Source organism: Amycolatopsis sp. (assembly GCF_025464955.1).
Lineage (GTDB): Bacteria > Actinomycetota > Actinomycetes > Mycobacteriales > Pseudonocardiaceae > Amycolatopsis.
Genome location: NZ_JAODNM010000141.1, coordinates 1 through 57,671 on the forward strand (window position 1 = coordinate 1; position 57,671 = coordinate 57,671).

45 protein-coding genes (1 of these 45 running past the window's edge) are annotated in these 57,671 nt (G+C 68.4%); 21 read left to right on the forward strand and 24 right to left on the reverse strand.

Features of this window, described 5'->3' with window-relative positions; all coding sequences use genetic code 11:
* Window positions 1–150: 150 nt before the first annotated feature.
* Entirely contained in the window at window positions 151–762 is a 612-nt protein-coding gene (locus tag JWQ81_RS36730; RefSeq protein WP_297548979.1) for a hypothetical protein, read from the reverse strand.
* A 95-nt stretch (window positions 763–857) separates the two neighbouring features.
* Window positions 858–1,088, reverse strand: a complete 231-nt coding sequence (locus tag JWQ81_RS36735; RefSeq protein ID WP_297548981.1) for a hypothetical protein — start codon at window positions 1,086–1,088, stop codon at window positions 858–860.
* An 84-nt stretch (window positions 1,089–1,172) separates the two neighbouring features.
* Between JWQ81_RS36735 and JWQ81_RS36740 the strand changes: the two genes are divergently transcribed.
* Complete coding sequence (locus JWQ81_RS36740) at window positions 1,173–1,871, forward strand: 1-acyl-sn-glycerol-3-phosphate acyltransferase (RefSeq protein WP_297548983.1); 699 nt, start codon at window positions 1,173–1,175, stop codon at window positions 1,869–1,871.
* A 99-nt stretch (window positions 1,872–1,970) separates the two neighbouring features.
* On the opposite strand, the gene JWQ81_RS36745 is transcribed toward JWQ81_RS36740, so the two are convergent.
* The 6 genes from JWQ81_RS36745 to JWQ81_RS36770 all read right to left on the reverse strand — a co-directional run bounded on the left by JWQ81_RS36745 (window position 1,971) and on the right by JWQ81_RS36770 (window position 7,596).
* The gene (locus tag JWQ81_RS36745; RefSeq protein WP_297549080.1) at window positions 1,971–3,383 is read right to left on the reverse strand and encodes an aminotransferase class V-fold PLP-dependent enzyme; all 1,413 of its coding nucleotides are present in this window, start codon (window positions 3,381–3,383) and stop codon (window positions 1,971–1,973) included.
* Window positions 3,384–3,403: 20 nt separating this feature from the next.
* On the reverse strand, window positions 3,404–4,723 hold the full coding sequence (locus JWQ81_RS36750; protein ID WP_297548985.1) for an MFS transporter: 1,320 nt from the start codon (window positions 4,721–4,723) through the stop codon (window positions 3,404–3,406).
* Window positions 4,724–4,864: 141 nt separating this feature from the next.
* Window positions 4,865–5,053 carry a DUF397 domain-containing protein gene (locus JWQ81_RS36755; RefSeq protein ID WP_297548987.1) on the reverse strand — a complete coding sequence of 63 codons (189 nt, stop codon included), beginning with the start codon at window positions 5,051–5,053 and terminating at the stop codon, window positions 4,865–4,867.
* Window positions 5,050–5,628: a DUF5753 domain-containing protein gene (locus JWQ81_RS36760; RefSeq protein ID WP_297549082.1), complete on the reverse strand. Its 579-nt coding sequence runs from the start codon at window positions 5,626–5,628 to the stop codon at window positions 5,050–5,052. Before JWQ81_RS36760 ends, JWQ81_RS36755 begins: the two co-directional genes overlap by 4 nt.
* A 9-nt stretch (window positions 5,629–5,637) precedes the next feature.
* The gene (locus JWQ81_RS36765; protein WP_297548989.1) at window positions 5,638–6,663 is read right to left on the reverse strand and encodes an LLM class F420-dependent oxidoreductase; all 1,026 of its coding nucleotides are present in this window, start codon (window positions 6,661–6,663) and stop codon (window positions 5,638–5,640) included.
* Window positions 6,664–6,672: 9 nt separating this feature from the next.
* Window positions 6,673–7,596 (reverse strand): oxygenase MpaB family protein, encoded by a 924-nt coding sequence (locus JWQ81_RS36770; RefSeq protein ID WP_297548991.1) that lies wholly within the window; start codon window positions 7,594–7,596, stop codon window positions 6,673–6,675.
* Window positions 7,597–7,700: 104 nt separating this feature from the next.
* Here JWQ81_RS36770 and JWQ81_RS36775 point away from each other — a divergent pair, with 104 nt between their 5' ends.
* The 4 genes from JWQ81_RS36775 to JWQ81_RS36790 all read left to right on the forward strand — a co-directional run bounded on the left by JWQ81_RS36775 (window position 7,701) and on the right by JWQ81_RS36790 (window position 11,764).
* Window positions 7,701–8,303 carry a TetR family transcriptional regulator gene (locus JWQ81_RS36775; RefSeq protein WP_297548993.1) on the forward strand — a complete coding sequence of 201 codons (603 nt, stop codon included), beginning with the start codon at window positions 7,701–7,703 and terminating at the stop codon, window positions 8,301–8,303.
* Between the two features lie 134 nt (window positions 8,304–8,437).
* Entirely contained in the window at window positions 8,438–10,255 is a 1,818-nt protein-coding gene (locus JWQ81_RS36780) for a glycosyl transferase (RefSeq protein ID WP_297548995.1), read from the forward strand.
* A gap of 11 nt (window positions 10,256–10,266) precedes the next feature.
* The gene (locus tag JWQ81_RS36785; RefSeq protein ID WP_297548997.1) at window positions 10,267–11,142 is read left to right on the forward strand and encodes a DUF4397 domain-containing protein; all 876 of its coding nucleotides are present in this window, start codon (window positions 10,267–10,269) and stop codon (window positions 11,140–11,142) included.
* The gene (locus JWQ81_RS36790) at window positions 11,132–11,764 is read left to right on the forward strand and encodes a class F sortase (protein ID WP_297548999.1); all 633 of its coding nucleotides are present in this window, start codon (window positions 11,132–11,134) and stop codon (window positions 11,762–11,764) included. Before JWQ81_RS36785 ends, JWQ81_RS36790 begins: the two co-directional genes overlap by 11 nt.
* 118 nt (window positions 11,765–11,882) lie before the next feature.
* On the opposite strand, the gene JWQ81_RS36795 is transcribed toward JWQ81_RS36790, so the two are convergent.
* From JWQ81_RS36795 to JWQ81_RS36815, 5 genes are all read right to left on the reverse strand, one after another.
* The gene (locus tag JWQ81_RS36795; protein ID WP_297549000.1) at window positions 11,883–13,037 is read right to left on the reverse strand and encodes an LLM class flavin-dependent oxidoreductase; all 1,155 of its coding nucleotides are present in this window, start codon (window positions 13,035–13,037) and stop codon (window positions 11,883–11,885) included.
* Entirely contained in the window at window positions 13,037–14,071 is a 1,035-nt protein-coding gene (locus JWQ81_RS36800) for an ABC transporter substrate-binding protein (protein WP_297549002.1), read from the reverse strand. The genes JWQ81_RS36795 and JWQ81_RS36800 overlap by 1 nt, the downstream gene beginning before the upstream one ends.
* Entirely contained in the window at window positions 14,058–14,786 is a 729-nt protein-coding gene (locus tag JWQ81_RS36805) for an ABC transporter ATP-binding protein (RefSeq protein ID WP_297549004.1), read from the reverse strand. The genes JWQ81_RS36800 and JWQ81_RS36805 overlap by 14 nt, the downstream gene beginning before the upstream one ends.
* On the reverse strand, window positions 14,771–15,553 hold the full coding sequence (locus tag JWQ81_RS36810) for an ABC transporter permease (RefSeq protein WP_297549084.1): 783 nt from the start codon (window positions 15,551–15,553) through the stop codon (window positions 14,771–14,773). Before JWQ81_RS36810 ends, JWQ81_RS36805 begins: the two co-directional genes overlap by 16 nt.
* Before the next feature lie 87 nt (window positions 15,554–15,640).
* Complete coding sequence (locus tag JWQ81_RS36815) at window positions 15,641–15,805, reverse strand: hypothetical protein (RefSeq protein ID WP_297549006.1); 165 nt, start codon at window positions 15,803–15,805, stop codon at window positions 15,641–15,643.
* 116 nt (window positions 15,806–15,921) lie between these two features.
* On the opposite strand from JWQ81_RS36815, the gene JWQ81_RS36820 reads away from it, so the two are divergent.
* The 10 genes from JWQ81_RS36820 to JWQ81_RS36865 all read left to right on the forward strand — a co-directional run bounded on the left by JWQ81_RS36820 (window position 15,922) and on the right by JWQ81_RS36865 (window position 26,183).
* Window positions 15,922–16,794, forward strand: a complete 873-nt coding sequence (locus JWQ81_RS36820; protein WP_297549008.1) for a TetR/AcrR family transcriptional regulator — start codon at window positions 15,922–15,924, stop codon at window positions 16,792–16,794.
* Window positions 16,784–17,677 (forward strand): 3-keto-5-aminohexanoate cleavage protein, encoded by an 894-nt coding sequence (locus JWQ81_RS36825; RefSeq protein WP_297549010.1) that lies wholly within the window; start codon window positions 16,784–16,786, stop codon window positions 17,675–17,677. Before JWQ81_RS36820 ends, JWQ81_RS36825 begins: the two co-directional genes overlap by 11 nt.
* Window positions 17,670–18,623, forward strand: coding sequence for a 3-hydroxyacyl-CoA dehydrogenase NAD-binding domain-containing protein (locus JWQ81_RS36830; protein ID WP_297549012.1), 954 nt, complete (start codon window positions 17,670–17,672; stop codon window positions 18,621–18,623). Before JWQ81_RS36825 ends, JWQ81_RS36830 begins: the two co-directional genes overlap by 8 nt.
* Window positions 18,616–19,065, forward strand: coding sequence for a thioesterase family protein (locus JWQ81_RS36835; protein ID WP_297549013.1), 450 nt, complete (start codon window positions 18,616–18,618; stop codon window positions 19,063–19,065). Before JWQ81_RS36830 ends, JWQ81_RS36835 begins: the two co-directional genes overlap by 8 nt.
* 37 nt (window positions 19,066–19,102) lie before the next feature.
* Entirely contained in the window at window positions 19,103–20,704 is a 1,602-nt protein-coding gene (locus tag JWQ81_RS36840; protein ID WP_297549015.1) for an ABC transporter substrate-binding protein, read from the forward strand.
* Between the two features lies 1 nt (window position 20,705).
* On the forward strand, window positions 20,706–21,662 hold the full coding sequence (locus JWQ81_RS36845; protein ID WP_297549017.1) for an ABC transporter permease: 957 nt from the start codon (window positions 20,706–20,708) through the stop codon (window positions 21,660–21,662).
* The gene (locus tag JWQ81_RS36850) at window positions 21,659–22,564 is read left to right on the forward strand and encodes an ABC transporter permease (RefSeq protein WP_297549019.1); all 906 of its coding nucleotides are present in this window, start codon (window positions 21,659–21,661) and stop codon (window positions 22,562–22,564) included. Before JWQ81_RS36845 ends, JWQ81_RS36850 begins: the two co-directional genes overlap by 4 nt.
* On the forward strand, window positions 22,561–24,132 hold the full coding sequence (locus JWQ81_RS36855; RefSeq protein WP_297549021.1) for an ABC transporter ATP-binding protein: 1,572 nt from the start codon (window positions 22,561–22,563) through the stop codon (window positions 24,130–24,132). Before JWQ81_RS36850 ends, JWQ81_RS36855 begins: the two co-directional genes overlap by 4 nt.
* Window positions 24,129–25,223, forward strand: coding sequence for a serine hydrolase domain-containing protein (locus tag JWQ81_RS36860; protein ID WP_297549023.1), 1,095 nt, complete (start codon window positions 24,129–24,131; stop codon window positions 25,221–25,223). Before JWQ81_RS36855 ends, JWQ81_RS36860 begins: the two co-directional genes overlap by 4 nt.
* Window positions 25,224–25,358: 135 nt before the next feature.
* On the forward strand, window positions 25,359–26,183 hold the full coding sequence (locus tag JWQ81_RS36865; protein WP_297549025.1) for a lipase: 825 nt from the start codon (window positions 25,359–25,361) through the stop codon (window positions 26,181–26,183).
* A 41-nt stretch (window positions 26,184–26,224) separates the two neighbouring features.
* Here JWQ81_RS36865 and JWQ81_RS36870 read toward each other — a convergent pair whose 3' ends face one another.
* The 5 genes from JWQ81_RS36870 to JWQ81_RS36890 all read right to left on the reverse strand — a co-directional run bounded on the left by JWQ81_RS36870 (window position 26,225) and on the right by JWQ81_RS36890 (window position 31,951).
* The gene (locus tag JWQ81_RS36870) at window positions 26,225–27,481 is read right to left on the reverse strand and encodes a diguanylate cyclase (RefSeq protein ID WP_297549027.1); all 1,257 of its coding nucleotides are present in this window, start codon (window positions 27,479–27,481) and stop codon (window positions 26,225–26,227) included.
* A gap of 203 nt (window positions 27,482–27,684) precedes the next feature.
* Window positions 27,685–28,908 (reverse strand): MFS transporter, encoded by a 1,224-nt coding sequence (locus tag JWQ81_RS36875; RefSeq protein ID WP_297549029.1) that lies wholly within the window; start codon window positions 28,906–28,908, stop codon window positions 27,685–27,687.
* A gap of 189 nt (window positions 28,909–29,097) precedes the next feature.
* Window positions 29,098–29,925, reverse strand: coding sequence for an ABC transporter permease (locus JWQ81_RS36880; RefSeq protein ID WP_297549031.1), 828 nt, complete (start codon window positions 29,923–29,925; stop codon window positions 29,098–29,100).
* Window positions 29,922–30,836, reverse strand: coding sequence for an ABC transporter ATP-binding protein (locus JWQ81_RS36885; protein ID WP_297549033.1), 915 nt, complete (start codon window positions 30,834–30,836; stop codon window positions 29,922–29,924). The genes JWQ81_RS36880 and JWQ81_RS36885 overlap by 4 nt, the downstream gene beginning before the upstream one ends.
* A complete protein-coding gene (locus JWQ81_RS36890; RefSeq protein ID WP_297549035.1) occupies window positions 30,833–31,951 on the reverse strand; it encodes a hypothetical protein in 1,119 nt (372 codons plus the stop codon). Before JWQ81_RS36890 ends, JWQ81_RS36885 begins: the two co-directional genes overlap by 4 nt.
* A 111-nt stretch (window positions 31,952–32,062) precedes the next feature.
* Between JWQ81_RS36890 and JWQ81_RS36895 the strand changes: the two genes are divergently transcribed.
* Window positions 32,063–32,905, forward strand: coding sequence for a patatin-like phospholipase family protein (locus JWQ81_RS36895; RefSeq protein WP_297549037.1), 843 nt, complete (start codon window positions 32,063–32,065; stop codon window positions 32,903–32,905).
* A gap of 219 nt (window positions 32,906–33,124) precedes the next feature.
* On the opposite strand, the gene JWQ81_RS36900 is transcribed toward JWQ81_RS36895, so the two are convergent.
* A complete protein-coding gene (locus JWQ81_RS36900; protein ID WP_297549038.1) occupies window positions 33,125–33,835 on the reverse strand; it encodes an MBL fold metallo-hydrolase in 711 nt (236 codons plus the stop codon).
* A 145-nt stretch (window positions 33,836–33,980) separates the two neighbouring features.
* Here JWQ81_RS36900 and JWQ81_RS36905 point away from each other — a divergent pair, with 145 nt between their 5' ends.
* Window positions 33,981–35,729, forward strand: a complete 1,749-nt coding sequence (locus JWQ81_RS36905) for a pyruvate dehydrogenase (RefSeq protein ID WP_297549040.1) — start codon at window positions 33,981–33,983, stop codon at window positions 35,727–35,729.
* 501 nt (window positions 35,730–36,230) lie between these two features.
* Window positions 36,231–37,094, forward strand: a complete 864-nt coding sequence (locus JWQ81_RS36910) for a DMT family transporter (protein ID WP_297549042.1) — start codon at window positions 36,231–36,233, stop codon at window positions 37,092–37,094.
* Here JWQ81_RS36910 and JWQ81_RS36915 read toward each other — a convergent pair.
* Window positions 37,072–38,418 carry a SidA/IucD/PvdA family monooxygenase gene (locus JWQ81_RS36915; protein ID WP_297549044.1) on the reverse strand — a complete coding sequence of 449 codons (1,347 nt, stop codon included), beginning with the start codon at window positions 38,416–38,418 and terminating at the stop codon, window positions 37,072–37,074. The two genes, JWQ81_RS36910 and JWQ81_RS36915, sit on opposite strands and share 23 nt — an antisense overlap.
* Window positions 38,419–38,623: 205 nt before the next feature.
* On the opposite strand from JWQ81_RS36915, the gene JWQ81_RS36920 reads away from it, so the two are divergent.
* The 3 genes from JWQ81_RS36920 to JWQ81_RS36930 all read left to right on the forward strand — a co-directional run bounded on the left by JWQ81_RS36920 (window position 38,624) and on the right by JWQ81_RS36930 (window position 41,398).
* Window positions 38,624–39,571, forward strand: a complete 948-nt coding sequence (locus JWQ81_RS36920) for a methionyl-tRNA formyltransferase (protein ID WP_297549046.1) — start codon at window positions 38,624–38,626, stop codon at window positions 39,569–39,571.
* A 37-nt stretch (window positions 39,572–39,608) separates the two neighbouring features.
* On the forward strand, window positions 39,609–40,649 hold the full coding sequence (locus tag JWQ81_RS36925) for an iron-siderophore ABC transporter substrate-binding protein (RefSeq protein WP_297549048.1): 1,041 nt from the start codon (window positions 39,609–39,611) through the stop codon (window positions 40,647–40,649).
* Between the two features lie 230 nt (window positions 40,650–40,879).
* Complete coding sequence (locus JWQ81_RS36930; protein ID WP_297549050.1) at window positions 40,880–41,398, forward strand: GNAT family N-acetyltransferase; 519 nt, start codon at window positions 40,880–40,882, stop codon at window positions 41,396–41,398.
* Window positions 41,399–41,538: 140 nt separating this feature from the next.
* Here the strand turns inward: JWQ81_RS36930 and JWQ81_RS36935 are convergent, their stop codons facing one another.
* The 4 genes in view from JWQ81_RS36935 to JWQ81_RS36950 are tightly spaced (each overlapping or abutting the next) and all read right to left on the reverse strand, a layout consistent with a single transcriptional unit that may run on beyond the window.
* Window positions 41,539–44,964, reverse strand: a complete 3,426-nt coding sequence (locus JWQ81_RS36935; protein WP_297549052.1) for an amino acid adenylation domain-containing protein — start codon at window positions 44,962–44,964, stop codon at window positions 41,539–41,541.
* Window positions 44,958–52,685 (reverse strand): non-ribosomal peptide synthetase, encoded by a 7,728-nt coding sequence (locus tag JWQ81_RS36940; RefSeq protein ID WP_297549053.1) that lies wholly within the window; start codon window positions 52,683–52,685, stop codon window positions 44,958–44,960. Before JWQ81_RS36940 ends, JWQ81_RS36935 begins: the two co-directional genes overlap by 7 nt.
* A complete protein-coding gene (locus tag JWQ81_RS36945; RefSeq protein ID WP_297549055.1) occupies window positions 52,682–57,088 on the reverse strand; it encodes an amino acid adenylation domain-containing protein in 4,407 nt (1,468 codons plus the stop codon). The genes JWQ81_RS36940 and JWQ81_RS36945 overlap by 4 nt, the downstream gene beginning before the upstream one ends.
* Window positions 57,085–57,671, reverse strand: partial view of a non-ribosomal peptide synthetase gene (locus JWQ81_RS36950; protein ID WP_297549057.1) — the 3' portion only. The gene runs 6,994 nt beyond the window's last position; 587 of the gene's 7,581 nt are visible here — the last part of the coding sequence; its start codon lies beyond the right edge, outside the window; the stop codon is at window positions 57,085–57,087. The genes JWQ81_RS36945 and JWQ81_RS36950 overlap by 4 nt, the downstream gene beginning before the upstream one ends.

The window sequence follows — 57,671 nt, forward strand, 5'->3', positions numbered from 1 at the left end:
GACCAGCTCCTGCGTCGCGGCGTCCACAAAAGTGTTCAAGCGCTGGAAAAAGACGTCCACGCCTGGATCAACACCTGGAATGAGAAACCGAAGCCGTTCGTGTGGAAGAAGACCGCGGAGGAGATTCCCGATTCCCTCGCACGATATCTCTCACGAATTTCCGGCGCAGGACACTAGCGCCCGACAGTTGGTCGAATTTTCCGTGTACTGGACAGCATCAGCAGGCAAAGACGACTTGACCCGGCTGATGGACTCGTAAGTATCCGCCGTCGGGCTGAATCCACCCAGCGCACCGTTGGGCAACCACGTAGTCGTTTGCGCCTCGACATCGGCCGAGATCACCTTGGTCGTCGCATTGACGTTGACGAGTGGCCTGCCGATCCCTACGCGCTGGCCCGGTAACATCACCGGGATCTCCATGGTGAGCAGCGAGCCCTGCATAGGTCCCGGTGGCAGACCAGTGAAGGCGACGGACACCTTGAGCATTACCCTGGTCCGGTAGGCGATGTGGTCGCTGGTGTTGCGCACGACAGCTCCCATGCTCACCAAACCCGAGGACGAGACACCCGTCTCCTCGACGTCTATCCCGCCACCACCCGGCGCGGTCTTCGCGGATACCGGTTGCACCCGAACCGAATTCGGGATCTCACAGGGTTTCGCCACCGGCTCGTGGCCGCGAGTGGATAACACCGCCGTCGTGATCCCGGCGGCGGCGACCACCGCCACGACGAGTCCCGACAGCAGCAGCTTACGTTTCTTCACTCGTAGCACCGCTTCTTAAGTTCAGTAGTTCTTATGAGTATCCAGCCGCTTACAGAGCGCTACCGTACTACGACGGCAGTGGCCGTGAGAGAACATCAGTCAGCCTTTCCGTCGAAATGCTCGGCGATGATCGCTTCGGCCTGCTCCCACCAGGTAAGTTCCGCGTCCGCGACAGCGATCGTGTGAGCACGTACGAGCCAGGCCGCCAACGCCGTTTCGGTGCCGCTCTCCGAGCCTTCGGACCAGTTGGCACCGTGGATCGTCTGCTCGGCGCGGTCACGGCGTAACTGCGCATCCCCCCAGCGGCTCGAAATCGGCCGCCGCATGGTCGGAACATCTACGGCACGCGCAGCCACGATCGTGTGGCTGGCTACGCTGTCAAGACGGTCAGGCGAGAGGTCGAGGAGCACATGGCGCGCGAACGAACTGGATTCTGGATCGCGATCGGGGTGGGGATCCTGTACCCGGCGACGTTCCTGATTGGCCGCAGACGCGCCAGCGGGCTTGAGCACTTCCCCGAGTCCGGCGGCGCGCTGCTGGTCATGAACCACATCTCGCACCTCGACGGCCCGATGGACGCGGTGTTCGTCCACCGGAACCGGGGCCTGCCGAGGTTCCTCATCAAGGCCGGGGTGCTGGACGTCTTCTTCGTCGGCCGCATCCTGCGCGGGCTGCATCAGGTCCCCGTGCACCGCGGCAGCGTGAAGGCCGCAGACAGCATGAACGAGGCCGTGAAGGCGCTCGAAGAGGGCGGGACCGTGGTGATCTACCCCGAGGGCACGATCACCAAAGACCCCGACGGCTGGCCGATGGCGGGCCGCACCGGCGTCGCCCGCATCGCGCTCGCCACCGGCGTCCCGATCATCCCGGCCGCGCGCTGGGGCACGCGGGAGATCCTCGACCATTACCACGGCAAGTTCCGGCCGCTGCCCCGCAAGACGGTGACGACGCTGGTCGGCGAGCCACTCGACCTGTCCGCCTACCAGGGCGAACCGATGACGCCGCAGGTCCTGCGCGAGGTCACCGACCTGGCGATGACCCGCGTCCGCGACCTCCTGTCCGAACTCCGCGGCGAGCCCGCCCCCAAGGAGTTCTACCGCCAGCCCTAGTCGGGTCACCCCCAACGGCACGCACTTTGCGCTTTTGTGCGGTCTCTCAGTTTCCAAGAGACCGCAAGTCGCCGTCGAGTTGCGGTCGTTGGGCGGGGGTCAGGGTGAGTAGAGAGAGCTGAGAAAGCCGAGGAGGAGGCGCTCTCGCAACGCCGTCGGGGCTTCGGCGAGGAGGGCGTTGATGCCCGCCATGGGAGCGGGTTCGCCGGTGACAGAGATCGACGCACCTGCGGCCAACGCCTTGATCTCGGCCAGCGTGAGCGCGTCCGGTTCGACCGAGGCCAGGTAGGTGGCCAGTTCCGCCGGGACCGCGACGGGGCCGGCGGCTCGGGCGGCGGTGACCGACGCGGCGAGGTCGTCGAGGAACTCGCGTTCGTTCCCGCGGTTCGACGCGGTGATCGTCAGGTGCAGGTTCACCGGCGACGACTGGTGCGCGAACTGCGGCTGGGTGTACCAACCCCGCCTCCGCATCTCGTCCGCGACGCTGAACAGGTCGAAATCGGGTGAGGTCGAGCGCATCGCGATCAACGTCGAATCCGGGTCGCCGAGAACCGCCAAGCCGTCGATAGCACCTACTCCGGCTCGGATCGTCCGCACGGCGTCCCGTGTGTCGCTCGCCAGCCGCAGGTAGCCGTCGTCGCCGATGTGCCGCAGCACCGCCCACGCCGCGGCCAGCGGACCGCCCGACCTCGTCGACTGCAACGTCGTGTTGAGCATCGTGTAGCCGGGCCAGTCCGCGCTCGCGAAGTACTGCGGCAAGCGCAGTTCGTCGTCGGCGTGCAGCAGCACCGAGACGCCTTTCGGGCAGTACGCGTACTTGTGCAGGTCGACGGAAATGCTGGTCACGCCCGCGACGCGGAAGTCGAACGGCGGCACCCGCTCCGCCAGCCTCGCGAGATACGGCAGCACCCAGCCGCCGATGCACGCGTCGACGTGCATGCGCACCCCGCGCGCCGACGCCGCCGCCGCGATCTCCGGGATCGGGTCGACAACCCCGTGCGCGTACGACGGCGCGCTCGCCACCACGAGCACGGTCGACTCGTCCATCGCCGCCGCCATCGCCGCCGGATCCGCCCGGAACGTCTCCGCGTCCACCGGCACCTGCACCGCGCGGACCCCGAAGAAGTGCGCGGCCTTATGGAACGCCGCATGTGCGGTCGACGCGAGGACAACGTTCGGCGAGACGACCTCCCGCCGCGCGTTCCGTGCCGCGAGCACCGCGAGCAGACACGACTCCGTGCCGCCCGAAGTCACCGAGCCGACCGTGGCGGCGGACCCGCCGAGCAGGCCCGCGGCAGCCGCGACCAGGTCGTTCTCCATCCGCAGCAGGCTCGGGAACGCCGTCGGATCCAGCCCGTTGGCCGACGACGCCGCCGCATGCGCAGCCGCCGCGAGCTCGTCGACGCCGGCGAGGCCGCTGTCGTAGACGTATGCCAACGTGCGTCCGCCATGGGTCGGCACGTCTGCCTTCCGCAGCGCGCGAACCTCCGCGAGGACGTCGTCGCCAGGCACACCCGCCGACGGCAGGGCGGTCACTGAACGGTTCCCAGTACCGACTTCCGAAGCAGCGGAATGCCCAGTGCGATCAACACCCCGGGCACGATCGTGCAGCCGATGAGGATCGCCGTCACCGCGCCGTGGGTCTGCACCGCGGACGAGTCCTTGCTCGACACGTACCCGCCGATCGACAGGATCAGCCCGAACAGGCCAGGCCCGAGCGCGAGGCCGAGGGTCTCCGACGCGGTCCAGACACCCGCGGCTACGCCCGCGCGCGTCTCACCGGTGCGTTCCTCTTCGGCGCTGATCAGGTCAGGCAGGATCGCCAGCGGGAACACGGAGATCCCGGCGTAGCCGATCCCGGCCAGCCCCGAAAAGACAAATGTCAGCCCGGCCGGGAAGATCCGGGCGCCTAGCATCCCGACCAACGCGACCGCGAACGCCACCGTCGCGATCCGGAACCCGGCGAGCTTGCCCCACCGGCGGCCGATCCTCGGCCACACCGGCATCATCAGCAGTGCCGGTCCGACGAACACGGCGAACAGGATGCTCTGGTAGCTCGCGCTGCCGAGCACGTTCCGCGCGAAGTAGCTGATGCCGGCGAGGACCGTGCCGACCCCGAGCGCCTGGACGAAGTACACGCCGAGCAACCAGCGGAACGGGCGCCACGCGCGCATCGTCGCGAGCAGTTGCTTGCGACCGACGGTGTTGGGCCGAAGGGATCCCACGGGCGCGCCGCGGAGACCGTAGAACACGCCGAGCGTCCCGCCGAGGATGATCAGGCCCACCACGACGCCCATCACCCGGTAGCCGGTGACGCCACCGATCGAGTCGGTGATCGCGGGCGCGCCGCCACCACCGACCAGGATCGCGACGGCCAGGATGCCGATCCGCCAGCTCGTCAGCCTGGTGCGTTCGTCGGGTGAGTCGGTGATCTCGGCCGGAAGCGCGTTGTACGGAACCTGGAAGAAGGCGTACGCCGTCGCGCACAGGAAGAACGCGACGACCACGTACGTCGCGTCGAGCCCGACCTTGCCGAAGCCGGGGTGGGCGAACAACGCCGCGAAGAGCACGGCGACGCCGATCCCGCCGAAGAGCAGGAACCGACGACGGCTCCCTCGCTTCGCCAGACTCGAGTCGGACAGACGGCCCGCGATCGGGTTGAACACGACGTCCCACGCCTTCGGGACCAGCACAATCAATCCGGCCGCCACGCCGGGCACGGCCATGGTGTCGGTGAGGTAGGGCAACAGGAGGAGCCCGGGGACGGTACCGAACGAGCCGGTGGTGAATGAGCCGAACGAGTACAGCAGTCTCGTCCTGGCCGGCAACGTCCGGGCTGGCAGCGTGGCCATGATCCTCCTTGGCGTGGTTCCCCGGTGACGGCACCCAGTATTGGATCTTGGGTGTTCGCCGGGTGCGAACGGGAGGAATCGTGCCACCGTCGTAATGCACAGCCGGTACCGGGCCGAACGCGGCGAGTCGCGGAGCCCGGATCAGCCCTCGGATGCCCTCACGAGAAACGTGCGCCAGGCCCTCGGGGACACGCTGAGCGCACCTGCGCCGGGCGCTTTGGAGTCGCGGATGCCCACTTCAGCGGAGGCGAGAGCGATCTCGACGCAGTTATCGTTCGGGTTGCTATGGGTGCTCTTCTGCCACGTCGTAGCACGCCGCTCGGCGGTCATTGGGCTCCTTCGTCGGGCTGCCGGTCGTAGGCCCTTGCCACCTGCGCAAGGAACTCCAGCGATTCTTCCTCACTCAGTGCGTCCCATGCGACTCGCTCCAGGTTTGCCCGAGTTACAGCAACGTCCTCTGCGCTCTCCACGAAAAGCCCCGCGAGCATATTCACGAGGTAAACCACACGGCCGTGATCAGCGAAGTCCATGAATGTGAACTCGCCCATCGCAGACGCGTAAGCGGCTGCTGAGAACGGCACCACCCGGATGGTCATCTGCGGGCGACCGGCGAGGAAGGCCAGATGCAGCATCTGCTCGTTCATCACCGGGTTGCCGCCGATCGGACAACGCAACGCGGACTCGCAAAGGAAGTACGTAAAGGTAGGCGGTCGCCACTTCTTGGTAACGGCCTGCCGCTCCATCCGGACATCCACCCACGAGTCGATCTCGGCTTGGCTACGGCCGTCGACCAGGCCGATCATCGCCCGGGCGTAGCCCTCGATCTGCAAAAGTCCAGGGACGATCGATGGGGCCACGGACTTGATCGTGCTCGCCGTAGTCTCATGGAGGACAAGCGTCCGCAGAGGTCCGCGCTACGACAGCGCGTCGGCGACGGCTCGGAGGGTGGCAGCGTCGCCGCGAACGAGCAGGGTCGTCACGACGGTCTCCTCCCACGCGGCGAGTTCGTCGCGGATCTTCGCGGCTGGGCCGATCAGGGCGGTGTCCTCGACCAGGCGTGTCGGGATGGCGGCGACGGCTTCGGCCTTGCGGCCCTGCAGGTACAGCTCCTGCACACGGTTCGCGACGTCCTCGTAACCCATGCGCGCGAAGACGTCGTGGTGGAAGTTGACGCCCTTCGCGCCCATCCCTCCGATGTACAACGCGAGCGAGGGTTTGATGAAATCGGCGGCGGCCTCGACGTCGTCGTGCACGATGACCGGCACCGACGCGGGTACCTCGAAGTCGTCCGCGGTGTGCCTGGCGCCCGGGCGGGCAAAGCCTTCGGCGAGCGCATCGCGGTAGAAACCGTTGGTCTTGGGGGAAAAGAACAGCGGCAGCCAGCCGTCGCAGATCTCGGCGGCCAGCGCCACGTTCTTCGGGCCCTCGGCGGCCAGATGGATCGGCAGGTCCTTGCGGAGCGGGTGCACGGTCGACTTCAACGGCTTGCCGAGCCTCGCGCCCCCATCGAGCGGCAGCTGGAAGAACTCGCCGTCGTGGGTCACCGGCGCTTCGCGCGCGAGGACCTGTCGGACGATGTCGACGTACTCCCTGGTCCGCGCGAGCGGCTTCGGATACGGCTGCCCGTACCAACCTTCGACGACCTGCGGCCCGGACGCGCCGAGCCCGAGCACGAACCGGCCGCCGGACAGGTGGTCGAGGGTCAGCGCGGTCATCGCCGTCGACGTCGGCGTGCGCGCGGCCATCTGGACGATGTTCGTGCCCAGCCTGATCCGGCTCGTCGAAGCTCCCCACCAGGCGAGCGGGGTGAAGGCGTCGGATCCGTAACCCTCGGCCGTCCACACCGAGTCGAACCCGAGCTGCTCGGCCTGCACGATCGCTTCCAGCGCCCCCGCGGGCGGACCGGACGACCAGTATCCGAGGTGAAAGCCGAGCTTCACGGGGGCTCCTTACACACGCGGCGAGTAGTGCATCGGGTTGTCGCGCTCCCCCAGCGGCGGCAGGTTGCGCGGCGGCGTCTCGACCAGCGGCGCGCCCTCGGCCGTCTCGCCACGAGCGCGCTGCCAACCGGCCCGTGCCCGCGGATGGTAGCGGCGATTCCCGGGTACGAGCTTGAAGACCTGGTTGATCATCCCCCCAACCCGGCGGTGCCGTCGAGCGTCTCGCGCTGACCAGCTGTAACCGAGCAGGTCCCGGATCGGCTGGTCGTACATGCCGACGGTCATCCAGACGAAGTTGCGCGCGACGAGCGGCGCCACCGCTCGGTTCCACACGGCGTCCGGCAGCCAGGGCAGGAAGGGCGGCTTGGCGATGTCCCGGATATCCAGGACGTCCCTGGTCGCCTTGTTGTCCTCCAGGACCTCGGTGCACATGCGCTTCCAGTAGAGCTGGAAGTCCTCCCAGGTCTCGGGCACCGGGCGCATGCTCAAGTCGTACAGCCGGTACCACTGGACGTGCTCGGAGAACAACTGCCGCTTCTCGGCTTCGGTGATGCCGCCCATGAAGTTGTCGGCGATGAGGATCGTGCTGACAAAGAACGTCGAATGCGCCCAGTAGTACGTCTCAGGGTCGAGCGCGTGGTAACGGCGGCCGCGCGAGTCGACGCCCTTGATCCGGTCGTGGTACCCCCGGACCTGCAGAGCAGTCTCGTGAGCGCGCGGGCCGTCGTACACGACTCCGCCGATCGGGTAGAGCGAGCGGAAGAGCCGTTGCCAGCGTTCGGCGAAGAACTGCGAGTGCTGCTCGACGCCGGCGCCGAGCCCAGGATGCATGTTCTGCATCGAACCCGCCCACAGGCCGATCAGCAGCCCGCGCCAGTCGCCGAAGTACTTCCAGGTCAGGGAGTCGGGTCCGAGTGGCTCAGGTTCCGGCATCGTCGCCTTCTTTCAACTGACTACGGCTGTTGTCACCTGGCGGCCAGGGTATGGTTGACAACGCCTGTAGTCAACCCGCCAGTAGCTTGAGGGAGCAGCACCCGATGTCGACACCGAGCCGGACCTGGGCGGGCACCACCCTGGACGACCGGAAGGCCGCCCGCCACCGCCTGCTGCTCGACGCCGGACTCGACCTGCTCGGCACCACCGGCAGCGCCGCGGTGAGCGTCCGCGCGGTGTGCCGGCACGCCAAGCTCACCGAGCGGTACTTCTACGAGAGCTTCGCCGACCGCGAGCAACTCGTCCTCGCCGTGTACGAACACGTCGGTGCGCAAGCGCACCAAGCGCTACTCGACGCGGTCCGCGAAGCACCCGAACCCGCAGCGCGCGCCGAAGCCGCCGTCACCGCGTTCGTGGAGCTGATGGTCGACGACCCGCGCAAAGGCAGCGTGCTGCTATTGGCGCCGTTGACGGATCCGGCGTTGAGCCAGCGGGGCGTCGAGCTGCTGCCCGCCTTCGCCGCCCTGGTGCGTGAGCAACTGTCGAGCGGCGACGACGTCGATCGGATGCTGACCGCCGTCGGGCTCGTCGGCGCGCTGGGCAACGTCTTCATCGCCTACCTCAACGGAAGCCTCGACGTCTCGCGCGAAAGGCTTGTCGCGCACTGCGTGCGGCTGGTACTCGGCGCAGACGGATTAACGGCGTGAAAGTGACTGCCCTGCAACGCAATTGATCCCAGAATTCGGTAACACCCATTCGCTTACCGAGCGTGAATAGGCCGTATTGGTGACTCGCTCGTCAATTGCCGTCACGGGCGCCTTCCCGGACTACTCTTTTCCCAATGACCCAGCACAGCTGGGGGGCCACGCTTCCGGACCGATCCCCCATGGTGGCTCTCGCGCGTCCGGAAACTCCGGCCGTCCGCAGTCTGCGCTCGGTCGACGTACTGCTGGCCTTGCTCGCGTTGACCGGCGGCCTGCGCGTCGTGTCCCTCGCGCTGTCCGCGCCCGCCACCGGCGGCGAATACGCTGCTGTGGCACGGGTTTTCGCACTAGGCCATTTGGGCGCATTCCCCGGCGGCGGAGTCGGATCCAGTCCGGTCGCCTGGTGGCAACTCGCCGGCTACACCGTGCTGACCCAGGCTTTCGAACGGGAAGGCAGCGCCGTCGCGGCCGCGCGGGAGGCGATGGTCGTCGCGGCCGTCGCGAGTGCGGCCTTGCTGTGGGTGCTGGCCAGGCGGCTGGACTTCCCGCGCTGGGCCGCCACTTCCGCGGTCGTCGTGGTCGCCGTGTCCCCGCTGGCCGTCAGTCTGCAACACGGCGTCCTGCCGGAGAACATCGCCGTCGTGTGGCTGCTCGCCGCACTTGTCCTTGTCTGCGATCGCGAGCGAAAACCGCGACTGGGTAAGGACTTCCTCGTCGCGGCACTGCTCTTGCTCGCGGTGTTGACGTCGCCGGTGGTACTCGCCGCGACGCCCGCGGTCGCGTGGCTGCTGGTCCGCCGCCGCGAGCCGGTGCGCGTGGTCGCTGTCGCGGTCGTGTTCGATGTGGGGCTGGGGCTGGCTTTCGGTCCGGGCGCCAGGTTTCTGCGGCCGGGGTTGACCGGGTTCGGCCAGGACGGGCTGTGGTCTTGGCTCCGAGTGGACCCGGTTTTCGCGGGTATCGGATTCGCCGCCATCATCGCGGGTCTGTGTGTCGCGAAGTTGCGGCCGATAGCGCTCGGCGCGCTGCTGCCGTTGTGCCTGTTGGTCTGGCCAGGGGCGCCGCTCGCGGGAATACTGACGACGATCCTGCCGCTGGCGGCGTTGCTCGTACTCGGCGTCGTCTTGGCCGGGCTTGAAGCCAGGACCCAGCCCGCGCATCGGACCACCTCCGGTCGGCCGCCTTTTGCGGTGATCATCGCCGCCTGCCTCGTGATCATGTCGACGACCACCAGCTGGGCGAGCGGCTACACGAGCCTGAACCTCGGCAGCCACGCACCGGAACCGCTGACCCAGGCGGGAGACTGGTTGCGGGACAACGAGTCCGGCTCCCGCGTCCTCACTGATGACGCGAGCTGGGCGCAGCTCGCCGCCGGCGGTTGGCCCACCGGGTCGTTGGTCCTGCCGTCGGCCTGCACGCCTGCTTGCCCGGCATTCGACTGGGTGATGGCCAGGGCGAGTTCCCCCGCGCTGACGTCCCAGTTGGCTATCGCCGAACCGGCCGCGATGTTCGGCACCGGATCCGGACGGGTGGAGATCGCCAAGATGACGCCGTCGGACGACGCGTCGCCGAGCCCGTCGCCAGACGTCGAACAGACCGCCCGAACCAACGCCGGCACGATCCTGGCCGTTTCGCCTCGGATCAAGGCAGGCCCGGACACCGCCGCGCTGTTGCGGCAAGGCCGAGTCGACGCCCGGCTGCTCGCGACGATCGCCGCGTTCGCCGCCACCACAACTGTCCAGGTCGTCTCGCTGCCCGGCGTCGATGGTGAAGATGCGGCGAGCCAGCCGCGACGTCAAGCCGTTCTCGCCGGCGATGCCACCACGATCGCGCACTTCTTCACCGGGCAGCGGGACGTATTCCGGCCCACTTCGGTCAAAAACGTCGCCGGCGGCGTGCTTGTCACGTACCCGCCGCTGTGCCCGGCCGGTCTCCTTACCCCGTTCGAAACCTCCTGAAAGGTACGACCATGATTCCCCGCCGCCAGAACCTCCGAAGACTCACCGTCGCGCTCGCGGTCGCCGCCCTGCTGTGCGGTTTCACCACCGGCGCGGCCGCGGCTGCACCCGGCGCGGGGGTCGGGTGGATCCGGATCGGCCACCTCTCGCCGAAGACCCCACCGGTCGACATCTACTTCGCGCCGTTCGGACAGGCCGAAAAGGTCGTCATCCGCAAGGCCGGGTATGGCGCCGTCACCGGTTACTCGTCGCTGGATCCCGGGAAGTACACGCTGTCGATGCGTCCGGCGGACGCCGATGCCGCGTCGCCGCCGGCGCTCACCGCGACCATCTCGGTGGTGGGCGCGACGGCGTATTCGCTGCTGGTTTTCGCGAATGGGCCCGACGGAACGCTGCAGGGCGACATGGTCACCGACGACCTGACCCCGCCGACCGCCGGGAACGGCCGTGTCCGCGTGGTGCAGGGTTCGGCCGCGGTCTCGCCGGTCACGGTCACCGGACCGAAGGGGCTGACGATCATCAAGGACGCTATGTACGGCGTGGCGACGCCGTACATAGACGTCCCCGAGGGTCGCTGGCCGCTGCAGTTGACGTCAGGGGCGGTTTCGTCACCGACTTCGGTGGATGTCCGCGCCGGCTCGGTGAATACCGTGCTGGTGACCCAGAAGCCCGGCGGCGGCTTGCAGAGTGAGTCGATCGCGGACGGCGCCACCCTGCCGGACGCGCCCAAGCTCGGTGTCGAGACCGGTGGTGGTGGCACCGCGCCGCAGCAGCCTGGTCCGGCTCCCATGGACTGGTTGGACTGGGCCGTCGTGTTCGCCGTGGTGGTGGCTGGTTCCGGCACGTTCTGTGTCGTCGCGCGCCGCCGGTTCGCCCGTGCCCGCTGAGGTCGTCCGCCGCGCGGGGCTGGGCTGTTACGTCGTGCTCGCTGCTGTCGCTGTTCTCGTTGTCGGAGGCTGCGCAGCCGCGGTTCCCGCCGCGCCCCAGCCCCAGCCCCGGCCGGCGGCGGTGTCGACGGCAGGTCCGCTGCCGCTGCCGCCGCGCGCCGACGTCCGTCCGGTGGGTTTGTCCATCCCCGCGATCGGGGTCACGGAAACGTTCTTCGAACAGCTGTCGCTCGGCGCCGCGGGCGAACTCGACCCACCGACGGATTTCGCGCACGTCGGCTGGTTCGCCGGCGGGCCGGTGCCGGGTGATCCCGGTCCGGCCGTCATCGCCGGGCACGTCGACTCCCGCAGTGGGCCCGCGGTGTTCTTCAAGCTGCGCGACCTGCGACCTGGCGACGCCGTGACCGTACGACGTTCCGACGGCAGGATCGTCGCGTTCGCCGTCGACAGCGTCCAGCGCTACCCGAAGGACGCGTTCCCCACGAGCTCCGTCTACGGCCCCGCGCCCGGCAGCGCGTTACGGCTGATCACCTGCGGCGGCAGCTTCGACGCCGCCAAACGCTCCTACCGTGACAACATCGTCGTCTACGCCTCCACCACCTGGGCCTCACCCCGCACCTGAGCCGGCCCCCACGTCCTGGGAGGGCACTTGTGTACAAAAGTGCCCTCCCTGCACACGCGCCTTATTGCTGGCGCGGGGTACCCCACAAAAGCGCAAAAGTGCGACGCCGTCGGTGGGGCTACTGGGCGGAGACGGTGGCGGCGGAGTGGGCGGGGCGGAGGAGCGGGACGTCGGACAGGAGGCCGCGGCGGGCGAGTTCGGGGCGGACGCCCTCGCCGAACCAGTACGCCTCCTCCAGGTGCGGGTAGCCGGACAGCACGAACTCGTCGACGCCGTGGGAGTGGTACTCCTCGATCAGGTCGGCGACCTCGCTGTGGCTGCCCACCAGAGCGGTGCCGGCGCCGCCGCGCACCAGGCCGATCCCGCTCCACAGGTTCGGATGGATCTCGAGCCCGCGCACGCCCTTGTCCAACCCGCCACGGTGCAGCGCGACCATCCGCTGCTGGCCGATGGACTCGCTGGCGGCTAGCTGACTCTGTGCCTTGGCGACCTGCTCCGGGCTCAACGCGTCGAGCAGCTTCTGCGCCTCCGCCCAAGCCTCGGCCGACGTGTCCCGCGTGATCGTGTGCAGTCGGACGCCGAAACGCAGCTTGCGGCCTTGTGCCTGGGCGAGTGCGCGAACCTTACCGATTTTCTCCGCGACCTGCGCCGGCGGCTCGCCCCACGTGAGGTAGACGTCCGCGTGCCGAGCCGCGACCGGCAGTGCGGCCGACGAAGACCCGCCGAAGTACACCTCCGGCAGCGGATCCGGAGCCGCCAACGTCGTCGCGCCTTCAACCCTGAGGTGCTCGCCCTCGAAGTCGAACGGACTACCCGACCACACGCCTCGCACGATCGAGAGGAACTCGTCCGTTCGCGCGTACCGGGCGTCGTGGTCGTGCCAGTCGCCGAACCGGCGCTGCTCGACGGTGTCGCCGCCGGTGACGATGTTGAGTAGCAGCCTGCCGCCGGAGATCCGCTGGTAAGTACCCGCCATCTGCGCGGCCAGCGTCGGCGAGATGACCCCGGGCCGGAACGCCACGAGGAACTTGAGCGTCTTCGTCTCCCGGATCAACGCGGCCGTGGTCAGCCAGGCGTCCTCGCACCACGTGCCGGTCGGCGTCAGCACGCCCTCGAACCCGAGGCGCTCGGCGGCCTGCGCGATCTGCGCGAGGTAGTCGATGGTCGGCTCGCGCTGAGCGGTCGGGCCCTGCGAGCGGTTCGCGTGGAACCGCTCGACGATCGTGCGGCCGTCGCCCGTGGTCGGCAGGAACCAGTGCAGTTTGACGCCCATTATTTGCTCCCTGCGTTGCCCGGAACCGCGCTGAGGCCGGCGGCGAACCGGCTGTCGACGAACTTCGTGAACTCGACTTTGCCAGGAATGGTCTTGTCGTCGGTGAACGCGTCGGACAGTACCTGCTCGGACGCGGTCACGACGTTGTCCAGCGGCACCGGAAGGTCCGGGCCGGTGTCGACGGCCTTGTTGGCGACGTCGAGCCCGAGCCCAGTCTCCTTCGACCACGCTTGTGCCCACTGTGGACGGTGGGTGTCGGCCCACGCCTGCGCCTTCGCCAGCCGGACGACGTAGTCCGCGATCGCCGAGTTCTTGCCGGCGTCGGCGAGCGCGCTGGTCCCGGCAACCTCGAACCCGTAGCCGTTCGCGATGCCGGTCCCGTCGGTGAGCACCCGCGCCTTCGACTCGATCTCGGCCTGGGAGGTGTACGGGTCCCAGATCGCCCACGCGTCGACCTGGTGCTGGTTGAACGCCGCGTACGCCTCGGACGGCTGCAGGAAGACCAGTTTGACATCCTTTGTGGACATACCGGCTTTCTTCAGCGTCAACAAGATCTGCCCGTGTGCCGAACTCCCCTTCGCCACCGCGATCGTCTTCCCACGCAGGTCGCTAACCTGGTGCAGCGGCGAGTCCGCCGGAACGAGGACAGCGTCGCTCTCTACGTTGCCCTTCGACGCGCTGACGACGGCGATCTTGGCCTTCGCGGCGGCCGCGAAAATGGGTGGGGTGTTCCCGACCGCGCCGATGTCGACCGCACCCGCGGACGCCGCCTCCAGCAGCGGCGGACCGGAGGTGAACGTGGACCACTCGATCTTGTACGGCAGGTCGCCGAGCAGGTTCGCCGCCGTCAGCAGCGCTTTCGACCCGCCCTTCTGATCGCCCACCTTCAACGTCACCTTCGCCAGGTCGGCCTTGCTGACCGGTGCCGGTGCCGGCGCCGCGGCCGCGGTCGGCTCCGACGACGCGCCGCAGCCGGTCAGCACAGCCACCAGGGCCACCGCGGCCGGGGCGATCAGCCAGTTACGCATGCGCATTCTCGGTCACTCCCAGATCCCTCAATACTTCCGTGCGTATTTCGAAGTTGTCGGCGAGCCGCCTCGGCCGGGGTCCGGCGAGCGTGTACTCGGAAACGATGCGTCCGTCGTCGAGGACGAGGACGCGGTCCGCCAGCACCAATGCCTCGTCGACGTCGTGCGTCACCAGCAGAACGCCGGGCTCGTGTCGCCGCCAGAGGTCCTCGACCAGACGTTGCATGGCCAGCCGGGTCAACGCGTCGAGCGCACCGAACGGCTCGTCCAGCAGCAGCAAGCGCGGCTCCCTAACGAGCGCCCTGGCCAGCGACAGCCGCTGCGCTTCCCCTCCGGACAGCGTGCGCGGCCAGTCGTCGGCATGATCGGCGAGGTGGACTTCCTCCAACGCCCGCGACGCCAGCGCGTGATCGTCCGAACGTTTGCCGCCGTCGTGCAGGCCCAACACGACGTTGCGCCACACCCGGCGCCACGGCAGCAGTCGTGGCTGCTGAAACGCGACGGACACCGTTCCGTTGACCGTCGCGTCGCCTTCGACTTCCGAGTCCAGCCCCGCCAACACCCTGAGCAGCGTCGACTTGCCCGATCCGCTTCGCCCGAGCAGCGCGACGAACTCGCCATGGCCGATGCTCAGATCGAGCCCGTCGAGAACGACCCGTTCGCCGAACCGTTTGGTCAGGCCGCGGACCTCGACGACCTGACTGGTCACTTCGCCCGCCATCGCAAAGCCCTTCTCTCCAGGAGCCGGACCAGATAATCGGTCGTCAGCCCCAAAACCGCGTAGACAACCAGGCCGACCACGACGACGTCGGTACGCAAGAAGTCCCGCGCGTTGTTGATCAGGTAACCGAGCCCGGCGTCGGCATTGACCGTTTCGCCGACGATCAGGGCGAGCCAGGCAGTGCCCAGCGAGAGCCGCAAGCCGACGAGTGCCTGGGGCAGCGCGCCCGGAAGGATCACATGCCAGAGGCGCTCGGCCTTCGTGTAGCCGAGCGCGGTGGTCGCCTCGATCAACTGGTCGTCCGCGTTGCGGATGCCCGAGTGGATGTTGAGGTACAGCGGGAAGACGACCCCCAGCGCCACCAAAGCGATCTTCGGTTCCTCGCCGATACCGAACCACAGGATGAACAGCGGGATCAGCCCCAGGAACGGCAGGGTCCGCAGCATCTGCACGGGCGGGTCGATCAGCACCTCCCCCCAGCGCGAAAGCCCGGACGCGATGCCGAGCACGACCGCGATCGTCGCTCCCACGGCGAATCCGGCCGCGACGCGTCCTAATGAGACAACGAACGCAGAGCCGAGTTCGCCGCTGCGGGCAACTTCGGCGCCCGCCTGCAGCACTGTCCACGGTGAACTGAGCTTGTCGGGCGGCAGGATCCCGGTGGAGCTGGTCACCTGCCACAGCGCGATCAGCAGCAGCGGGCTGATCCACCGGCGCAGGTCGGGAATCCGGCGCTTGCGGACCGCGGCGCCGGGCTCCCCCGCCACCGTATTCGGGCGCGTTTGAGCGCCGGCAAGGGAAATCGACACGGATTTCTCCTGGAAAGGGAAAGGGGCAGAAAAGGGTGTGGTGGGTCAGGAACCCGGACAGACCGCGCTCGCCTGCTGCCGGAGGTCGACATGCAGGCGGCACACCAACAGCGTCCCGCGGTTCATGTTCGCAGTGTTCAGTCCGCCGCCGAACGGTGTCAACAGCCCCGCCGCGGTTCCCGGGATGTGGAAGCCGCCTGCTGCGGTCAAACCAGGCCACCCTGCCCCCGATAGGTTGATCGACTGGTTCGCGCAGGCGCGCTGACTGGGCAGACGTCGAAATTGGGCGTTGCGATTATCGCAAGTCGAGGCTACCGTCTTCGGGCATGGACGAGACGGACGGCGTGCGGAAAAGGGTCCGCGAGCTCATCCGGGCCATGCCGGGAGCGCAGCGGGAGTTCGCCGGCGCGATCGGTCTCGACGAGACGAAACTGTCCAAGGCGCTGAGCGGCACCCGCCGGTTTTCGCCGCACGAACTGGTCCGCGTCGCCGAGTACTGCGGCGTCACGGTCAACTGGTTGCTCAACGGCAGCGACGACGCCGTCACCGTGACGGCTGTCCCGCGGCCCGCGGCCCGGCCGGTCAGCAGCCCGGAAGAGCTGTCCCATTCCGAACCGCGCCGCCGGATCCTGGAGACCGCGTGGCAACTGATCGCCGAGCGCGGTTACCACCGCGTCCGGATCGCCGACATCGCGAAGGCCTGCGGCACCAGTTCGGCCACCATCCATTACCACTTCCCAACGAAGACGAAGGTCCTCAACGAAGCGCTGCGACGCAACGTCAAGCTGGCCTTCGACCGGCAGGTCGCCGAGCTGCACACCATCAGCGGCGCCCACGAAAGACTGCTCCGGCTCGTCGAGCTGCAGCTGCCCACCGACGGCCTCCTGCGCGCCGAATGGTCGGTCTGGCTGCAGGTCTGGAACGAGGTGGCGCTCAACCCCAAGCTCCGTTCCCTGTACTGGGACTCCTACGACCGCTGGTACCAGACCATCGCGATGACCATCCGGACCGGCCAGGACCAGGGCGTCTTCCGAGGCGTCGACGCCGACCAGCTCACCGCGCAGCTCACCGCGCTGATCGACGGTCTCGGCATCCAGGTGCTGACCGGCCGCCCGGGCAGCTCGGTGCCGGAAATGCGACGGCACCTCAACGAGTTCATCGACCACACGATCGTCAAGGAGCACGACCTTGAACCGTGAAGTGATCATCACCTGCGCGCTGACCGGCGCCGGCGACACCGTCGGCCGCAGCCCGCACGTCCCCGTCACGCCGGCCCAGATCGCCGCCGACGCGGTCGAGGCGGCCAACGCCGGCGCGGCGGTGGTGCACATCCACGTCCGGAACATCGAAACCGGCGACCCGTCACGCGATGTCGCCCTGTACCGCGAAGTCGTGCAGCGGGTGAGGGACAGCGGCGTCGACGTCGTCATCAACCTGACCGCCGGGATGGGCGGTGACCTTGTGATCGACCAGGAGGACCCGCTGAAGCCGGTCGACGGCACCGACCTGGTCAACGCCATGGACAGGCTCCCCCACGTCGAGGAGCTGCTGCCGGACATCTGCACCCTCGACTGCGGCTCGCTCAATTTCGGCGAAGGCAGCCAGCTCTACATTTCGACCCCGGACATGCTGCGGACCGGCGCGAAACGGATCCAGGAGCTCGGCGTCAAACCCGAGCTGGAGATCTTCGACTCGGGTCAGCTGTGGTTCGCCACCAAGATGATCGCCGAAGGCATCATCGACCCGCCTCCACTTTTCCAGCTGTGTATGGGAATCCCGTACGGCGCCCCGGCCGACATCGGCCTGCTGCAGGCGATGGTCAACATGCTTCCGGACGGCGCGCAGTGGGCGTCGTTCGCGATCGGGCGCGACCAGATGCCCTGGGTCGCGCAGTCCGTATTGCTCGGCGGGCACGTCCGGGTCGGCCTCGAGGACAACCTCTATCTCGGCAAGGGCGTCAAAGCCAGGAACGCCCAGTTGGTGGAGCGGGCCGTCGGCATCGTCGAAGGGCTCGGCGCCGTCATCGCCGGGCCGGAGCGGGCCCGGGAACTGCTGAAGCTGAAAGGGCTGGCGCATGTCTGACGTTTCGACCGTGGACACTGTGGACACTGTCGCGTGTGTGGGAGCCGGGGTCATCGGCGGCGGCTGGGTCGCACACTTCCTCGCCCGTGGCTATCGCGTCGTCGCCTGGGATCCTTCACCGGACACGGACGACAAGCTGTCCAGGCTCGTCGCCGCCGCGTGGCCCGCGCTCACCTCGCTCGGCCTCGCCGAAGGCGCCAGCATGGACAATCTGACGATCGCGCCGACCCTGGCCGAAGCCGTCGCCAACGCCGGGTTCGTCCAGGAAAGCGCGCCGGAAGACCTTTCCCTCAAACAGAAGCTGCTCGCCGACATCGACGCTGTCACCCCGCCCGGTGTCGTCATCGCCTCGTCCACTTCGGGCTACAGCATGACCGAGATGCAGGTTGCCGCCAGCACGCCAGAGCGGCTCGTCGTCGGCCATCCATTCAACCCGCCCTACCTCATTCCGTTGGTGGAGGTCGTCGGCGGTGAGCTGACGGAGTCCTGGGCGGTCGAGTGGGCCGCCGAGTTCTACCGCCACGTCGGAAAGTCAGTGATCAAGATGGACCAGGAGCTGCCCGGGTTCATCGCGAACCGGCTGCAGGAAGCGCTGTGGCGCGAGGCGCTGCACATGGTCGCCAACGGCGAGGCCACGGTCGACCAGATCGACACCGCGATCACCGACGGCCCGGGCCTGCGCTGGCCCGCCCAGGGTCCTTGCCTCACCTTCCACCTCGCCGGCGGCGAAGGCGGGATGGCCCACATGCTCGACCACTTCGGACCTTCGCTGAAGTCGCCGTGGACCCGGCTGGAAGCCCCCGAGCTGACCAAGGACCTGCGCGACGCGATGGTCGCGGGCGTCGAGTCCGAAGCGGACGGACGAACCATCGCCGACCTGGTCGCCGAACGGGACAGAGCGATCATCGCCGTCCAACGTGCCGTGGAAGAGACACGCCATGGGTGAACACCGTCCTACGAGCACTCTGTCCTACACCGACACCGTCCGTCCTGAGTGGATCGACTACAACGGACACCTGAGCGAGCCGTACTACGTGCTCGTTTTCGGTGACGCGACCACAGCGATGATGGACGCCGTCGGCCTCGACGCGGAGTACCGCGGCCGCACGGGCGCGTCGCTGTACACAGTGGAGGCTCACGTACGTTACCTCCGCGAAGTGGATCCCGACGCGAAACTGCACGTCACGACCTCGGTCATCTCGACCGGGGCGAAGAAGGTCAGGTTCTGCCACGAAATGCGGGTGGACGGCACTCTGGTCGCCACCGAAGAACTACTCGCCCTGCATGTCGACGGCGCCAGATCCGCACCGTTTCCGGACACCGTCCTCGCGCGGCTGAACACCTACGTCTGCCCGGCCCCCGAGTACGCGGGGCGCTCCATCAGCTGAACATCCCGACTGGTCCCCGAGCCGGAAGTCTCCCACCATGAACTCGGACGCTGAATGTAGTAGCCACGGATCTCTCAGCAGGCGGAGTTTCCTCTCCGCCGCGACCGGCGGTGTCGCGCTCCTCGCGGCAGCGCCACTGCTCGCGGCCTGCGGAGCGGGGGTAGGCGCCTCGCAGGCCGCACCGACGGGGCCGCCGCGCCGCGGCGGCACACTGCGGGTGGGGGTGACCGGCGGCGGCTCGGCAGACACCCTCGACCCGCACATCCCGGCGACGAACCCGGATATCGCGCGGGTGATCAACCTCTACGAACCCCTGCTCTACCGCGATCACGACTTTCAGTTGGAGATGGTGCTGGCCACGTCCGTGACGTCGTCCGCGGACGCGAAGACGTGGACAGCCGTGCTGCGCGACGGGGTGCGTTTCCACGACGGACGCCCGATGACCCCGGCGGACGTCGTCGCCACCTTCAAGCGCATCACCGATCCGAAGGACCCCAAGAGCGGAGCAGCGGCGCTGACCATGCTCGCCGAGGTCGTGCCCGTCGGCACGAACACCGTCGAGTTCCGGCTCAACGCCCCGGCGACCGCGTTCGACGACCTGCTCGGCCAATACTCACTCGGAATCATCCCCGCCGACTTCAACCCGGCGAAGCCGATCGGCACCGGACCGTTCAAAGTGGACTCGTTCACCGCGGGCCTGCAAAGCGTCTTCACCCGCAACGAGTACTACTGGCGTGGAGGCGAGCCGTACCTCGACGAGCTCACACTGATCAACTTCGCCGACGACGACGCCCGGATCAACGCGCTGCTGTCGTCGCAAGTGGACGCGATCGACCAGGTTCCGGTCGCGCTCATCGACGTCCTGCGTAGCGACGCGCGCATTCGCGTGCTGAACTCCGAAACCGGCACCTGGTTACCGTTCACGATGCGGGTGGACCGGCCGCCGTTCGACGATGTCCGCGTTCGCCAGGCGCTGCGGCTCGTAGTCGACCGCGAACAGATGATCAACCAGGTCCTGAGTGGACAAGGCCGCGTCGGCAACGATCTCTATGCCCCGTTCGACCCCGCGTACGCCTCAGCGCTGCCGCAACGACGTCAGGACATCGCCGGCGCGCGGAGGCTCCTCGCCGAGGCCGGGCACGCGAACCTCGACATCGAACTCGTCACCGCGCCTATCCAGGCCGGAGCAGTCGAAGCCGCGCAGGTGTTCCAGGAACAGGCGAAGGCGGCCGGGGTGACGGTCCGGATCCGCAAAGTCGACACCACCACGTTCTACGGCGACAACTATCTGAAATGGGATTTCGCCCAGGACTTCTGGTACACGCGCAACTACCTCCCGCAGGTCGCCAACGGTTCGCTGCCGGACTCCCCCTACAACGAAACCCATTGGGCCGACCCGCAGTTCGGGCAGCTGATCGCGCAGGCTCGCGGCACTGTCGACGAGAAAGCCCGTGCGGCGCTGCTGAAACAGGCGCAGCGGCTGGAGTACGACAGCGGCGGGTTGATCATCTGGGGGTTCATGAACCAGGTCGACGCCTACCAGGTGTACGTCGCTGGGCTCGTCCCGGACCGCACCGGAGTGTCACTGAGCGGATACCAGTTCCGCCAGGTCTGGCTCGGCACGAGCGGGAAGGCCTGACATGGGACGCCTCATCCTCCGGCGACTGCTGGTCAGCCTCGCCGTGCTGTGGCTGGTGACGCTCCTGGTCTTCATCGCGACCCTGCTGCTGCCGGGCGACCCGGCCAGGGCGATCCTCGGCCAGCAGGCCACCCCCGAACGCATTTTCGCGCTACAGCACCAGCTCCACCTCGACGCGCCGGTGTGGCAGCGTTACCTCGACTGGCTCGGCGGGGTGTTCACCGGCGACCTCGGCACGTCGACAGCTACCCAGGGCTCGGTAAATTCGCTGCTGGGCGGACGAATCCTCGCATCACTGGTGCTGCTGGTGGCCGCGGCGGTGATCAGCACGCCGATCGGCCTCGTCCTCGGCACCTGGAGCGCGATCCGGCGCGGCCGAGCCGCCGACCACACGATTTCGGGGATCAGCCTGGTGATCGCCGCGCTGCCCGAGTTCGTCATCGGGGTCGCGTTGATCGTCCTGTTGTCCACCACGGTGTTCCGGATCTTCCCATCGGTGACACTGGCGCCGCCTGGCGAACCGGTGTGGAACTCCCCCAGCCAGCTGGTGCTGCCGGTACTCACGCTCGTACTGGTCGTCACTCCGTACATCACCAGGATGATGCGCGCGACGATGACCGAAGTCCTCGACAGCGGCTACGTGGAAATGGCCCGGCTCAAGGGAATTCCCGAGCGCGTGGTGATCACGCGGCACGCATTGCCGCACGCCGTCGGCCCGGTCGCGCAAGTCGTCGCGTTGCAGCTCGCGTGGCTCGCCGGCGGGGTCGTCGTGGTCGAGTTCCTCTTCCGCTACCCCGGAATCGGCCAGGCGCTGATCGACGCCGTGACCAAACGCGACGTCCAGGTGGTCCAGGCCATTACGCTGCTCATCGCCGCGGTGTACATCGTGGTGAACCTGCTCGCCGACGTCGTCGGCATCCTGGCCGACCCGAAGCTGCGTACCGAGGTGCCCCGATGACCGAGCCGGCGATTTCGACGAACATCCCGCCCGTCACCGACGTCCCGGCAAACCTCCCAGCACCGGCGAAGCCCGCCACGCTGTTCCGTCGCGCGTGGACGTTCCCGCGCGCGAAAATCGGTACGGTGCTTACCGGTGTGGTCGTGCTGGTCGCGGTCCTCGGGCCGTGGCTCGGCCCGGTGATCACCGGATACGACGCCACGGAGTTCGCCGGCAAGCCGTTCAAAGCCGACGGCATCGCAGGCACGGACGGCCTCGGTCGCGATGTGCTGTCACGATTCCTCGATGGCGGCGCAACGCTGTTGCTCTACGCCGTCCTCGCGACTGTCCTGGGCATCGTGCTCGGCGCCGCGCTCGGCATGCTCGCCGGGTACAGCGGTGGCATGCTCGACAGTGTCCTCATGCGAGGCAACGACGTCCTGCTTTCCTTCCCGCAGTTGGTGTTCGCGCTGCTGGCGATCGCGATGATCGGCCCGAAGGGCTGGCTGCTCGTGATCGTCATCGGGGTCACCCACGCCCCCCGGGTCGCGCGGGTGGCAAGGCAGGCGACCATAGGTGTCCGCGGCAACGACTACATCAAGGCCGCGCAGATGTACGCCGTCCCGCGACGGCAGATCCTACTGCGCGAGATCCTGCCCAATATCACCGGTCCGCTGATGGTCGAGATCGGGCTGCGACTGACCTATTCGATCGGGTACATCGCGTCACTGTCGTTCCTGGGGCTGGGAATCCAGCCGCCGACGGCGGATTGGGGCCTGATGATCAACGAGAACCGGATCGCGCTCGTCGTCCAGCCGTGGGGCGTGCTCCTGCCGGTGCTGGCGATCGCGGTGCTGACCGTGGGCACCAACCTCATCACCGACGCGCTGGCGTCGGCCGCGGCCGGACGGGGGCGGGCATGAGCACCACAGCGGCATTAGTAGTGACCGGGCTGAAAGTCTCTGTCGACAGTGGACAGCGTGTTCTCAATGGCGTCTCGTATGCCATCGAGCCCGGTGAGGTGCTAGCGCTCGTCGGCGAGTCCGGCTCGGGCAAGACGACGGCTGGGCTGGCCGCGCTCGGGCATTTCCGGCGCGGCCTGCACGCCGAGGGCGGCACGGTGCTCGCACGTCCCCGTGAAGGCGGCACGACCGACGTGCTCGCGCTATCCGAAGTGGACCGGCGGAAGCTGCGCGGGCACACGCTCGCCTACATCCCGCAGGATCCGGCGCTGTCGCTGAACCCGAGCCTGCGTATCGGGCTGCAGATCGCGGAGGTCCTCGAAACCCACCACTACACCGGGTCCGTGCCGGAGCGGGTGGCCGAGGTTCTCATCGAGGTCGGCCTGCCGCCCGACGAGACCTACCAGCGCCGCTACCCGCATCAGCTTTCCGGCGGTCAGCAGCAGCGGGTCGGCATCGCGATGGCGTTCGCGTGCCGGCCGAGTGTCGTCGTACTGGACGAGCCGACGACCGGGCTCGACGTGACGACGCAGGCGTTGGTGCTCGAAACGGTCCGTCGCCTGACGACAGAGCACGGCGTCGCGGCGCTGTACATCACCCACGACCTCGCGGTGGTCGCGACGATCGCCGACCGGGTCGCGGTGATGTACCACGGTGACCTCGTCGAGACGGGCACTGCCGAGCAGATCCTGCGACACCCGCACCACGCGTACACGCGGCGGCTGCTGGATGCCGTGCCCGACCCGGACGGCGGAAATACCGATCCACGTCCTGCGGTCCCTCCGCTGCTCGCCGCCCGCGGAGTGTCCGTTTCGTACGGCAACCACCAGGTCCTGCGCAATGTGGACATCGCAGTCGGCGCGGGTGAAAGCCTGATGCTGCTCGGCGAGTCCGGGTCAGGTAAGACGACGTTGTCGCAGTGCGTGTCCGGACTGTCCGAACGCTACACCGGCTCGATCGAGCTGAACGGTATCGCGCTGGCCACGGAGACGGCGAAACGCACTTCGGAGGAACGTCGACGAGTCCAATATGTCTTCCAAAGCCCATTTTCGTCGCTCAATCCGCGCCGGACCATCGCGCAGTCCGTCGAAGTCCCGCTGGTCAGGCTCACTGACCTCCCGCGGGCACGACGACGTGAGCGCGTCCTCGAAATGCTGGACCGCGTACGGCTCGGGGGCGCGCTGGCGAACCGCCTTCCGGACGAGCTGAGCGGCGGTGAACGGCAGCGCGCCGCGATCGCCCGCGCGCTGGTGACCACCCCGGACGTCCTGGTGTGCGACGAAGTCACGTCCGCATTGGACGTCTCGGTGCAGGCCACGATCATCGAGCTGCTCGCCGAGTTGCGGCGGGAGCTGGGGATGGCGATGGTGTTCGTCACGCACAACATCGCGCTCGCCCGGCACGTCGCCGACCGGATCGCGGTGCTGCGCGACGGGGTGATCGTCGAATCCGGCACGGTGGAACAGGTGCTGGCCTCGCCCACCCACGAGTACACCCGCGAACTCCTCGCCAACACTCCGCGCCTGTGACCGTCCATGGGACTGTCCACAGGGGATTCGAGTCGGTTCGCGAGGTCTTTGCGGACGTGATTGCCGACGCCGCCGGCGGCTGCGCTTTCAGCGTTGTTCGCCGTGGCGAGGTGCTCGTCGGCCTCTGGGGCGGACCTTCCTGGCACGAGGACTCACTGATCGTGCTGTTCTCCGGGACCAAGGGAATCGTGGCCACGCTGGTGGCGATGCTCGTCGACCGGGACGAGCTCGACCCGGACGAGCGGGTCGCCGTGTACTGGCCGGAGTTCGCGGCGGCAGGCAAGCAGGACGTGCTACTGAGCCAGGTTCTGTCCCATACGGTCGGACTCCCCTATGTGGACCCGGAGCCCGAAGGCGAGTTCGTGGCACTCGACAACGACGTCAACGCGAAGACGCTCGCAGCGCAGAGTCCGTTGTGGACGCCAGGGTCGCGAGTTGCCTACCACGCGCTGACGTATGGGTATCTGCTCGCCGAGATCCTCCGCCGGGTGACCGGCCGCAGCGTCGGCACGCTGGCGCGGGAGCTGCTCGCCGAACCGTACGGACTGGACCTCCACCTGGGCCTGCCCACTGCCCTGGACGCCCGGGTCGCGCGGCTGGTGAAGGCGCCGGACTACCGGATCAGCACGTTCCTGCACGACCCCGTCCGGCGGGCGATCGTCGAGCGGATGTACCGCGGGATCCTCGACTCCGGCGACCTGCCGAACACGCATGAGTACCGGCGGGCCGAACTCGCCGGTGGTGGGGCGCTCGGCACGGCTCCGGCGATGGCGAAGCTCTACGACCTGCTGGCCACCGGCGGCCTGGTCTCGCCGTCAACGCTGGCGACGTCGACCCGCACGTGGTCGGCGGGCCCGGACGTGATCAACGACCGGCCGCTGCGGTTCGGGCTCGGCTTCGAACTCGCCGACGACCTCGGCACCTACGGCCCAGCGACGGTCGCGTTCGGACACTCCGGCGCCGGAGGCGGCCGCCACGGCGCGTGGCCGGACGCGGACCTCGGCTTCTCGTTCACCACGGCCGAACTGCGGTCCGAGGACGCCGACGGCCGCGCCGACCACCTACTCGCCACCCTCCACCCTCTCGTCTAGCGACCACCAACTCCGCAACTCGACGGCGAGTTGCGGTGCTTAGGGCTGGCAACTATCGCAACTCGACGGCGAGTTGCGAAGGACGAGCAATGGTGAGCACACGCGCGCATTGCATGGCGGGGGTCATTATGAGGTATGCGCGGTCCGGTGTGGTGGCGCGGGCTCAGCCCGCGAAGGCGCCTCCTTCTCGGCGGAGTCGCGGCCGTGCTGGTGGCTGCCGGGGTCGTCTCGACCGTGCTGTCGCTGGGCGGCAACGATCTCCCCGACGCCGGTCGGCCCGCGCAGGACCAGCTCGGCCCGGTGCTGCTGGTGCCCGGCTATGGCGGAGGCCAAGGCGGGCTCGACGCACTGGCTGGCAAGCTGCGCAACGCCGGCCGAGACGCGCAGGTCCTGACTCTGCCCGGTGACGGCACCGGTGACCTCCTGGCGCAGGTCGACGTCCTCTCCGGCGCCGTCGCGGCCGCGTACGCCCACGGCGCGCCGTCCGTCGACGTCATCGGGTACTCGGCGGGCGGGGTCGTCGTGCGGCTCTGGGTGGCCAGGTCCGGCGGCGATCATCAGGCCCGGCGGGTCGTCACACTCGGCTCCCCGCTGCACGGCGCGAAGATCGCCGCCGTCGGAAGCGCGCTCGTCCCGGGCGCGTGTCCGGTGGCGTGTCGGGAACTCGCGCCCGGCAGCGCGCTGCTCCGGACGGTCGAAGACCAGCCCGTGCCTGGCGGGTTGCCGTGGCTGTCCCTCTGGACCGAGGACGATCAGACGGTGACACCGCCGGACTCCGCCCGCCTCGACGGCGCTGTCAACGTTCCGCTGCAGCAGGTCTGCGCCGATTCCCGCGCGCAGCACGGCGACCTCCCCACCGACGCGGCCGTCACCGGCCTGGTCCTGCGAGCCCTCGGAACCGCCCCGCTCACCCCGCCCACCGCCGCCGACTGCACCACCCTCCGCGCCGGCGGCGACTAGGACTCGTGAACGTTCCAGCCGGTTCTCACGCGCCGGAACGCTCACGAGCCCGTGATCATGACGACTTTGTTGCGTCCACTGGTTTTCGCGGTGAGCAGCGCCGAGTCCGCGGTCAGCAGCAGCCGTTCCAGAGTGGTCCCGTGCGTGGGATACACCGCGACGCCGATGCACGCGCTCAGCCCGGTGATGGTGGTGTCCCCGGTACCGGTGGGCGCGGTGACTTCCAGTTCGCTGACCCGGTGCCGCAGCCGTTCGGCGGTCGTGACGATCTGCTCGGCGTGGGCGTCCGGGATCAGCACGGCGAACTCCTCGCCACCGAAGCGGCCGGCGCAGTCGTAGTCGCGGATCTCGCTGGTCAGCAGCCCGGCGACGGCACGCAGAACCTCGTCCCCGGCCAGATGCCCGTGGGTGTCGTTGACCAACTTGAAATGGTCGAGGTCCACCATCAGCACCCCGAAGCTGGAGTGCTGCCGCCCGGCGCGCGACAGTTCGGCGGCGGCGACGTCGTGCCAGGCGGACGCGTTGAGCAGGCCGGTCTTGCGGTCGGTGATCGCCAGCTCTTCGAGTTGCTTCACCAAAACGGCCCGATGCAACACGAGAAGCGGCGGCATGACCACCACGGCGAGGTAGGGCGCGAGGGTGAGCATGAACGCGGTCATGATGCCAAGGCACAGGGTCGCGATCTCCAGCGCGTAGTCCGCCCAGGCGATCGCGATGTGATGCGGTTTGCCGTGCAAGGCCGCGGCGGCGGTCACCAGCGCACCGTTGACGGCGAGGTAGACGAGCGCGCCGACGCCCAGCATCATCGCGGTGTTCGGCAAAGCCCAGTCGGCAGGGTGCGAGGTCACCGCGCGTGAGGTCACGGCGGCGGTCGCGTACGCGCTGAGCACGATGATCGCGGTCGAGAACAGCACCCGGTGCGCCGGGCGCGTCCCCAGCTTGCGCCACACCCGCAACCAGAGGTGCGCGTAGACGACGATGATCAAGGCCCCGGCAGCACTCGGCGGCAGCAGGATGACCGCGGCGTAGCACCAGACCGTCGTCATGTTGACGTGCGGCGCGTTCGTGATCAGCCGCCGGGCTTCCTCGAGCGCGCGGCTGAGTTCCGCCTGCACCAGCGCCAGCGCGACGAGCACCCCGAACAGCTTCCACTGGTGAGCGTCCACGTGGTCGCGGCCGGCGAAAAAAACCGTGAGCGCGACCGCGACCGTGTCGATCAGGAGGAAGTACGCGACCAGGGCGGGCGGCTGTCGCCACAAAGCCCACTGGCGCGGACGGGCGCCCGGCGAAACTGTCACCACGAGTGTTCCACCTGCTTTCTCTCCCACCGGCCGGACTTGGCGGGCCCGCGGCCCGCGCTACCATGAGATTTCTATCAGTCGATCCGGCGGGAGGCGCGGCCATGCGTGGAATCGAGTACTGAGTCACAGTTCGGCACAATCCCAGTTCGGCACTATCCCAGTTGGACACTGTCCAAGTCCGACACTGTCCAAGTTCACCACTAGCGGCGATCAAGAACCGGTCGGGGGTCGGCGGTGGCACGGTTCCAAGCCACCGCCGCCGGGATCGCGAGCACCAGCCCCACCGCTCCGGCGACGGCGACCGTGTTCGACACGCCGATCCGCTCAGCAAGGAACCCGGCGCCGAGCGCACCGATCCCTTGCAGCGTCAGCACTCCCGAGTTGAGCAGGCCCATCACCTGCGCGCGTCCGTCGGCCGGGGTCATCGTCCCGAACGACGCGCCGACCTGTACCTGGTAGGCGGTGAAGATCCCGCTGAGGACCAGGGCCGCCACGATGGCGGGCAGCGAAGGCTTCAGCGCGCACACCATGAGCGTGAGTCCGGCCGCTCCCGCGAGTACTCCGGTCGCGCGTGACCGATCGGCCGGACGGACGAACCGCGTGAACAACCACGCGCCCAGCGCGAGCCCCGCGGCCGGCGCGGCCATGATCAGCCCGACAGTGCCGGCGGGCGCGTGCAGCTCCGCGACCCACGCCACGGCCAGTCCTTCCGGGGCGATGTAGACCCCGGCCAACATCGCCAGGACGAACAGCGGCCGCAGCCCCGGAATGCCGGCGATCAGTCCGGCCCCACGCCGTGACGAGGCCCAGAAAGACCGTCGTGCGGCCGGATCCTGCGGCGCCGGACGCTTCGGCACGCCGGTCAGCACCAGCAGTGCCGACACCGCGAACGTGACGGCGTCGGCGGCCAGCGCCGGACGCGAACCGAGCACACCGACCGCCACCCCGCCGACGGCGAACCCGAGCAGCTGGGCGACCTGGATCGTGACGGCACGCACCGCGAGTCCGCCGACGTACGCCTCGCCGCTGAGGACCTCGGGAAGCAGCGCGAGCCGAGCGGCCTTGAACGGACCACCGACCATCGCCACCCCGGCCATCGCGGTACACACGATCCACAGCGGCATTCCAGGCACCGCCATCAAGCTGACCAGCACCACCGAAACCAGATCGCAGACGATCATGACCTCGCGGCGGGCGAACCGATCGGCCAAACCCGAGAGCAGCGCGGCGCCGAGGAACGACGGCGTGTAGCTCAACCCGAAGGTCAGAGCCGCCAATGCGGCGGAGTCCGTCTGGGCGAACACAAGTACGGTGAGGGCGACCCTGGCCAGCTGGTCGCCGATCTGCGAAACCGCTTCGGCGGCCCACAACGCCCGGAACTCGCGAACCGCCCACGCCGCGCCGAATCCTGTTTGCCGCACCACGAACACGCTCCCCCGGCAAGCGACCTGATGTCGGTCTACGTACTCCCTCGACCCCGTAGCGTAACCGAATTCGGGCGCCGTCATGGGCGTTTCGCCGACCCGGCACCAGCTCGTAATGGGTCGATCGCGGTGCGCTAGGCGAGTTGGCCTAACCCGGCTCGCCAGTGGCGGATCAGCGTTCCGCCGGTACTAGCTCGTGATGTCCTTCGTAGCGAAGTTCGCCCAGGCCGCGCCGAAGAACACCACGATGTAGCCGGCCTGCAGCAGCAACCCGCTGTCGATGTTGCGGAAGAACACCGGGTCGCGGAAGAAGTCGATCCACGAAAGCCAGTAGTGCGTGGGCAGGTACGGCTTGATCGACGCCGCCGCGTCCAGCGTTTCGAGTACCGAACTGGTGATGAGAACGGCGAGTCCGCCCAGCGCGGCGCCGAGCGCGGACTCGGTCAGCGTCGACAGGAATAGCACGATCGCGCCGAACCCGAGCATCGACACCACGACGTAGCCGACGGCACCGAGCAGCCGCAGGGTCAGGTCGCTCGAGTCGAGAGAGGCACCGGACAACGACGTCACCCCACCCGGCTGGCCGACGGCCGCCGCGGAAGTCCCGAACAGCGCGGTGCCGATCCCCAGCGAGGTCAGCACCACCAGCAGCACCGCGACCAGGACGAACACCGCCAGCGACACCATTTTGGCGCTCAGCAGCCGGGTCCGGCCGACCGGCCGCACCAGCAGGTACCGCAGCATCCCGCCGGACGCCTCGCCCGCGATCGCGTCGCCGGCGACCACCGCGACCGACACCGGCAGGAAGATCGGCAGCACCAGGGCCAGCGCCGCGGCCGGGTAGAGCGAACCGTCGGAAACCACCGCGGACAGGAAAGCCCCGCCCTGGCCAGGTGGCGGCGCGAAGTCTGCGGTGGCGAGGAAGACCGCGACGATCGCCGGCAGCAGGCACAACAGGAACAGACTCACCCAGACCCGCGGCCGCAGCAGCAGTTTCCGCAGCTCGACGGCGATCACGACGGGCTCCCGTCATGCCGGTCGGACCCCGTGCCCGTCACCGAGAGCACGATCTGTTCGAGCGAACGCCGCTCCGCGCTGATCGAGGACACCCGGATCCCCGAGCCGACCAGCCACGCGTTGAGCCCGGCGGCGTCGGGATGGCGGATGACCAGCCGCTCGCCATCGCGGTGTTCGAGCTGTCCGTCGAGCAGCGACACGGCGTGGGCCGCGTCCGGGGTGTCCACGAGCACCCGCCCGGTTGGGGCTCGCATGTCGTCGACCCGGTCCTCGAGAACCAGCCGTCCGCGGTCGACGACGCCGATCCGGGTGCACAGTTGTTCCACCTCGGCGAGCAGGTGACTCGACAGGAACACCGTCGTACCGCCTTCGTTCAGCGCGATGAGCAGTTCGCGGATCTCCTTGATGCCCTGGGGATCGAGGCCGTTCGTGGGCTCGTCGAGGATGAGCAGGCGCGGTTTGCGCAGGAGCGCGGCGGCGATCCCGAGCCGCTGGCGCATGCCGAGCGAGTACGCCTTCACCGGCCGCCGGTCGACACCGCCCAGGCCGACCTGTTCGAGCGCCTCGCCGACCCGCGTGCGGCGCGTCCGCACCGAACCGCCGCGCCCGGCGGCGTCGAGCAGGGCCAGGTTGCGGCGTCCGGACAGGTGCCGGTACGCCGCCGGCCCTTCGACCAGCGCCCCGACTTCGGGCAGGATTTCGGCGACCCGTTTCGGCACCGGCTTTCCGAGCACGGTGATCTCGCCGCTGGTGGCGTAGACCAGGCCGAGCAGCATCCGCACGAGCGTCGTCTTCCCCGACCCGTTGGGCCCGAGGAACCCGTACCGGTCGCCCTCCTCGACGTCGAGATCCACCGAGTCGACGGCGACCGTGCGGCCGTACCGCTTCGTCACTGCGCGGGTCTCGATCATCGGCCTCTCCTGGGCAGGGTGGTCAGGGCGCCGGCGGCGGCCTGCAAGACCGAGGGATCGACCAACCCGGCGAGCACGTACGCCCGGCGGGAGAACATCGGGCGTACCACGAGCAAGGACAGGGGCGGAATCGACTTCGCCACCGCGGTCCCCCGAGCGAGTTTGATGCTCGCTGCGCCGGCCTTCGTCGCCGCGTCCGCGGCCTGGGCGCCGACGTCTCCGGGTACGGCAGCCACCACGAACGACGAGAGCCCGGTGCCGTAGAGACCGACTCCCCTGATGCCGCCCAGTTCGGTCGTCCGCAGGTCCCGCCCGGCCAGCTGGGCAGGCAACGTCGCCTGGCCCAGCGCGCCGAGGGCCTTCGCGACGTCCGGGGCCGACGTGACGACGAACCCGCTACCCGGCACTGGGTTCGGCGCCTCGGCGGGAATGGTGGGCGTGGTCAGGTCGACCTCCTCGAAAGCGGTGGTGAGCACGGGCGAGGTTTGGCCGCGGGCGGACAGTTCGACCCGTAGCGGGAGCCCGGTCGCCGGGTCTGCCCAGATATCGACCGTGCCGACCGTGGTGTCCGGGTCGCGCGGGGTGAGCCGAACTCCGGCGGCCGCGATCCCGGCGATCCGGCGGCCGGGCAGCGCGGTGACCGGGTCGCCCGGAGCGTCGGCCAGTATTCGGCGGGCCAGGTCGGGCGGCAGCAGGTCTCCCGCCTGGGGGAGGCGGACCGGCGGGTCCCCGATGAGTTCGGTCAGCTGGTTCGCGGCGTAGTCCCAGGTGTACTCGGCGTCGGGCAGCCGGTAGACGTCGCGCTCGCTGCCGACGGTGAGGACGTCGACGCGGGACCGGTCCGGCGCGGTGTACCACGCGCGCATGCGGGTCGTGCCGTTGAACAGCGACGTGACGTCGCCGAGCTTCGGGAGGTCGGGCAGCCCCAGCGAGCCGGTGCTCTCGGCGTAACCCTGGTACGGCTGCGACGCCGAACGCGCAATCAGATCACGCAGGCGCGCCGGGTCCGCCGAGCCGCCGCCCGGGGCGAGTGCCGCGACGAGCGCAGGCACGGCGAGCAGGAGGGCGGTCACCATGCCGACCAACACCCATCTGCGCCGCTTGTCGCGTCGCACTACCGACACCGTCACCACCAATCTGCCCGCTGTCCCCTTTCTACGCCGCGCGACGGCGAACCGTGCCTGTCGAATTCTTACCGATCCAGAACGCATCACTAAGGTGAGTCCATGACCGGGAGTGAAGCGTGGGTGTTCGGGGGCGGCGGGGTGGCGGGCATCGCCTGGATCACCGGGATGCTGGCGGGGTTCGCCGACGCCGGGCGCGATACCGGCGGTGCCGGGCTCGTCGTCGGCACGTCCGCGGGGGCGGCCGTGGCCGCGCAGGTGACCAGCGGGCTGCCGATCGAAGAGCTCTACCAGCGGCAACACGATCCGGCCAAGCAGGCGACCGAGATCGTCGCCGTGCTCGACGTGGAAAACGTGGGCGCCGAATTCGCCGCTTTGCTCGACGGCGTGACGTCGCCCGAGGACGCGAGCCGTCGGTTGGGCTCGTTCGCGCTGAAGGCCGATACCGTGAGTGAAGCCGAACGACGTGCCGTCATCGAGTCCCGGCTACCGGTACACCAGTGGCCCGAGCAGCGGCTGCTGCTCGTGGCCGTAGACGCCGAATCCGGCGAACCCAGGCTGTTCGACCGAGACTCCGGCGCCGACCTGGTCGACGCTGTCGCCGCCAGCTGCGCCGTCCCCGGCGTCTGGCCGCCGGTCAGCATCCGCGGCAGGCGTTACGTGGACGGCGGCGTCCGCTCGGCCGACAACGCCGATCTCGCCGCCAGGTACGCCCGGGTGATCGTCCTGTCGCCCTTCGGCACGGCCGACCCGTTCCCGTGGACGGTCAAGCTCGCCGCTGTCGCCGAGGAACTGCGCGCCGGCGGTACGCGCGTCGACGTCTTCACCCCGGACGAGGCGTCGACGGGCGCGATCGGGACGAACCCCCTCGACCCGGACACCCGCACCCCCGCCGCCGAAGCCGGCCGCGCCCAGGGCCTCCGCGAGGCAGCCCGGCTGGAGTAGTGGCGTAGCGGACTACTTGGGGGCTCCTGAAGGCACTTTCGGCAAGGCAGAGACGCTGTGAAGGCCTAGTTGAGTGCGCCTTACGCCGTGAAGGGGGCCTTCACTAAAGCCGAACCCGCACCTCAACCGACCAACCACCGGACACCCTTATTATAAGTTCCAGGCATTGGCGTTCAACGCCACAAGGGTGGCCCCGAGGGGTCTGTGACGGCACCCAGCTCAGCCGCCGAACATCACCCGCCACTCCTCGATCGAGCGGGGGCGGTAGACGAAGTTGTTCTCGCGGACGTGCGAGAGCGACGCCGACGGGGCGGCCGAGTACTGGTGCCCCGGGTACACCACCGGGTCGCCCGGTAAGCCCGCAAGCGACTGGAGGCTCCGGTAGATCGCGTCGGCGTCGCCGCCGGGGAAGTCCGTGCGCCCGCAGCCTTCGAGGAACAGGGTGTCGCCCGAGACGAGCCTGCCGTCGACCAGGAAGCACTGGCTGCCGGGGGTGTGGCCCGGCGTGTGGAGCAGCCGGATTCCCATGGCGCCGACCTCGACGACGTCGTCGTGGTCGTGGCCCACCAGATCGGTCTCGGCCACCCCGGTCGTGCGGTGCACCCACTCGGTCTCGGCGCTGTTGACGTGCACCGGCACCGGTTGCAGCGCGAGCAGGTCGACGAGGCCGGGCAGCTCGAAACCCATCATCTCGCCGCCGACGTGGTCGGGATGATGATGGGTGACCAGCACTCCCGACAGCCGCATGTCGTCGCTCGCGAGCACGTCGAGGAGGTCACCGGCGGCGTAAGCCGGATCTACCACCACCGCGTCGCGCGTTTCCCGGTCGCCGATCAGGTAGGCGAAGTTGAGCATCTGGGTGGCGACCGGGTCCCCGACGGCGAAATCGCGGCCGGAGAGCAGTTGCCGGAAGTACAGCCGATCAGACATACGGACACCTTACGGAGGCCGACTTCGACCGACTCAGGTGAGCCTTTTGACAACCGTTGTGCCAGCGCTGCGCCGCACCCTGAGTCCGCGCATAATCGGCACTGCCCGCACCTCGCACGCTTGGCCGGAAAGAGGAATTCACGCGATGACGACCGTAGCCGACCAACTCATCGACGTGCTCATCGCCAGCGGCGTCCGCCGCATCTACGGCGTCGTCGGCGACAGCCTCAACCCGGTCGTCGACGCGATCCGCCGCACCGGCGGGTCCGCCAAGGGCGGCATCGACTGGGTCCACGTCCGCAACGAGGAGGCCGGAGCCTTCGCCGCCGCGGCCGAAGCGCAGCTGACCGGCACCCTCGCCGTCTGCGCGGGAAGCTGTGGCCCCGGCAACCTGCACCTGCTGCAGGGCGTCTACGACGCGCATCGCTCGGGCGCACCGGTGCTGGCCATCGCCTCGCACATCCCGTCCGCGCAAATCGGCACCGGCTTCTTCCAGGAAACCCACCCGGAACGCCTGTTTCAGGAGTGTTCGCACTACTGCGAGCTGATCAGCGAGCCCGCCCAGATGCCGAGGCTCGCCCGGATCGCCGTGCAGAACGCCGTCGGCAGGCGCGGAGCGGCGGTGCTGGTACTGCCCGGCGACGTGGCACAGCAGAGCGCGGTCCACAAGACCTCCGCGAGCGGCGTGCTCGGCACCCCGCCGGCGATCGTGCCCGCGTCGCAGGATGTCGACGCGCTCATCGAACGGATCGAACGCGCCGAGAAGATCATGATCATGGCCGGCGCCGGCTGCCGGGACGCGCATGACGACGTCATGAGCCTCGCCCGGAAAGTCGGCGCACCGGTCGGACATTCCTTGCGCGGCAAGGAGTTCATCCAGTACGACAACCCGTTCGACGTCGGGATGAGCGGGCTGCTCGGTTACGGCGCCTGCTACGAAGCCATGCACGCCGCAGACCTCGTACTGCTACTGGGCACCGACTTTCCGTACGACAACTTCCTGCCGCAGGCCAACACCGTGCAGGTCGACGTCGACCCGGCCCGGATCGGGCGGCGCAGCGCGCTCGAATTCGGCGTGCTCGGCGACGTCGGCGCCACCATCAACGCCGTACTCCCCCGGCTGCGCCAACGCGAAGACCAGCCGTTCCTGCGGGACATGCTGCACCGGCACGAACGCGGCCTGCAGAAAGTCGTCGACGCCTACACGCGGGACGTCAAGGCCGTCTCCCCGATCCACCCCGAGTACGTCGCCAGCGTTCTCGACGAGGAAGCCGCCGAAGACACCGTGTTCACGGTGGACACCGGGATGTGCAACGTCTGGGCCGCGCGTTACCTCACCCCGAACGGCCGGCGCCGCGTGATCGGGTCGTTCGTCCACGGCAGCATGGCCAACGCGCTGCCGCACGCGATCGGGGCACAGGCCTCACATCCCGGACGCCAGGTGGTCTCGATGTCGGGCGACGGCGGGCTGGCCATGCTGATGGGTGAGCTGCTCACCCTCAAGACCCACAACCTGCCGGTGAAGGTGCTGGTGTTCAACAACTCCTCGCTCGGCATGGTGAAACTGGAGATGCTGGTCGACGGGCTGCCGGAGTTCGGCACGGACCACGACCACGTCGACTTCGCCGCGATCGCGCGCGGCGCGGGCATCCACGCCCGGCGCGTCGAGGACCCGAGCGCCGTGCGCGACGCGGTCAAGGACTTCCTCGCCCACGACGGACCCGCGCTGCTCGACGTCGTCACCGACCCGAACGCGATGTCGATCCCGCCGAACATCACCGCCGCCCAAGTGAAGGGCTTCGCGCTCGCGGCGAGCAAGACCGTGCTCAGCGGCGGCGTAGGCAAGATGCTGCAGTTGGCGAAGTCCAACCTACGCAACGTCCCCCGGCCCTGATTCGGCCCTTCGGCCGGATGTGCGGGTCGTTGCCACCGCAACTCGCCGTCGAGTTGCGAAACGGACATCCGCCGGAATCCGACGCCACGAGCACGTGCAGCGCTCCCAAGCAGGCACTTTGGTGCAAAGGTGCCCCTGGTGTCGTACCCGTGAGTGCTGGTTGTCCGTGGCGGGTGCGAAGGCCGGCCGAGTCGTGTCGGTGTTCGGCGGAAGCCGGTGTCCGGAGCTGGGCGTGGGACTCGCCGGTCTGAGTGTGGGACTCGCCCTGAGCGAACGTGGGCCCCGGCGAGTCCCACGTTCAGGCCGATGAGTCCCACGTTCACTGACGGCCGACCACGCTGACCTCGAGAACCTCATCAGCCACACCGACACCACCCAGCCAACCCAACCGGCCTTCAGATCCGTTTCCCCGCACCCGGCCGCCCAAGAACCACAAGAGTGCCCGTTCGGGGTCGGGGCGGCGGGCGATCGGGGGACGAACGGGGCGATTAGGGTTGCGGCATGTGGTGGGGATTGCTTTGTGCGCTGCTCGCGGCGGCCGCTTACGGCGTTTCGTCGGTGATGCAGGCCATCGCGGCGCGGTCGGCCAGCGACGACTCCTACGGCGTCGACCCTCGCCTGCTGCTGCGGATACTGGGCCAATGGCACTACATCGTCGGGCTGGTGCTGGACGTCCTGGGGTTCGCCGCCCAGATCGTCGCGTTGCGGGTGCTGCCGCTGTTCGTGGTGCAGTCCGCGCTCGCGGCGAGTCTCGCCGTGACGGCGCTCTTCACGCTGACGCTGGGCATCAGGCTCGGCCGCCGCGAGTGGGGCGCGATCGCCGTGGTGGTCGCCGGGCTCGCGCTGCTCGGGACGTCGGCGGAGAGCGAGGGCTCCAAACCGGTCGGCACCACGTTCCACCTGGTGCTCATCGGCGCGGTCCTGGTGCTCTGCGCGGCCGGGGTGGCTGCGGGCAAGGCGTCGCCCAGGATCCGCACCCCCGCGCTCGGGCTGGTCGCCGGCCTGAGCTTCGGCCTGGTCGCGATCGCCGGGCGGATCATCCCCAGCCTCGCCCCGCTCGATCTCCTGCGCGACCCGGCGTTCTACACCGTCGCGGTCGCCGGCGTGGCGGCGATGCTGTTCTACGCCTCGGCGCTGCAACGCGGCAGCGTGACGACGGCGACCGCGATGATGGTCATCGGCGAGACGGTGTTCCCCGCACTGGTCGGGATCATCGTGCTCGGCGACCGGACGAAACCCGGCTTCGCCCTCGTGGCGGCCGCCGGGTTCGCCCTCGCGGTGGCCGCGGCATTGGCGCTCGCCCGGTTCGGCGAGCTGAAACCGGCCAAGACCCAAGAGCCGGTCAGCGAGACCGACGTCCACTGACGGCGAATGCCGGCTCCTCCTCGACATCGACGGCCTGCCGCTCGACGATCGAGTCGAGGATCTCGCCCACGCGCACGGCGGTGTTCGACAGCAGCGACGACGTGATCCCGTGGCTGTGCTCGGTCCCGCCCTGGAGGTAGATCCCGCCGCGCAGACCGGGCGCCGTGCGCAGCCGGTAGTCCCGCTCGACGCGCAAGCGGCCGTTCTCGTCGCGCTCGCAGAACGGTGAGAGCTCGCCAAGCAGCGGCAAGGCGTCTGCGGAGGAATAGCCCGTCGCGTAGACGACGATGTCGGCGTCGAGCACGGTCCGCTCGCCGTCGACGAACGACTCGACCGTCATGCGCACACCATCCGCGCTCTCGGCGACGTCGACCGGGCGGGACATGTTGAGCAGCCGGAGCCGACGCCGACCCAGCACCTTTTCGCGGTAGATGCGGCGGTACAGGTCGTCGATCAGTTCGATGTCGACAGCCGAGTAGTTCGTGTTGCCGTGGTAGCGCATCAAGCGCTGCTTGAACTCCTCCGGCGCGTCGTAGAAGTGGTCCACGGCCTCGGGATCGAAGATGCGGTTGGCGAACGCGCTGTCGTCGGACGGGCTGTAGCCGTAGCGGGAGAAGACCCCGCACACCTCGGCCTCGCCGAACCGGTCGTGCAGCAACGCCGTCACCTCGGCCGCGCTCTGCCCGGCACCGACGACGACGAACCGCTGTGGCTCGCTGTCCTTCAGGCCCTCGATGCGGTGGAGCAGCTTGCTGTTGTGCCAGATCCGGTCGCTCTCGATGACGCCGTCGGGCAGGTTCGGCCGCAGACCAGTGCCCACGACGAGGTTGCGCGCGCGCAGCACGATGTCCTCACCGGCGCCGCCGCTCACCCGGACGTCGAAGTACACGACCACGCCGTCGACGACGACCGGGGTCACCGCCGAAACCTCGGACGAGTACGACACGAGGTCGTCGACCTTCGCGGCCGCCCACTCGAAGTAGTCGTGGAACTCCACCCGCAGCGGGAACAGGTTCTTGTGGTTGATGAAGTCGACCAGCCGGTCCTTGCTCTGCAGATAGGCCAGGAAGCTGAACGAGCTCGTCGGATTCCGCATGGTGACCAGGTCCTTGAGGAAGGACACCTGCATGGTCGCGGTCTCGATGAGCATCCCCCGGTGCCAGCCGAACGCTGGCTGCTTCTCCAGGAAATGCGCCGTCACCGGCTCGCCCGCGGCCGCGTTGTGTTCGGTCAGCGCGATCGCCAACGCGAGGTTGGACGGCCCGAAACCCACCCCCACCACGTCGTAGAGCGGAATCTGATCACCGGGAACAGCTTGTGGCATAGGAATCCCATCTCGCGCGGCCAGGCCGCGTGCTCGGCACGTCGACCCACATCAAAGGAAACCCTAACCTAAGTTAGGCAACCCTCATCTAGTACATCCGAGGGTGATGTTCGTCCCGCCGCAACTCCTTGAGTTATTAGGCTAGCCTTGCTTCACTTGCACGGCTCGGCACCACCGGGCAGATCCATCCTGAGGAGGGGGGCCCATGCGGGTCGCGATGTTCGGATACCAGACCTGGGGCCACCGGACGCTGCAGGCGCTGATCGAGTCCGATCACGAGGTCATGCTGGTGGTGACCCATCCCCAGAGCGAGCACGCCTACGAGAAGATCTGGTCGGATTCCGTTGCCGACCTGGCCGAATCCCACGGTATCGAGGTCCTGCTGCGCAACCGGCCCGAGGACGAGGAGCTCCTCGCCAAGCTGGCCGCCGCCGACCTCGACATCATCGTCGCCAACAACTGGCGCACCTGGCTGCCGCCGGAGATCTTCTCCATGCCACGGCACGGCACGCTCAACGTGCACGACTCGCTGCTCCCGGCGTACGCGGGTTTCTCGCCGCTGATCTGGGCACTGATCAACGGCGAGTCCGAGGTCGGCGTCACCGCCCACATGATGGACGGCGAGCTCGACGCCGGCGACGTCGTCCTGCAGCGCAAGGTGGCCGTCGGCCCGCGCGACACGACCACGGACCTGTTCCACAAGACCGTCGACCTGATCGGTCCGATCGTGACCGAGGGCCTGGACCTGATCGCGTCGGGCAAGACCGACTGGGTCCACCAGGACCGGAGCAAGGCGAGCTTCTTCCACAAGCGCGCGCTCGAGGACAGCCGCATCGACTGGACCTGGCCCGCCGAGGACATCGACCGGCTCATTCGCGCCCAGTCCGACCCATACCCCAACGCGTTCACCTTCCGGAAGGGCGAGCGGGTCCGGATCGTCGCGGCGTCGGTTTCGCGGGGCCACTACGGCGGCACGCCCGGACGCGTGTTCATCCGCGAGGGCAAGGGCGTCGTGATCGTCGCCGGCGCGGACGCCCGCCGCGGCCGGAGCCGCGGACTGGTGATCGAGCGCGTCCGCTCCGAGGACGGCACCGAGCACGACGCCGCCGAGTTCTTCCCGACCATGGGCGGCTATCTCACCAGGCACCCGTAAAACCGAATACCGCGCAAGTCCCGTGAAAGGTGTTTTCATGTTCCGCAGGCTCCGGCTCCCCGGCCGAGGTTCCCGCTCCCTGCTCGCCGGACTCACCGCCGGCGCGCTGTGCCTAGGCCTGGTCGCCTGCGGCAGTGTGCAAGACGCGTCGACGCAGAGTTCGCCGACCTCCGCCGCGCCGGCGCCGTCCGCGTTCCCCGTGACGATCACGCACACGTTCGGCTCCACGACGATCCCGAAGGCCCCCGAGCGGGTCGTGGTCGTCGGGAACTCCACGGACGACCTCGACGCCGTGATCGCGCTGGGCGTCACCCCGATCGCCTATTTCGCGAAGTCGTACAGCGGCACCGACGGCGTCCCGCCTTGGCTCACGGGCAAGCTGGACCCGGCGAAGACGAAGATCGTCAACGCGACCAGCGGGGTCAACGCCGAGCAGGTCGGCGCGTTGACACCCGACCTGATCCTGGCCACCGCGAGCTTCGGGCTCGACCAGGAATACGCGACGCTGTCGAAAGTCGCCCCGACCGTCGGGTACGAGAACGAATGGGGCGGCCAGACCTGGCAGCAGCATCTTCAGGTGGTCGGAAAAGCGTTGGGCAAAACCGCCGAAGCCGACAAACTGGCCACGGAAACCCAGACGAAGATCGACCAGGCCAAAACCGGCAATGCGGCCATCGCGGGCAAGACGTTCACCGCGTCGGTCGGCAACACTCCCGGCAAGATCTTCACCCTGATCTCGGAAAAGGACTTCGCGGTCAAACAGATCGAAGAAATCGGACTGAAACTCAGCCCGGGTGTCGCCTCGATCGGCAAGGACACCGCGGCCAGTCCGACCGGCGCGCTGAGCCCGGAGCAGTACGACAAGCTCTCGGCCGACCTGGTGATCATCGCCTTCACCACGCCCGACCTCCAGCGGGCCTTCGAGTCCAACCAGCTGGTCAAGAACCTGCCGGCGGTCAAGGACGGCCACTACCTGGTGGTCGACTTCGACACCATCGCCCAGCTCCGCGCACCTTCGGTGCTCGGCATCCCGTGGGCGCTGGACAAGCTGACCCCGGGGCTCAAAAAGCTCGCGTAGTTCCTCCGGCGCAAAGCAACGGCCCCTCTCCGGCGACACGCGGAGAGGGGCCGCCCTACGAACGACAAAGCGTAACCGGGTGTGGATGGTCGCCGAATCGGCCGAAGGCGTGGAGACCGAGCGGCGGGTGCTGACTCTCACCAGCGACCGGACGGCCAGAATGGTGTGGATCGCCCAACCCGCCGGAAACTCGGTGGACACCTCGCTCGTGCTCGGCAACCATGCGGTCAGTGACCTACGAAACGCAGTACGTCGAACTTTCGGGCGCGGCGATGTCCGCTTTGCTCGATGGCGACCTCCCTGCCGCGAGCGCAGTGGCCGGGGTCGCGCTCACCGAGTACTTCGTCACCGACAAAGCGAAGTGGCTGTGGAAGATGCGGCTCGAACAGATCGCCGAAGACCCCGCCGACGCCCGCTGGCTGGCACGCCACGCCCTCATCGGGACGGAGGGCCCCGTTGTCGGGCACTGCGGGTTCCACGGACCGCCGGACGACGACGGAATCGTCGAGATCGGCTACTCCGTCATGCCGGAATTCCGCCGCCGGGGCTACGCCCGCGCGATGCTGACCGAACTCCTGCGCCGAGCCGCCGCCGAACCCGACGTCAAAACCGTCCGGGCGACCATCAGCCCCGACAACGCCGCCTCCCTGGCGACAATCGCCGGTTTCGGCTTCATCGAGGTCGGCGAGCAGTGGGACGACGAAGACGGCCTGGAAACCATCTACGAGGTCGGGGTTCCCAGCCGCTGACTGGCCCATTCCATTCGCAACTCGCCGTCGACTTGCGATCGTTGCGGACCTCAACAACCGCAACTCGCCGTCGACTTGCGGTCTATTCGAAACTAAGAGACCGCTAAGGAGGCGTGGTGGGACGCGTGCCCTCGGTGGCCTCAGGATTCTTGGAGTTCGGAATCCAGTTCTTCGGCGGACAGGGCGTCGATCTCCAGATAGATCTCCGCGACCTGGTCGAAACGGCCGGGGACGGTTTCCTCGGCCGACAGGCGCTGAGCCATGCCGCCGACGGTCAGCGTCGAGAACAGCGTCCGCACCGACACTTCCGCGGTGTCCAGGGCTTCGCGCAGCCGGCCGACGATCATGGTCGCCAGCACGGAATCCCCGCCCAGCCCGAAAAACGGGTCGTCGAGCCCCACGCGGTCAACTTCGAGGACGTCGGCCCACACCTTGGCGACGACCTGTTCGAGCGCGCTGACCGGCGCCGCGTATGAGTCGGACTCCTCCGACGCCCAGGCAGACGCGACCGCGCGGCGGTCGACCTTGCCGTTGGCGGTCAACGGGACGTCGTCGAGCACGACGATCCGCGACGGAACCATGTGCGGCGGCAGTTGCGTCCGGATCCACTCGCGGACCTGCTCCCCATCCACGTCGCCGGCAATAGCGGCGACAAGCTGGTTGCCGGACACGCCCGCCACCCCGCGACGCACACCCGGATGCTCCGCCAGCGCCGCCTCGACCTCGCCGAGCTCGATCCGCACCCCGCGCACCTTCACCTGATGGTCGCGGCGGCCGAGGAACTCCAGCGTCCCGTCCGGCCAGTAGCGCGCGAGGTCACCGGTGCGGTACCAACGCGTGCTGCCCCGCTCGACGAACCGGTCGGCGGTGCGGTCGGGATCGCCGCGATAACCGCGCGCGACGCCGTCGCCGCCGAGCCACAGTTCGCCACTGACCCAGTCCGGGCAGTCGCGGCCGTGAACATCGACGACGCGGCACACCACGTTCCGCAACGGCGTCCCGTACGGCACCGAGCGCCAGTTCGACGGCACCGAACGGACCTCACACACCGTCGAGTGGATGGCCGTTTCGGTCGTCCCGCCGAGCCCCGCGAACCGGCACCCGGGCGCCTGCGCGACTACCCGGTCCGGCAGGTCCGTCCCGACCAGGTCGCCACCGAGCAGTACCGTCCGCAGCCCGGCCAGCTCACCCGGGCGCGCCGCGGTGAGCAGCATGTCCAGCAGCGCGGGCACGCAGTTCACCAGCGTCACACCCCGAGCCGCGACCAGTTCGGCCCACTGACGCGCGTCGCGTTTGTCCTCCTCACCGACCAGAACCACAGCGCCACCGGCGGACAGGAGTCCGAACAGGTCGAACACCGACAGGTCGAAGTCCAAAGCGGACACTCCGAGACACCGGTCGTCCGGGGAGACGGCGAACCGCTCGTTCAGATCGTCGATGGTGTTCATCGCCGCCCGGTGCGGCACTTCGACCCCCTTGGGCTCTCCGGTGGACCCGGAGGTGAACAGCACGTAAGCGATGTCCTCCTCCCCCACCCGCACCGGAGCCGCCAAGGCCGAGGACTCGACCGCGTCCGAAATGGACACAGTCTCGACGCCGTCGATAGCCGTACCATCAGTGAGCGCGATCCGGAACCCGGCAATGCGGCGGATGCGATCCCGGCGGGCCGAAGGCTGGTCGACACCGATGGGCACGTAAGCAGCGCCGGCCGCCAGCACGCCAAGCACCGCCGCGACCTGGCCCGGCCCCTTCGGCAGACTGACTGCGACGGTGTCGTCGGGTGCTACTCCCTTATCCCGCAACGTCTTGGCGATACGCAACGCACGGTCGGCGAGCTCGCCATAGGACAGTTCGCCGTCGGCACCCCACAAAACAGCCGGGGCCTCGGGTACACGCTCCGCAAAGGCGAAGAACCCGTCCTGAAGTAACCGTCCACTGCGCACACCCGCCGTCGCGTTGGCCTTCGTCCGAACCTCAGCTTGCGCGGTCGGCAGCTCGGCGGCCACGGGCAGATCCCAGACGCTGTCGTCCTGACCGAGCCGGGTGACGAGGGTATGGAACGCGGCGAACATCTCGTCGACCATCCCTGGCGGAAACGCGTTTTCCCGCACGTCCCAGTTGATCAGCAGCCCGTTGTCGACCTCGGTCACCTGTGCGTCCAGCAGCACCTGCGGGCCCTGCGAGATGATCCACACCGGCTCGCCGAAGTTCGCGCGGACATCCGCGCCGAACAGCTCGCCGAGGTTGAGCGCGCTGGTGAACACGACCGGAGCCAGCACCTGCTCCGCCTGATGCCGGGACAGATCCCGCAGCACCTCGACTCCGGAGTACTCCGCGTGTTCGGCATCCGCGTGCATCCGGTCCTGCAGCGACCGCGCGTGATCCACAAAGGACCCGGGTGCGGACAGGTCGACGTCGAGCAGTACCGATCCGGTGAAGTCGCCGACGAGCTTGCCGACGTCCGCGTGGGTGCTCTCGCGGTCGAACATGGGCAGGTTCAGCAGGAACCGCGGCTGCGCACTCCACGCGGCGAGGGTCTCGGCGAACGCCGACGCGACAGCCATTGCCGGCGTCAGCCCGTGCCGATGCGCCCGCGCGGCCAGGCTCTTCTTCCCGTCCGGCGCCAGCCACTGATGCCGGCGCGTGACCAGCGTCGAGCCGGCCGAGTCGAGTGCCAGCGGCAGGTCGGGCGCGCTCGGCAGCTCAGGAATCCGCTGCTGCCAGTACTCGCGAGCCGTCTCGCGGCTCTGCTTGCGCGCCGGCTCGCGCTCGGCCAGGTAACGCGGGTAGCTGTACGCGATCGCTTCCGGGATTCGGTCACCGGAATAGAACGCAGCCAGGTCCGAAAGCAGCACCCGGTAGCTCAGCGCGTCGGCGGCGAGCATGTCGACATCTACGTGCAACCGGGTGCGCCCCTCCGCCAGTAACGAAAGCTGCACGCGGAAGACTTCGCCCGCGGCGACGTCGAGCCGCGCGTGAGACGCAGACTGCCGGATCGCTTCGAGCGCGTCCTCAGCGTCAGCACGGTCCTGGAGATCGTTGACCACCACGGCAGGCTGCAGCCGCCGCGCGAGGATCCGCTGCCTGCCATCGTCTCCGAACGCGGCGCGCAGCATCCCGTGCCGCTCCACAAGAGCTTCGACCGCGCGCTCGAGCCGGTCCGCGTCGACGTCGCGGCCGTCGAACTCGACGTAGAGGTGCGCCGCCACGGACCCGAGCGCGGTCTCTTCGTCCCGCCCGATCCAGTACGCGTGCTGCATCAGCGCCAGCCCGAACGGCGCGTCCTCGTCGACCACCGAAGCGGGCGCCCGGGGTTCCGCGACGGGTTCACCGAGCTGAGCGGTGAGCAGTTCGCGCCACTCTCCGAGCGTCGGTCGCCTGGCCAACTGGGCGAACCCGATCTTGACCCCGCGACGCCGCCACTGGTTCGCGACCCGCATCAGCTGAATCGAGTCCAGGCCCCATTCGATGAGGCTGTCGCTGTCGGTCAACGCCTCGGCCTCGGTCCCAAGCAGTGCGGTGACCTCGCTCAGGAGTTCGTCGGCTGTCGGCTTTTCGCTCACCACGTGCGCTGCTCCAAATCGTCCTCGAACTCGTCCAGGTCTTCCTGTGTGACCGAGACCAGCGACAGGTCCGACGGCGTGTAGCCGCCCGACCCGGTCTCCGTCACGTGTCTCGCAATGCCTTCCAGCGCGCGACGCAGCAACACGATCAAGTCGTCCACGTCGTCCACGGAGGACAGTCCGATGTGGAGTTCCTTCCCGATGACCGTGGCGTTGATCTCCAGTCCGAAGTGGACCTTCCGGTCACCACGTGGCGGTACCCGCAGCATCGGCGCCTCCGGGGCGAACGACCACGGCACCGACTCGCCGGTCCGCACCCGGCCCAGGTAGTTGACGACGATGCCCGGTTCGCCGAGCCCGTCAAGTCCGTCGGTGAGATGCCGCAACACCCCGTATCCGAGCCCGTGATCCGGCAGGGCGCGCAGCGTTTCCTTGGTGCGCTTGACGAAGTCACCCGCTGACTCCGCGCCGGCGAAAAGACCGGCGGCCTCGGCCGTCGACACCGCGAGCCGAACGGGGTAGAGGGTGGTGAACCAGCCGACGGTCGAGGACAGGTCCGTCCCCTCCGCAAGCTGCTCCTCACGGCCATGTCCCTCGACTGCGACTACCACGTCCCCGCCGGGCAGCCCGCGGTCCCGCCGCCAGGTCGCAAGTGCGGCGGCCAGGCCGCTGAGCAGGACCTCGTGCACGCCTGACTGAAAGACCCCGGTCAGCAGTGGCGCGGTGTCCGCCGCGCTCAACACCAACTCCCTCTCGCGCACGTCGGACGCGGTCGCCTCACCGGGTTCGAACACCCGCTGGGCACCGTCGAGCACGCCGCGCCACAGCTCGACCTCGCCGAGCCTGCGCTCCGGTTCTTCGGCAAGTGCCGCGCCCCAGCCTCGGAACGACGTGCCGCTGCGGGCGAGCGCCGGGTTCCGGCCGGCGGCCACCTGGCTCCACGCTCGCGCTAGGTCGTCGGTCAGGATCCGCCAGGACACGCCGTCGACGACCAGGTGATGGGCGACGATCAGTACCCGGCCGGGCCGCAGCCGGACGACGTCGACCATGCGGCCGGCACCGGGTGACAGTCGGTCCCGGGAGGCGGCCACTTCCGCGTCCACATCGTTCCCGCGCGCGGCATTGATCACGTCGCGCGCGTCCACCGAACCCGGTGCGGGCACGACCAATCCGCCGACGACGTCGTCCCAGCGCGATCGCAGCACGTCGTGGCGGTCAAGAATGGACTGCAGGACGCTGACCAACTCAGCGTCGGTGAGTCCGTCAGGTTCGACGAGCAAGGCAGCTTGGCTCAAACCGCCGAATCCACCGTCTTCGCCGGTGGCCCAGCACATGATCGGAGTCGGGGCGATCCGGCCCAGCGCCAGCTCGACCGGCTCGGCGCCGGATTCCGCCAGCTCCGCCGCCACGGCCGCGAGCGCTGCCGGCGTGCGGTGTTCGAATACCTGACGCGGACTCAACACCAACCCGGCTTTGCGGGCGAGGCTGACGAGCTGAACCGACACGATACTGTCTCCGCCCAGCTCGAAGAAGCTGTCATCGACACCGATCTCGGCCAGCCGCAACGTGTCAGCGAACAGTCCACACAGGAGCGACTCGCGTTCGGTGCGCGGTCGGGCTGAACCCGTGAGCCCGGCGAAATCAGGCTCCGGCAACGCACGGCGATCCACCTTGCCGCTCGGTGTCAGGGGGACGTCGTCGAGCACGACGATCGCGGCGGGCACCATGTACTCGGGCAGTGTGGATGTCAGCTCACGGCGCAACGAAAGCGGATCGAGGACGGAATCGGGCGTGGCCACGGCGTAGGCGACGAGGCGCTGCTCGGCAGGCTGCGCGACGACCACGGCTCGGCCCACTCCGGTGAGCCGCTCGACCGCGGATTCGATCTCGCCGAGTTCCACCCGGAAGCCGCGGATCTTGACCTGGTCGTCGCCCCGGCCGAGAAACTCGAGCGCACCGGCATGGTTCCAGCGGACGACGTCCCCGGTCCGGTACAACCGGCCGCCACCAAAGGAGTCAGCACAGAACGGGTCGGCGACGAACCGCGACGCGGTCAGCCCGGCCCGGCCCAGGTAACCCCGGGCCAGCTGCACGCCGCCGAGGTAGAGCTCGCCCGCGACCCCGGGCGCGACCGGCCGCAAGTACCTGTCCAGTACGTACACCCGGGTGTTCCACACGGGACGTCCGATCGGAACAGAGCCTTCGCCGAAGTCGCCCGCGGCAGCCCACGACGTCACGTCGACCGAAGCCTCAGTCGGGCCGTACAAGTTGTGCACTCCGGTACCGAGAGCCTCAGCCGCCTGCCGCGCCAAGCCCGACGGCAGAGCTTCCCCGCTGCACAGCACGCTGCGGAGCGTTGGCAACCGGCCGACGCCTTCGCGCCCGACGAACGCCCGAAGCATTGACGGGACGAAGTGGACAGTCGTGACGCGTGCCGCCTCGATGACCTCGTCCAAGTACTCCGGGTCCCGGTGTCCGCCTGGTTTGGCCATCACCAGTCCCGCGCCGGTGGTCAACGGCCAGAAGAACTCCCACACCGACACGTCGAAACTCGACGGTGTCTTCTGGAGCACGCGATCGTCGCCGGTCAGGCCGTATTCCGCCTGCATCCACCGGATCCGGTTGACGATCCCCGAATGCGGCACGACCACGCCCTTGGGGCGGCCGGTCGAACCCGAGGTGTAGATGACGTACGCCGGGTTTGCCGAGGTGACGCTGGACGGCTGGTTGTCGTCCAGCTGGTCAGCGAGGGATTCGCCGAGCACCAAGGTGGGCGCGCCCAGTCCACTTGGACCGTCCGTAGTGGTCACGACCAGCACCGGAGCGGCGTCGGCAACCATGAACTCGAGCCGCTCCAGCGGGTAGTCGACGTCGAGCGGCAAGTACGCGCCGCCTGCCTTGAGGATCGCCAGCAGGGTGACGACCAGGTCGATCGAACGTGGCACGGCGACCGCGACCACACGCTCGGGGCCGACGCCCTTGGCGCGCAGTAGGCCGGCGAGCCGGTTCGCACGCCGGTTGAGCTCGCCGTAACTGACCTCGTCACCTTCGAAGAGAACCGCGGTGGCGTCCGGGGTGCGGACGATCTGCGCCTCGACCAGGTCGACCAGCGTCTCGTCGGTCGTCGGCCGGTCCGTGTCGTTGCGACCGACCAGCAGCGAACTGCGCTCCAACGGAGTCAGCACTGTCGTCCGGGACAGTGGAAGGTCCGGCCGCGCGGCCCAGGTTTCGATGAGTCGGACGAGCCGGGTAGCAAAACCCTCCACAGTGGACTTGTCAAACAGGTCGCGGCTGTAGACGAGCCAGCCGTCAATGCCGTCCGAGTCGTCGTACTCGAAGAGGTGGAACGAAAGATCCAGCCGCGCGGCGTAGAAGTCGATTCGTTCCTCTCGGAGCGACGCGGTTCCGAAGGGCGCCGCCGATCGGGAGACCTGCTGGTAGGCGAGCATGACCTGGACGAGCGGGTGCTTGGCCAGTGAGCGTATCGGGTTCAGCGCCTCGACCAGCCGCTCGAACGGCAGGTCCTGGTGGCCATACGCGTCCAAATCGGTCTCGCGGACGCGGTCGAGCAGCCGGCGGAATGTCGGATCCCCGCTGAGGTCGTTGCGCAGGACCAGTGTGTTCACGAAGAACCCGACCAGTCCGTCGAGCGCGGGGTCCGATCGGCCGGCGACGGGCGTACCGAGCGGGATGTCCTCACCCGCGCCGAGGTGGTTGAGCAATGCCGCAACGGTGGCCTGCAGGGTCATGAACACCGTCGCGCCGGCAGCCCTCGCCAGCGTCCGTAGCGCATCTTGGGTTTCGGGTGAAAGAGTGAATTTCACCGCGTCGCCGGAGAAACTTGGCTTCGATGGACGCTGCCTGTCCACCGGTAGCGTGAGCTCATCGGGCAGCTCGGACAGCGCTGTCGACCAGAACTCCTGCTGTTCGGCGGCGAGACTGCGTGAGTCAGCCTGCTCGCCGAGCAGTTCACGCTGCCATAGCGAGTAGTCCGCATATTGCACGGGCAGGGGTGTCCAATCGGGACGCCTGCCGTTCAGCCGGGCCGCGTACGCCGTCGAAAGGTCGGCCACCAACCGCTCCCCCGACCAGCCGTCGCCCGCGATGTGATGAGTCAGCAGCGACAACACGCACGAGCCGGTGTCGACCGTGAACAACTTGACCGACAATGGCGGCTCACTGTCCAAGGCGAACGCGTGGCGGGCCGCATCACGCAGTTGGCCCACCAGTGAGTCCTCGGACAAACACACCTCGGTGAGTCCGGGCGCACGGTTGAGTACCTGCTGGAACGGCCTGCCTTCGAACTCCGGATAGATCGTCCTCAGCACGTCGTGCCTGGCGACGACGTCACCGAGCGCCGCACGCAGCGCGCCGACGTCCAACGGCCCGTCGAGGCGCAAGGCGAACGGGACGTTGTACGTCGGGCTCGGGCCTTCCATCCGGTAGAGGAACCAGAGCCGTTGCTGTGCGAAGGAAAGCGGCAGCCGTCGCGGACGTGCCATCGGGACCAATGCCGGGCGGCGACGGCCTCCCCCGCTCAGTGCGGCGGCGATCCTGGCCGGGGTCGCCGCATCGAACACCGCGCGCAGCTGCAGTTCCACGCCGAGTTCGGCGCGGATACGGCCGGCCAGGCGCATAGCCATGATCGAATGCCCGCCGAGCGCGAAGAAGTCTTCGTCGACGCCTACTCTCGGCACGCCGAGCAGTTCGGCGAACAGGCCACACAGGACTTCCTCTTCACGGGACGACGGTTCCCCGCTGTCGGCGGATCCACCGAAGTCCGGTTCAGGCAGGGCTCGGCGGTCCAATTTGCCGCTCGGGGTCAGCGGCAGCTCGGCGAGGACCGTGATCACCGAAGGGATCAGGTGGTCCGGCAGTGTCGCAGCGAGTTGCCGGCGCACCAGAACGGGATCGAGACCGGTCTTCCCGATGACGTATCCGACCAGCTGTTGCTGTAGTTCCCGGGCGACTACGGCCGCGGCCGTGACGTTGTCGAGCGCGATCAGCGCGGCCTCGACCTCACCCAACTCCACGCGGAAGCCGCGGATCTTGACCTGTCCGTCGTCCCGGCCGAGGAACTCGAGTACCCCGTCTCCACGCCAGCGGACCAGGTCACCGGTGCGATAGAGCACGCCGCAGCCGAAGGGATCGGCGACAAACCTCGACGCGGTCAAGCCTGGCCGGTTCAGGTAGCCACGTGCCAACTGCGGCCCCGCGAGGTACAGCTCACCGGGGACACCGACCGGCACCGGACGCAGGAAGCCGTCCAGCACGTACACCCGGGTGTTCCACACCGGACGTCCGATCGGGACGGAACCGGCAGGCGAATCAACGCCCTCAACGGCAGGCCACGACGTCACGTCGACCGACGCCTCGGTCGGGCCATAGAGGTTGTGCACCTCCGCGCCGAGGACAGCCTGCGCGCGGCGCGCAAGATCCGACGGCAAGGCCTCGCCGCTGCACAACACCCGCCGCAAGGAGGAATTCCCCCGAACGTCGTCCCGCTCGACGAAGGCCCGCAGCATCGACGGGACAAAGTGGATGGTGGTGACTCGTTCGGTTTCGATCAACGCGGCCAGGTAGGACGGGTCGCGGTGACCGTCCGGCTTCGCGAGCACCAGCCCGGCGCCGGTGATCAGCGGCCAGAAGAACTCCCACACCGACACGTCGAAACTCGACGGTGTCTTCTGGAGCACTCGGTCATCGCTGGTCAGGCCGTACTCGGCCTGCATCCAGCGAAGCCGGTTGACGATCCCCGAATGCGGTACCACCACGCCCTTCGGACGGCCCGTCGAACCCGAGGTGTAGATCACGTAGGCCGGGTTCGCCGGTACGGGATTCACGAGTGCGCCGGACTCGACGGGCAGCGGCTCGTCCACGAACAACAGCGGAGTATCTACATCGGACAACGCGGCAGGGGTCCCAGCTTCGGTCATGACGACGACAGGAGCCGCATCGGCGATCATGAACGCGAGCCGTTCGGCCGGATAGGACGGGTCCAATGGCAGGTACGCGGCTCCAGTCTTCAGCACAGCGACGAGAGCGACCACAAGTTCGATGCCCCGGTTGAGCGCGACGCCGACGATCGACTCCGGACCTGCGCCGCGTGCGGCAAGGACGCCTGCCAGGACCCACGCGCGCCGGTCGAGTTCACCGTAGGTAAGCCGCCGGCCTTCGAACGACACCGCGACCGCATCGGGTGTGCGCACGACCTGGTCGTCCATCATGGACACCAAGGTCGCCTCGGCGATCGGTTCGTCCGTCCGGTTCCAGTCGACAAGAACCTGTTCCAGCTCGGCCGACGACAGGACGTCCAAGGTCCCGATCGGACGGTCCGGTTCGGATAAGGCGGCCGCGAGCAGACTTTCCAGGTGGGCCAGGAACCGGTCGATCGTGTCCGCGTGAAACAGCTCGCTGCGGTAAGTCGCCTCCATCCGCAGCCGACCGCCGGTCAAGAAGGCTTCCAGTGCGAGATCGAACTGGGTCGTGTCGTTGTGGACGGTCTCCCAGTCAGCCCGGACCCCAGGGAAATCGAGTCCTTGCAGGCCCTGGGTCAAGAACAGCAACATAACGTCGAACAGCACTGACCGCCCTGGCTGACGCGGCGGCCGGAGCCGCTCCACGAGCACGTCGAACGGCATGTCCTGGTGGGCATATCCGTCGGTGCAGACCTGGCGGACGCGGCCGACGAGCTCGGCGAACGCCGGGTCGCCCGTGAGGTCCGCACGCAGGACCAGTGTGTTGCCGAAGTTGCCGATCAGCCGTTCCAGCTCGCCGACGTCCCGGTTCATCGACAGCGAACCGATTCCGACGTCGGTCGCGCCGGTGTAGCGGTGCAGAATCGCGGCATAACCGGCGAACACCACCATGAACGGCGTCGCGCCGGTTTCCTTGGCGAAGGCGGTGATCCGGTCGGTCACCGCGGGGGCGAACGTCCGGAACCGACGGTCACCTGCCGACGACGGCGTTGCGGTGCGTGCGGCGTCTACGGGTAGCGAAAGCGGCTCAGGCAACGGGTCCAGCGCGCGGCGCCAGTAGCCGAGCCCCTCGTCGACCTTCGCTTCGGTCAGCATCCCCCGCTGCCACACCGCGAAGTCCGCGTACTGCGCAGGCAGTGGCTCCAAACCGGACGGACGACCGGTCGTGTCCTCGCGATAGAGCGCGCTGAGGTCCCGCGACAATGCGTTGAACGTAAAGCCGTCCCAAGCGATGTGGTGCACAACCAGGATCAGGACGAAGTCGTCCTCCCCCCGCTGCAGCAGCCTAAGGCGCATCGGGTGGTCATGTTCGAGGTCGAACGCCCCACCGGACTCTTCGCGCGCGAGCGAGACGACGAGTGCCTCACGCTTGTCCACCGGGAGTCGGCGCACATCGGTCCGGCGCATGGTCACGACCGAGTACGCGTCGACGATCTGTTTCGGATCGCCGTCGGCGCCCGGGACATAACGCGTGCGCAGGATTTCGTGCCGAGACACCAGTCGCTGGAACGACCGCTGCAACGCGGCCACGTCAAGAGTGCCACGCAGGGCGATCGACAAGCAGACGTTGTAGGCGGCGCTGAGCGGTTCCAGCTGCTGTAGAAACCACATCCGCGACTGCGCGAACGACAGCGGCAGGTTCTCGTCGCTCTCGCGCTTCGGGATCTGCCCGGCCGTTTTCAGGCCGGCCTGAGCGAGCCGTCGCCGCATCAGTTCCCGCCGCCGGGCCGCCATGTCGGCGTTCATCGGAGGTCACCTTTCGTCAGTAGCTCCAGCGCGGCGAACCATTCACGGGACAGTTCACGGATCCGGTCCTCGGTGAAGAGCGCGCCCGGCCATTGCCAGTCGGCCTCCAGCACCGGTCCGGCGGGCAGATCGCGCACGAGCACGTTGAGCACCAGGCAGTAGGGCGCGGGCATCTCCGCGTCGACACCGCCGCCCATCGCGCCGGTCTCGGGCGCACCCGAGAAGGGCCTGCCCTCACGCTCGCCGACGGTCAACCGCCCGAGGTAGTTGAACTCGAGTTGCGGCTCGGGTAACGCCTCCAGTTCGGAAGCGGTGTCCGGATTCAGATACCGCAGCAGCCCGTGCCCGATTCCCTTGTCCGGCACGGTGAGCTGCTCGGCAACTCGCAGCAGGCCCTTGCCCGTACCGTCACGTTCGATGTCTCCGGGGTCGACCCGGACCGGGAACACACTGGTGAACCAGCCGACTGTGCCAGACAGCTCCGCGCCCGGTACGACCTGCTCCTCACGGCCATGGCTCTCCAGCGCGAGGAGGAGTGAGCTGTCGTCGGTGTCGCCCCGCCAACGCGCGACAGCCAGCGCCAACCCGGTCAGCAGGACGGCGTCGACGGGCACGCCATGTTGCTCGGGGATCACCGTGAGCAAAGCCGTGGTGACGACCGGGTCGAGCGAAGTCCGGGTGGCGAGCATGGTGGCGCGCGTGTCGGCTACGGGATCGAGCCGTCGTGTTCCCAAAACCGGGTCGGGGCCGGACAGGATTTCCCGCCAGAGATCCACTTCGGACACCCGGGCCTTGGCCGCGTCCGCGAGTCCGATCGCCCATTCGCGGAACGACGTGCCGTCGTATGTGGGCAGGGGTTCGCCGCGTCGCAGCAGATCCCAGTCTTCGGCCAGTTCAGGAACGAGCACACCCCATGACGCACCATCGACAACCAGGTGGTGCAACAGGATCAGGAGGCGTCCTTCGGCCCCAGTGTCGAACCAGACAAAGCGAGCCATCTCGCCGCTCGCCGGGGCCAGTTCGGCCAATGCCTCCTCCAGGACCGCGGGCAGCCGCGCCGCGATCTCGTCGAAGCCGAGTCCTCGGACGTCGATCGTGCGCACGACGTCGCCCGCAGACACCGTTCCGGCAGGTGCGGAGGTGAACGTCCAGTCCCCTTCGGACGATCGCCGGAACGACGAACGCAGCACGTCGTGCCGGTCGAGCATGGTCTGCGCCAGCGTGAGCAAAGTGGATTCGTCCAGTTCCGCCGGGGTGCACAGGAACCGCGCCTGGCTCAGGCGGCCGTACGGTGAGGCTTGGTTCGCGAGCCAGACAAGCATCGGCGTCAGCGGGATCTCCCCGACGCCCGCGTCGGGGACTCGGGAGACTCGCGGCGCGGCGTCCTGTGTGGCCAGTGCGAGACCCGCCACTGTGCGCCGATCGAACACGTCACGCGGGGAGAACCGCAGCCCGGCGGAACGCGCCTTGCTGACCAGCCGCATCGACACGATGCTGTCACCGCCGAGGGCGAAGAAGCTGTCGTCGATCCCGACCTCGTCGAGGCCGAGGACTTCGGCGAACAACGTGGTCAGCCGGGTTTCCAGTTCGGTTCGCGGAGCCACGACCCAGCCCGTGCGCTCTGGTGACGGCAACGCCTCGGTGTCGAGCTTTCCGTTGTGCGTCAGGGGGAAGCCGGCCACGGCAAGTACCGCGGCCGGGACCATGTACTCCGGCAAAGCGTCCGCGACCAGCTCGCGCAGGCCCTCGGTCCCGCTTGCCACGACGTACGCCACCAATCGCCGGGCGCCTGGTGCATCCTCTCGGACCACCACGGCGGCTCGGGTGACGCGCACGTCACGCAGGAGGACGGCTTCGATCTCGCCGGGTTCGACCCGGAAGCCGCGGATCTTGACCTGGTCGTCGACCCGGCCGAGGCAGTCGATCAGGCCGTCGGCGGTCCACCTCGCGACGTCGCCGCTGCGATACATCCGCGCGCCGGGCCCGCCGAACGGGTCGGCCACGAACCGGCCGGAGGTCACCGCCGCCTGACCGAGATAGCCGCGCGCGAGGCCCGCGCCCGCGATGTACAGCTCACCGGAGACACCGACCGGGCAGTGGCCGAGTCGGATGTCCAAAATGTACGCTCGGGCGTTGCCGACCGGCGAACCGATCGATGGCCGCACGCCTTCACCGAACTCACAAGCCGCGGAGTCCACAGTGCACTCCGTCGGACCGTAGAGGTTGTAGACAGTGAGACCGTCGGTTTCCCGCAGCCGCTGCCACAACGCCAGCGGCACGGCTTCACCACCGACGCCGAGCACCTTGAGTTCGCCGCGCCAGCCTGGCTCGGCCACGACCTCTCCAAGCAACGACGGCGACAGCTCGATGAACTCGATGCGGTGTGCGGCGAGGAAGGCCCGCACCTCGTCGGCGTCCCGACGGACATCCGGTGGGACGAGGTGCAGTTCGTGCCCGGCGAACATCCACAGCATCGGCTGCCAGGATGCGTCGAAGACCATCGGCCACGCGTGCCCGACGCGCAACGGCCGGCCACCCGCCGCACGCGACGCCGGCTCGAACAACGCGTCCCGATGGCTGACCAGCAGGTTCACGATCGACCGGTGCGAGACCACGACTGCCTTCGGCTTACCGGTCGACCCCGAGGTGTAGATGACGTACGCGGGATTGTCCGGTTTGGCCGGTCCCACGAAATCGTCCCCCGAGACGCCATCGGTAGCGGGCATTTCACGGAGGACGACGACCGGCCGTGCGTCCGAAATCATGACGTCGAGTCGTTCGGCGGGCCACTCCGGGTCGAGCGGCAGGTACGCGCTACCCGCTTTCATCACGGCCACCATGGCGACAAGCACGTCCGGCCCCGGCGGCAGCGCCAGTGCGACCACCCGCTCCGGCCCGGCGCCGCGCTCGACGAGGACACGGGCGAGCCGGTTTGCCTGGACGTTGATCTGCGCGAATGTCAATCGTATCGCCCCTGACACCACGGCGATGGCGTCGGGCGTGCGGGCGGTCTGGGCTTCGAATACCTCGGGCATAGTGACGTCGAGTCCAGGAAGCCGCTTGCCCGTGCCGAACCCGAGCAGGCGGCGGCGTTCGTCGATGCCGAGCAGGTCGAGCCTCGCGACGGTCGGCTCAGCGCCGGATGCGATCGACTCGGCCGCCCGGCGGAAGTACCCGGCGATCGTCTCGATCCGCTCGCGGGCGAAGATGTCCGGACGGAATTCGAAGGTCACCGTGAGGGTCTTTTCGGCGGCTACCGCCAAGGTCAGCGGGTAGTGGGTGGCGTCGTCGATCCCGATCGGCGTGACCCGCAGCCCGGCGGACGCTTCCCGTCGCGCGACGGCGTCGGTGTCGATCGGGTAGTTCTCGAAGACGACCAACGTGTCGAACAGGTCCCCGACCCCGGCGGCCCGCCGGATCTCGCTGAGGCCGAGGAACTGGACGTCGAGCAGACCGCCCTGGTCACGCTGGAGTCCACTGAGGACTTCGGGAACGGTGGCGCCGGGGTGGGCACGTACGCGCACCGGCACGGTGTTGATGAACAGCCCGACCATGGAGTCCACTCCGGGCAGGTCCGCGGGCCTGCCGGAGACGGTGGCGCCGAACACGACGTCGTCGCGGCCGGTCAGCTTGCCGAGTACCAGCCCCCAGATTCCTTGGAGGACAGTGTTGATCGTCAGCCCGCGGACCCGTGCCTCGGCGGAAAGCCGAGCCGTCAGCTCTCCGGGAAACTCCAGCCGGTATAGCTCTGGCCGAACCGGTACTCGGGATGGCTCCGCTGGGGCAAGGAGGGTCGAGCCGGTGACGCCGTCCAGTGCCGACGCCCAGACGGCCGCCGCCTGTTCACTGTCCTTCGACGCGAGCCAAGCCAGGTAATCGCGGTATGGACGCACCGTTGGCAGAGGATTCGCCGCGTAGAGATCGAGGAGGTCGCGAACGAGCAGGGGAACGGACCATCCGTCGAGCAGGATGTGGTGGTTCGACAGCACCAAGCGATATTCCCGCGGTCCGAAGCGGACCAGAAGGAACCGGATCAGGGGCGGTTCGGCCAGGTCGAACCGAGTGGCTCGGTCGGCGGCCAGCAGCCGTGCGAAGGCAGCGTCCCGATCGTCCGACGCGAACAAGTCCACTTCGGACCAGGGCAGCTCGACGCCGGCGAGCACGATCTGGACCGGCTCGTCGAGGTCCTCGTGTTCGAAGCAGGCCCGCAGGTTGGGATGCCTGACCAGCAACGCATCCGCCGCGCTCCGCAGCCTTTCGTGGTCGACGTCACCGTCCAGTCCGAGGACGAATTGGACGGTGTAGACGTCCGTCGCGGTTTCGTCGAACTGCGCGTGGAAGAACATGCCCTGCTGCAGCGGGGACAGCGGCAGGATGTCTTCGACCGTTCCCGGATTGGTCACTTCCGTCCCTTCTTGGCCCAGCGTGCGGCGATCTTGTCCAGCTGCGCCTGGTTCACCGACACGAGCGGGACGTCGGACGGCGTGAGCCCGGCCGATCTATCCCGTGCCGCGAGCGCGGTCAGGGCCCGCACCCAGGAACCGGACAGCGCCTCGATTTCGGCTCGGCTGAAGATCTCGGCCGGCCACGACCATGTCGCTGTCAACAACGGGCCCGCGGCTCGGTCCTCGGTCACCACCGTGACATCGAGGCTGTGCTGGACCGGAGCGTCCGGATCCACCGCGGTCAGGGCGTCGGACTCCTCGGCAGGGACCCAGAAACCGTCCGCTGCGCCCATGTCGAACCGACCTAGGTAGTTGAAACTGATCGCGGGCAATGGCAGGTCCGCGAACTGCGCTGGTTCCGAATACCGCAGCAGGCCGAAGCCGATCCCGTGGTCCGGCGTCGCACGCAACTGTTCCTTGACTCGCTTGAGCGTGCCGCCCGGATCGGCCGCATCGGCCTCCAGTGCCACCGGGTACACCGTGGTGAACCAGCCGACCGTGCGCGACAGGTCCGCCCCGGCGACCAGGTGTTCTTCGCGCC

What these genes read in the sequence shown, in the direction of transcription:
- JWQ81_RS36735 (WP_297548981.1), bottom strand. Translation starts at nt 1,088, where the DNA reads ATGCGGCGGCCGATTTCGAGCCGCTGGGGGGATGCGCAGTTACGCCGT.
- JWQ81_RS36740 (WP_297548983.1), top strand. Translation starts at nt 1,173, where the DNA reads ATGGCGCGCGAACGAACTGGATTCTGGATCGCGATCGGGGTGGGGATC.
- JWQ81_RS36750 (WP_297548985.1), bottom strand. Translation starts at nt 4,723, where the DNA reads ATGGCCACGCTGCCAGCCCGGACGTTGCCGGCCAGGACGAGACTGCTG.
- JWQ81_RS36755 (WP_297548987.1), bottom strand. Translation starts at nt 5,053, where the DNA reads ATGACCGCCGAGCGGCGTGCTACGACGTGGCAGAAGAGCACCCATAGC.
- JWQ81_RS36770 (WP_297548991.1), bottom strand. Translation starts at nt 7,596, where the DNA reads ATGCCGGAACCTGAGCCACTCGGACCCGACTCCCTGACCTGGAAGTAC.
- JWQ81_RS36775 (WP_297548993.1), top strand. Translation starts at nt 7,701, where the DNA reads ATGTCGACACCGAGCCGGACCTGGGCGGGCACCACCCTGGACGACCGG.
- JWQ81_RS36780 (WP_297548995.1), top strand. Translation starts at nt 8,438, where the DNA reads ATGACCCAGCACAGCTGGGGGGCCACGCTTCCGGACCGATCCCCCATG.
- JWQ81_RS36785 (WP_297548997.1), top strand. Translation starts at nt 10,267, where the DNA reads ATGATTCCCCGCCGCCAGAACCTCCGAAGACTCACCGTCGCGCTCGCG.
- JWQ81_RS36795 (WP_297549000.1), bottom strand. Translation starts at nt 13,037, where the DNA reads ATGGGCGTCAAACTGCACTGGTTCCTGCCGACCACGGGCGACGGCCGC.
- JWQ81_RS36800 (WP_297549002.1), bottom strand. Translation starts at nt 14,071, where the DNA reads ATGCGCATGCGTAACTGGCTGATCGCCCCGGCCGCGGTGGCCCTGGTG.
- JWQ81_RS36805 (WP_297549004.1), bottom strand. Translation starts at nt 14,786, where the DNA reads ATGGCGGGCGAAGTGACCAGTCAGGTCGTCGAGGTCCGCGGCCTGACC.
- JWQ81_RS36820 (WP_297549008.1), top strand. Translation starts at nt 15,922, where the DNA reads ATGGACGAGACGGACGGCGTGCGGAAAAGGGTCCGCGAGCTCATCCGG.
- JWQ81_RS36830 (WP_297549012.1), top strand. Translation starts at nt 17,670, where the DNA reads ATGTCTGACGTTTCGACCGTGGACACTGTGGACACTGTCGCGTGTGTG.
- JWQ81_RS36835 (WP_297549013.1), top strand. Translation starts at nt 18,616, where the DNA reads ATGGGTGAACACCGTCCTACGAGCACTCTGTCCTACACCGACACCGTC.
- JWQ81_RS36840 (WP_297549015.1), top strand. Translation starts at nt 19,103, where the DNA reads ATGAACTCGGACGCTGAATGTAGTAGCCACGGATCTCTCAGCAGGCGG.
- JWQ81_RS36845 (WP_297549017.1), top strand. Translation starts at nt 20,706, where the DNA reads ATGGGACGCCTCATCCTCCGGCGACTGCTGGTCAGCCTCGCCGTGCTG.
- JWQ81_RS36850 (WP_297549019.1), top strand. Translation starts at nt 21,659, where the DNA reads ATGACCGAGCCGGCGATTTCGACGAACATCCCGCCCGTCACCGACGTC.
- JWQ81_RS36855 (WP_297549021.1), top strand. Translation starts at nt 22,561, where the DNA reads ATGAGCACCACAGCGGCATTAGTAGTGACCGGGCTGAAAGTCTCTGTC.
- JWQ81_RS36865 (WP_297549025.1), top strand. Translation starts at nt 25,359, where the DNA reads ATGCGCGGTCCGGTGTGGTGGCGCGGGCTCAGCCCGCGAAGGCGCCTC.
- JWQ81_RS36885 (WP_297549033.1), bottom strand. Translation starts at nt 30,836, where the DNA reads ATGATCGAGACCCGCGCAGTGACGAAGCGGTACGGCCGCACGGTCGCC.
- JWQ81_RS36895 (WP_297549037.1), top strand. Translation starts at nt 32,063, where the DNA reads ATGACCGGGAGTGAAGCGTGGGTGTTCGGGGGCGGCGGGGTGGCGGGC.
- JWQ81_RS36900 (WP_297549038.1), bottom strand. Translation starts at nt 33,835, where the DNA reads ATGTCTGATCGGCTGTACTTCCGGCAACTGCTCTCCGGCCGCGATTTC.
- JWQ81_RS36905 (WP_297549040.1), top strand. Translation starts at nt 33,981, where the DNA reads ATGACGACCGTAGCCGACCAACTCATCGACGTGCTCATCGCCAGCGGC.
- JWQ81_RS36910 (WP_297549042.1), top strand. Translation starts at nt 36,231, where the DNA reads ATGTGGTGGGGATTGCTTTGTGCGCTGCTCGCGGCGGCCGCTTACGGC.
- JWQ81_RS36915 (WP_297549044.1), bottom strand. Translation starts at nt 38,418, where the DNA reads ATGCCACAAGCTGTTCCCGGTGATCAGATTCCGCTCTACGACGTGGTG.
- JWQ81_RS36920 (WP_297549046.1), top strand. Translation starts at nt 38,624, where the DNA reads ATGCGGGTCGCGATGTTCGGATACCAGACCTGGGGCCACCGGACGCTG.
- JWQ81_RS36925 (WP_297549048.1), top strand. Translation starts at nt 39,609, where the DNA reads ATGTTCCGCAGGCTCCGGCTCCCCGGCCGAGGTTCCCGCTCCCTGCTC.
- JWQ81_RS36940 (WP_297549053.1), bottom strand. Translation starts at nt 52,685, where the DNA reads ATGAACGCCGACATGGCGGCCCGGCGGCGGGAACTGATGCGGCGACGG.